Annotated in this window: 58 protein-coding genes (2 of these 58 cut by a window edge); 53 read left to right on the forward strand and 5 right to left on the reverse strand. The window is 39.9% G+C overall.

From position 1 onward, the window contains the following. From AC1DSK_RS06635 to AC1DSK_RS06770, 28 genes are all read left to right on the forward strand, one after another. Nucleotides 1–2,005: the 3' portion of a vitamin B12-dependent ribonucleotide reductase gene (locus AC1DSK_RS06635; protein WP_477547234.1), read on the forward strand. It extends 560 nt beyond the left edge of the window; 2,005 of the gene's 2,565 nt are visible here — the last part of the coding sequence; its start codon lies beyond the left edge, outside the window; it ends in the stop codon at nucleotides 2,003–2,005. A gap of 260 nt (nucleotides 2,006–2,265) precedes the next feature. Then, a complete protein-coding gene (locus tag AC1DSK_RS06640) occupies nucleotides 2,266–2,688 on the forward strand; it encodes a hypothetical protein (protein WP_477547235.1) in 423 nt (140 codons plus the stop codon). A 60-nt stretch (nucleotides 2,689–2,748) separates the two neighbouring features. After that, nucleotides 2,749–3,192 carry a type II 3-dehydroquinate dehydratase gene (aroQ, locus tag AC1DSK_RS06645; protein WP_477547236.1) on the forward strand — a complete coding sequence of 148 codons (444 nt, stop codon included), beginning with the start codon at nucleotides 2,749–2,751 and terminating at the stop codon, nucleotides 3,190–3,192. Next, the gene (locus AC1DSK_RS06650; RefSeq protein WP_477547237.1) at nucleotides 3,193–4,254 is read left to right on the forward strand and encodes a M24 family metallopeptidase; all 1,062 of its coding nucleotides are present in this window, start codon (nucleotides 3,193–3,195) and stop codon (nucleotides 4,252–4,254) included. Between the two features lie 16 nt (nucleotides 4,255–4,270). Continuing rightward, complete coding sequence (gene efp, locus AC1DSK_RS06655) at nucleotides 4,271–4,831, forward strand: elongation factor P (protein WP_477547238.1); 561 nt, start codon at nucleotides 4,271–4,273, stop codon at nucleotides 4,829–4,831. 271 nt (nucleotides 4,832–5,102) lie between these two features. Next, on the forward strand, nucleotides 5,103–5,303 hold the full coding sequence (locus tag AC1DSK_RS06660) for a SpoIIIAC/SpoIIIAD family protein (protein ID WP_036659311.1): 201 nt from the start codon (nucleotides 5,103–5,105) through the stop codon (nucleotides 5,301–5,303). Between the two features lie 409 nt (nucleotides 5,304–5,712). Continuing rightward, the gene (locus tag AC1DSK_RS06665) at nucleotides 5,713–6,615 is read left to right on the forward strand and encodes a stage III sporulation protein AE (protein WP_016426961.1); all 903 of its coding nucleotides are present in this window, start codon (nucleotides 5,713–5,715) and stop codon (nucleotides 6,613–6,615) included. Then, nucleotides 6,615–6,779 (forward strand): hypothetical protein, encoded by a 165-nt coding sequence (locus tag AC1DSK_RS06670; protein ID WP_016426962.1) that lies wholly within the window; start codon nucleotides 6,615–6,617, stop codon nucleotides 6,777–6,779. The genes AC1DSK_RS06665 and AC1DSK_RS06670 overlap by 1 nt, the downstream gene beginning before the upstream one ends. 56 nt (nucleotides 6,780–6,835) lie before the next feature. After that, the gene (locus AC1DSK_RS06675) at nucleotides 6,836–7,276 is read left to right on the forward strand and encodes a hypothetical protein (protein ID WP_477598117.1); all 441 of its coding nucleotides are present in this window, start codon (nucleotides 6,836–6,838) and stop codon (nucleotides 7,274–7,276) included. After that, complete coding sequence (locus tag AC1DSK_RS06680; RefSeq protein ID WP_477598119.1) at nucleotides 7,273–7,818, forward strand: SpoIIIAH-like family protein; 546 nt, start codon at nucleotides 7,273–7,275, stop codon at nucleotides 7,816–7,818. Before AC1DSK_RS06675 ends, AC1DSK_RS06680 begins: the two co-directional genes overlap by 4 nt. Nucleotides 7,819–8,077: 259 nt before the next feature. Continuing rightward, nucleotides 8,078–8,590 (forward strand): acetyl-CoA carboxylase biotin carboxyl carrier protein, encoded by a 513-nt coding sequence (accB, locus tag AC1DSK_RS06685; protein ID WP_477547242.1) that lies wholly within the window; start codon nucleotides 8,078–8,080, stop codon nucleotides 8,588–8,590. Nucleotides 8,591–8,600: 10 nt separating this feature from the next. Continuing rightward, entirely contained in the window at nucleotides 8,601–9,953 is a 1,353-nt protein-coding gene (gene accC, locus AC1DSK_RS06690; RefSeq protein WP_016426966.1) for an acetyl-CoA carboxylase biotin carboxylase subunit, read from the forward strand. Between the two features lie 15 nt (nucleotides 9,954–9,968). Next, nucleotides 9,969–10,376 carry an Asp23/Gls24 family envelope stress response protein gene (locus AC1DSK_RS06695; RefSeq protein ID WP_477547243.1) on the forward strand — a complete coding sequence of 136 codons (408 nt, stop codon included), beginning with the start codon at nucleotides 9,969–9,971 and terminating at the stop codon, nucleotides 10,374–10,376. A gap of 356 nt (nucleotides 10,377–10,732) precedes the next feature. Then, nucleotides 10,733–11,209 carry a MarR family winged helix-turn-helix transcriptional regulator gene (locus AC1DSK_RS06700; protein ID WP_477547244.1) on the forward strand — a complete coding sequence of 159 codons (477 nt, stop codon included), beginning with the start codon at nucleotides 10,733–10,735 and terminating at the stop codon, nucleotides 11,207–11,209. After that, nucleotides 11,206–12,930, forward strand: coding sequence for an ABC transporter ATP-binding protein (locus tag AC1DSK_RS06705; protein WP_477547245.1), 1,725 nt, complete (start codon nucleotides 11,206–11,208; stop codon nucleotides 12,928–12,930). The genes AC1DSK_RS06700 and AC1DSK_RS06705 overlap by 4 nt, the downstream gene beginning before the upstream one ends. Then, nucleotides 12,927–14,786, forward strand: coding sequence for an ABC transporter ATP-binding protein (locus AC1DSK_RS06710; protein WP_477547246.1), 1,860 nt, complete (start codon nucleotides 12,927–12,929; stop codon nucleotides 14,784–14,786). Before AC1DSK_RS06705 ends, AC1DSK_RS06710 begins: the two co-directional genes overlap by 4 nt. A 288-nt stretch (nucleotides 14,787–15,074) precedes the next feature. Further along, nucleotides 15,075–15,464, forward strand: a complete 390-nt coding sequence (gene nusB, locus AC1DSK_RS06715; RefSeq protein ID WP_477547247.1) for a transcription antitermination factor NusB — start codon at nucleotides 15,075–15,077, stop codon at nucleotides 15,462–15,464. A 19-nt stretch (nucleotides 15,465–15,483) separates the two neighbouring features. Next, nucleotides 15,484–16,344, forward strand: a complete 861-nt coding sequence (folD, locus tag AC1DSK_RS06720; RefSeq protein ID WP_477547248.1) for a bifunctional methylenetetrahydrofolate dehydrogenase/methenyltetrahydrofolate cyclohydrolase FolD — start codon at nucleotides 15,484–15,486, stop codon at nucleotides 16,342–16,344. Nucleotides 16,345–16,434: 90 nt separating this feature from the next. Continuing rightward, on the forward strand, nucleotides 16,435–17,793 hold the full coding sequence (xseA, locus tag AC1DSK_RS06725; RefSeq protein WP_477547249.1) for an exodeoxyribonuclease VII large subunit: 1,359 nt from the start codon (nucleotides 16,435–16,437) through the stop codon (nucleotides 17,791–17,793). Beyond that, nucleotides 17,790–18,032 carry an exodeoxyribonuclease VII small subunit gene (locus AC1DSK_RS06730; protein ID WP_477547250.1) on the forward strand — a complete coding sequence of 81 codons (243 nt, stop codon included), beginning with the start codon at nucleotides 17,790–17,792 and terminating at the stop codon, nucleotides 18,030–18,032. Before xseA ends, AC1DSK_RS06730 begins: the two co-directional genes overlap by 4 nt. Then, nucleotides 18,029–18,910: a polyprenyl synthetase family protein gene (locus tag AC1DSK_RS06735; RefSeq protein ID WP_477547251.1), complete on the forward strand. Its 882-nt coding sequence runs from the start codon at nucleotides 18,029–18,031 to the stop codon at nucleotides 18,908–18,910. The genes AC1DSK_RS06730 and AC1DSK_RS06735 overlap by 4 nt, the downstream gene beginning before the upstream one ends. Before the next feature lie 81 nt (nucleotides 18,911–18,991). Further along, entirely contained in the window at nucleotides 18,992–20,902 is a 1,911-nt protein-coding gene (dxs, locus tag AC1DSK_RS06740) for a 1-deoxy-D-xylulose-5-phosphate synthase (protein ID WP_477547252.1), read from the forward strand. Beyond that, a complete protein-coding gene (locus tag AC1DSK_RS06745; RefSeq protein WP_477547253.1) occupies nucleotides 20,899–21,717 on the forward strand; it encodes a TlyA family RNA methyltransferase in 819 nt (272 codons plus the stop codon). The genes dxs and AC1DSK_RS06745 overlap by 4 nt, the downstream gene beginning before the upstream one ends. A gap of 101 nt (nucleotides 21,718–21,818) precedes the next feature. Continuing rightward, nucleotides 21,819–22,268 carry a transcriptional regulator AhrC/ArgR gene (ahrC, locus tag AC1DSK_RS06750; RefSeq protein ID WP_016426978.1) on the forward strand — a complete coding sequence of 150 codons (450 nt, stop codon included), beginning with the start codon at nucleotides 21,819–21,821 and terminating at the stop codon, nucleotides 22,266–22,268. A gap of 15 nt (nucleotides 22,269–22,283) precedes the next feature. Next, the gene (recN, locus tag AC1DSK_RS06755) at nucleotides 22,284–23,978 is read left to right on the forward strand and encodes a DNA repair protein RecN (protein ID WP_477547254.1); all 1,695 of its coding nucleotides are present in this window, start codon (nucleotides 22,284–22,286) and stop codon (nucleotides 23,976–23,978) included. Between the two features lie 112 nt (nucleotides 23,979–24,090). Further along, nucleotides 24,091–25,050: a SpoIVB peptidase S55 domain-containing protein gene (locus AC1DSK_RS06760; RefSeq protein WP_477547255.1), complete on the forward strand. Its 960-nt coding sequence runs from the start codon at nucleotides 24,091–24,093 to the stop codon at nucleotides 25,048–25,050. Nucleotides 25,051–25,309: 259 nt separating this feature from the next. Then, nucleotides 25,310–26,101, forward strand: coding sequence for a sporulation transcription factor Spo0A (spo0A, locus tag AC1DSK_RS06765; protein WP_477547256.1), 792 nt, complete (start codon nucleotides 25,310–25,312; stop codon nucleotides 26,099–26,101). Between the two features lie 475 nt (nucleotides 26,102–26,576). After that, nucleotides 26,577–27,302, forward strand: coding sequence for a glycerophosphodiester phosphodiesterase (locus AC1DSK_RS06770; RefSeq protein ID WP_477547257.1), 726 nt, complete (start codon nucleotides 26,577–26,579; stop codon nucleotides 27,300–27,302). A 45-nt stretch (nucleotides 27,303–27,347) separates the two neighbouring features. Here AC1DSK_RS06770 and AC1DSK_RS06775 read toward each other — a convergent pair whose 3' ends face one another. Continuing rightward, complete coding sequence (locus tag AC1DSK_RS06775; protein ID WP_477547258.1) at nucleotides 27,348–27,596, reverse strand: DUF2627 domain-containing protein; 249 nt, start codon at nucleotides 27,594–27,596, stop codon at nucleotides 27,348–27,350. A gap of 268 nt (nucleotides 27,597–27,864) precedes the next feature. On the opposite strand from AC1DSK_RS06775, the gene AC1DSK_RS06780 reads away from it, so the two are divergent. The 13 genes from AC1DSK_RS06780 (at nucleotide 27,865) to AC1DSK_RS06840 (ending at nucleotide 45,072) form a co-directional block, all read left to right on the forward strand. Continuing rightward, nucleotides 27,865–29,916, forward strand: coding sequence for a sigma-54 interaction domain-containing protein (locus AC1DSK_RS06780; RefSeq protein WP_477547259.1), 2,052 nt, complete (start codon nucleotides 27,865–27,867; stop codon nucleotides 29,914–29,916). A 135-nt stretch (nucleotides 29,917–30,051) separates the two neighbouring features. Further along, a complete protein-coding gene (yqiS, locus tag AC1DSK_RS06785) occupies nucleotides 30,052–30,957 on the forward strand; it encodes a phosphate butyryltransferase (RefSeq protein WP_477547307.1) in 906 nt (301 codons plus the stop codon). A 30-nt stretch (nucleotides 30,958–30,987) separates the two neighbouring features. Continuing rightward, nucleotides 30,988–32,082 carry a branched-chain amino acid dehydrogenase gene (gene bcd, locus AC1DSK_RS06790; RefSeq protein WP_477547260.1) on the forward strand — a complete coding sequence of 365 codons (1,095 nt, stop codon included), beginning with the start codon at nucleotides 30,988–30,990 and terminating at the stop codon, nucleotides 32,080–32,082. Nucleotides 32,083–32,382: 300 nt separating this feature from the next. Then, complete coding sequence (gene buk / locus AC1DSK_RS06795) at nucleotides 32,383–33,471, forward strand: butyrate kinase (RefSeq protein WP_477547261.1); 1,089 nt, start codon at nucleotides 32,383–32,385, stop codon at nucleotides 33,469–33,471. A gap of 16 nt (nucleotides 33,472–33,487) precedes the next feature. After that, a complete protein-coding gene (gene lpdA / locus AC1DSK_RS06800; RefSeq protein ID WP_477531821.1) occupies nucleotides 33,488–34,918 on the forward strand; it encodes a dihydrolipoyl dehydrogenase in 1,431 nt (476 codons plus the stop codon). Between the two features lie 29 nt (nucleotides 34,919–34,947). After that, nucleotides 34,948–35,958, forward strand: coding sequence for a thiamine pyrophosphate-dependent dehydrogenase E1 component subunit alpha (locus AC1DSK_RS06805; protein WP_477531820.1), 1,011 nt, complete (start codon nucleotides 34,948–34,950; stop codon nucleotides 35,956–35,958). Further along, nucleotides 35,958–36,941 (forward strand): alpha-ketoacid dehydrogenase subunit beta, encoded by a 984-nt coding sequence (locus tag AC1DSK_RS06810; protein WP_477547262.1) that lies wholly within the window; start codon nucleotides 35,958–35,960, stop codon nucleotides 36,939–36,941. The genes AC1DSK_RS06805 and AC1DSK_RS06810 overlap by 1 nt, the downstream gene beginning before the upstream one ends. A gap of 20 nt (nucleotides 36,942–36,961) precedes the next feature. Further along, nucleotides 36,962–38,278, forward strand: a complete 1,317-nt coding sequence (locus AC1DSK_RS06815) for a dihydrolipoamide acetyltransferase family protein (RefSeq protein ID WP_477547263.1) — start codon at nucleotides 36,962–36,964, stop codon at nucleotides 38,276–38,278. Nucleotides 38,279–38,514: 236 nt separating this feature from the next. Beyond that, nucleotides 38,515–40,170: a methylmalonyl-CoA mutase family protein gene (locus AC1DSK_RS06820; protein ID WP_477547264.1), complete on the forward strand. Its 1,656-nt coding sequence runs from the start codon at nucleotides 38,515–38,517 to the stop codon at nucleotides 40,168–40,170. Further along, entirely contained in the window at nucleotides 40,160–42,313 is a 2,154-nt protein-coding gene (gene scpA, locus AC1DSK_RS06825; RefSeq protein ID WP_477547308.1) for a methylmalonyl-CoA mutase, read from the forward strand. Before AC1DSK_RS06820 ends, scpA begins: the two co-directional genes overlap by 11 nt. Beyond that, a complete protein-coding gene (gene meaB, locus AC1DSK_RS06830; RefSeq protein WP_477547265.1) occupies nucleotides 42,313–43,407 on the forward strand; it encodes a methylmalonyl Co-A mutase-associated GTPase MeaB in 1,095 nt (364 codons plus the stop codon). The genes scpA and meaB overlap by 1 nt, the downstream gene beginning before the upstream one ends. A 62-nt stretch (nucleotides 43,408–43,469) precedes the next feature. Further along, nucleotides 43,470–43,910: a BrxA/BrxB family bacilliredoxin gene (locus AC1DSK_RS06835; protein WP_016426995.1), complete on the forward strand. Its 441-nt coding sequence runs from the start codon at nucleotides 43,470–43,472 to the stop codon at nucleotides 43,908–43,910. A gap of 172 nt (nucleotides 43,911–44,082) precedes the next feature. Then, entirely contained in the window at nucleotides 44,083–45,072 is a 990-nt protein-coding gene (locus AC1DSK_RS06840) for an aromatic acid exporter family protein (protein ID WP_036659647.1), read from the forward strand. 24 nt (nucleotides 45,073–45,096) lie between these two features. Here the strand turns inward: AC1DSK_RS06840 and prli42 are convergent, their stop codons facing one another. After that, nucleotides 45,097–45,192 carry a stressosome-associated protein Prli42 gene (gene prli42, locus AC1DSK_RS06845; RefSeq protein WP_016426997.1) on the reverse strand — a complete coding sequence of 32 codons (96 nt, stop codon included), beginning with the start codon at nucleotides 45,190–45,192 and terminating at the stop codon, nucleotides 45,097–45,099. 126 nt (nucleotides 45,193–45,318) lie between these two features. On the opposite strand from prli42, the gene mce reads away from it, so the two are divergent. The 5 genes from mce to rnz all read left to right on the forward strand — a co-directional run bounded on the left by mce (nucleotide 45,319) and on the right by rnz (nucleotide 50,722). Further along, nucleotides 45,319–45,729 (forward strand): methylmalonyl-CoA epimerase, encoded by a 411-nt coding sequence (gene mce / locus AC1DSK_RS06850; protein ID WP_016426998.1) that lies wholly within the window; start codon nucleotides 45,319–45,321, stop codon nucleotides 45,727–45,729. 5 nt (nucleotides 45,730–45,734) lie between these two features. Further along, nucleotides 45,735–47,282, forward strand: coding sequence for an acyl-CoA carboxylase subunit beta (locus tag AC1DSK_RS06855; protein ID WP_477547266.1), 1,548 nt, complete (start codon nucleotides 45,735–45,737; stop codon nucleotides 47,280–47,282). 12 nt (nucleotides 47,283–47,294) lie between these two features. Continuing rightward, nucleotides 47,295–48,419, forward strand: a complete 1,125-nt coding sequence (locus AC1DSK_RS06860) for a M20/M25/M40 family metallo-hydrolase (protein ID WP_477598122.1) — start codon at nucleotides 47,295–47,297, stop codon at nucleotides 48,417–48,419. 88 nt (nucleotides 48,420–48,507) lie between these two features. Then, a complete protein-coding gene (locus AC1DSK_RS06865; RefSeq protein WP_477547268.1) occupies nucleotides 48,508–49,773 on the forward strand; it encodes a DNA polymerase IV in 1,266 nt (421 codons plus the stop codon). Between the two features lies 1 nt (nucleotide 49,774). Continuing rightward, nucleotides 49,775–50,722 carry a ribonuclease Z gene (gene rnz / locus AC1DSK_RS06870; RefSeq protein ID WP_477547269.1) on the forward strand — a complete coding sequence of 316 codons (948 nt, stop codon included), beginning with the start codon at nucleotides 49,775–49,777 and terminating at the stop codon, nucleotides 50,720–50,722. Nucleotides 50,723–50,775: 53 nt separating this feature from the next. On the opposite strand, the gene AC1DSK_RS06875 is transcribed toward rnz, so the two are convergent. Beyond that, nucleotides 50,776–51,453, reverse strand: a complete 678-nt coding sequence (locus AC1DSK_RS06875) for a YdeI/OmpD-associated family protein (RefSeq protein ID WP_477547270.1) — start codon at nucleotides 51,451–51,453, stop codon at nucleotides 50,776–50,778. Nucleotides 51,454–51,704: 251 nt separating this feature from the next. Between AC1DSK_RS06875 and AC1DSK_RS06880 the strand changes: the two genes are divergently transcribed. From AC1DSK_RS06880 to AC1DSK_RS06900, 5 genes are all read left to right on the forward strand, one after another. Then, nucleotides 51,705–52,280, forward strand: coding sequence for a hypothetical protein (locus AC1DSK_RS06880; RefSeq protein WP_477547271.1), 576 nt, complete (start codon nucleotides 51,705–51,707; stop codon nucleotides 52,278–52,280). 38 nt (nucleotides 52,281–52,318) lie between these two features. After that, entirely contained in the window at nucleotides 52,319–52,852 is a 534-nt protein-coding gene (locus AC1DSK_RS06885) for a GrpB family protein (RefSeq protein WP_477598124.1), read from the forward strand. A 17-nt stretch (nucleotides 52,853–52,869) separates the two neighbouring features. Then, nucleotides 52,870–53,067 (forward strand): hypothetical protein, encoded by a 198-nt coding sequence (locus tag AC1DSK_RS06890; RefSeq protein ID WP_477547273.1) that lies wholly within the window; start codon nucleotides 52,870–52,872, stop codon nucleotides 53,065–53,067. Between the two features lie 213 nt (nucleotides 53,068–53,280). Then, a complete protein-coding gene (locus tag AC1DSK_RS06895; RefSeq protein WP_477547274.1) occupies nucleotides 53,281–54,717 on the forward strand; it encodes an FAD-binding protein in 1,437 nt (478 codons plus the stop codon). Then, the gene (locus AC1DSK_RS06900; protein WP_477547275.1) at nucleotides 54,714–55,253 is read left to right on the forward strand and encodes an MFS transporter; all 540 of its coding nucleotides are present in this window, start codon (nucleotides 54,714–54,716) and stop codon (nucleotides 55,251–55,253) included. The genes AC1DSK_RS06895 and AC1DSK_RS06900 overlap by 4 nt, the downstream gene beginning before the upstream one ends. Nucleotides 55,254–55,392: 139 nt before the next feature. Here the strand turns inward: AC1DSK_RS06900 and AC1DSK_RS06905 are convergent, their stop codons facing one another. Then, nucleotides 55,393–55,596, reverse strand: coding sequence for a DUF4181 domain-containing protein (locus AC1DSK_RS06905; RefSeq protein ID WP_477547276.1), 204 nt, complete (start codon nucleotides 55,594–55,596; stop codon nucleotides 55,393–55,395). 56 nt (nucleotides 55,597–55,652) lie between these two features. Here AC1DSK_RS06905 and AC1DSK_RS06910 point away from each other — a divergent pair, with 56 nt between their 5' ends. Together AC1DSK_RS06910 and AC1DSK_RS06915 are read left to right on the forward strand one after the other, a co-directional pair. Continuing rightward, complete coding sequence (locus tag AC1DSK_RS06910; RefSeq protein ID WP_477598126.1) at nucleotides 55,653–56,018, forward strand: YhfM domain-containing protein; 366 nt, start codon at nucleotides 55,653–55,655, stop codon at nucleotides 56,016–56,018. Nucleotides 56,019–56,190: 172 nt separating this feature from the next. Further along, a complete protein-coding gene (locus AC1DSK_RS06915; RefSeq protein WP_477547278.1) occupies nucleotides 56,191–56,343 on the forward strand; it encodes a hypothetical protein in 153 nt (50 codons plus the stop codon). A 217-nt stretch (nucleotides 56,344–56,560) separates the two neighbouring features. Here AC1DSK_RS06915 and AC1DSK_RS06920 read toward each other — a convergent pair whose 3' ends face one another. Next, nucleotides 56,561–57,671, reverse strand: partial view of a TolB family protein gene (locus AC1DSK_RS06920; protein ID WP_477547279.1) — the 3' portion only. It continues 146 nt past the right edge of the window; 1,111 of the gene's 1,257 nt are visible here — the last part of the coding sequence; its start codon lies off the right edge, out of view — the gene reads right to left on this strand; it ends in the stop codon at nucleotides 56,561–56,563.

Here is a 57,671-nt window from a genome sequence, read left to right on the forward strand (position 1 = left end):
CTTCAATTGTTACGTTATGCCCTTTGTGCCGGATTCCCGTGAAGGTATTTCCGATCACCGTAAACAAGTAATGGAAATTATGAGTCGAGGTGGGGGTGTTGGAACAAACGGATCAACTTTACGTCCACGCAATACACTCGCTAAAGGTGTAAACGGAAAGTCATCGGGTTCTGTTTCCTGGTTGGACGATATCGCAAAACTAACACATTTGGTTGAGCAAGGCGGCAGTCGCAGAGGCGCTCAAATGATTATGTTGGCAGATTGGCATCCTGACATTGCGGAATTCATCATTTCCAAAATGCAAAATCCTAGAATTCTACGTTTCCTGATTGAAAATACAAATGATGAAACCATCAAGCAATTAGCTAAAGACAAGCTTAAATTTAAAGCTCTGACACATCAAGAAGAAGCAATGTACCAAGGGATAGTAAATTACAAGACAATTCCAGGCCAGGGTGGATTCAGTGATGCAATTTTCCGTGATGCAGAAACGAAACTCCACGATGGAGGCACCTATAGTGTTAACAATTCCGAATTCTTAACTGGAGCCAATATATCTGTGACATTGACCGACGATTTCATGAAAGCTGTAGAAGAAGACGGCGATCACGAGTTACGCTTCCCCGCTGTTGAAAGTTATTCAGCTGAGGAAATGGTAACGTACAATGAGAAATGGCACGAAGTCGGGGATGTACGTGAATGGGAAAAACAAGGACATGCCATCCGAACTTACCGTACGATGAAAGCAAACGATTTGTGGAACCTCATTAACATTTGTGCAACGTATTCTGCAGAGCCTGGCATTTTCTTTATCGACAATGCAAACGAAATGACCAATGCAAAAGCGTACGGACAACAAGTGGTTGCTACAAACCCGTGTGGAGAACAACCGTTGGCACCAAATTCTGTATGTAACTTGGCAGCTGTGAATTTAGCTCAGTTTGCGAATAAAGATACAAAAACTGTCGATTTTGATAGCTTGAGAGAAACAGTACGTGTTGGAGTTCGCATGCAGGACAATGTTATTGATGCAACACCTTACTTCCTCGAAGACAATAAAAAACAAGCTTTGGGTGAACGTCGTGTTGGTCTAGGAGTAATGGGGCTTGCAGACTTACTAATTTATTGTGAAAAAGAATACGGTTCAGAGGAAGGAAACGTTCTTGTCGACCAAATCTTCGAAACGATAGCGGTAACAGCATATGAGACGTCTGCAGAACTTGCTTCAGAACGTGGAAGTTTCCCGTTCTTGCAAGGGGAAACAAATGAAGAAACTAACCGTCTGAGAGACGCTTTCATCAATACCGGATTTATGAAAAAAATGCCTGAGCATGTTCGTCAGTCTATCAAAGAAACAGGCATTCGCAACTCTCACTTGTTGACCGTTGCACCGACTGGATCAACCGGAACATTAGTGGGAGTTTCGACAGGCTTGGAACCTTATTTCTCCTTCACATACTATCGTAGTGGCCGTTTAGGGAAATTCATAGAAGTAAAAGCGGACATTGTTCAGGAATACTTGAACGCAAACCCTGAAGCAGATGAACAAAGTTTGCCAGAATGGTTTGTTGCTTCAATGGAATTGGCACCTGAAGCTCATGCGGATGTTCAGTGCATAATTCAACGTTGGATTGACAGCTCGATTTCGAAAACCGTTAATGCACCACGCGGATATACAGTTGAGCAAGTACAAGGCGTTTATGAAAGACTTTATCGTGGTGGTGCTAAAGGCGGGACAGTTTATGTGGATGGCAGCCGTGATGCACAAGTCCTGACGCTTAAAGCGGAAGAAAATGTGATGGATGAACATCATTATGAAGAAACCATCATTGGGAAACGTCCAGTTGTCCTGATCGATACAATCCAAGATCTTCGTTCAACGAATGTCACAATCGGCTCAGAAGTAGGAAACACTTGTCCTGTTTGCCGTCAGGGGACCGTAAAAGAAATGGGTGGCTGTAATACGTGTACAAATTGCGGTGCTCAATTGAAATGTGGACTTTAAGTTTAACAGTTAAAAACGCTGTTTGAGAATGACACTAGCAAGTAGATTTATTAGATGAAGAAAACGCACGCTGTATCCTTGGGATACAACGTGCGTTTTTTCGATTTTGATTAATCTGTTTAACATTGAAAGAGCCGAATCAACGCTTGTAAAAGTAATTAACGTTTTAATTGTACTAATTTTTTTAAAAAGCACTATATCTATGAATAGAGAGAGTGAGGTTAGTCAAAATTGAATAAATAGAAAGGATTGTGATTTGAATGAAAGGTACTCACTTCTTAACGATTTCAGTAGCACATGCTGTGGTTTTCACTATAATATTAAAGTTTCTATATGTTTTTGATTATATTCCATGGAGCCCAATAAAATGGACTCAGAGATGGCAAGTAATTTCCCACGCTCACCCATTATTCAAATGGCTTCTTACTCTTCTGGTCGTCTTCTTGATCATCAATCTTGCGATGGCTCTGTTCATGATTGTCAGCAAAATGCCGCCGATTGCCACGTCAATTGTTGTCGGATTAGCCATCTGGATTCTGCTGGAATGGAGTATTTATCAAGATTTTTCCCATATAAGTTGGAAGTCGGTACCGATTATTTCGGTTATTTTAATAATTTGCCGAGCCCTTGCCGAGACCATTCATTACTATGATCAAGAGGTTTATGATGACAAGAGAAAGTAGTTGCTGCAACTATTTGTTATGATAAAATGAAGGGGGCACGATGGAACTGGAGGGGAAAAGATGAAAATTCTTTGTTTAAATGGGCCTAACCTAAATCGTTTAGGAAAACGTGAACCTGCTATTTATGGATATGAAACGTTGGAAGATGTAGAGCAAAAGCTTATAACTCACGGAAAACAATCGGATATTCATGTTCAATGTAAGCAATCAAATCACGAAGGTGAACTAATTGATTGGTTGCACAATGCAGAAGATGATGGAATTAACGGCATTATTTTCAACCCTGGAGCTTATACTCATACAAGTTATGCGATACGTGATGCCATCGCTTCCATTACCGTTCCGGTAATAGAGGTTCATATTTCTAATATCCATAGCAGAGAAAGTTTTCGTCACAAATCTGTCTTGGCTCCTGAATGTGTTGGTCAAATATGTGGTCTCGGAACTTTCGGTTATACCTTAGCACTAGAAACATTTTTACATAGAAGAAAAGGGGAATCTTAAATGGAGAAATTGTCTAAATTACGTGAAGCTTTAGGGGAACACCAGATTGATGCCTTGTTAATTACAAGTGGCTACAATCGCCGGTACATAACTGATTTTACGGGGACTGCTGGTGTTGCCATCGTTTCCAAAGATCAAGCTGTTTTTATTACGGATTTCCGTTACACGGAACAAGCGGCAAAACAGATTAAAAACTTTGAAATTGTCCAACATACGAAAACGATGCTGGAAGAAGTAAGTGTCCAATTAGAAAAAATGAATGTGAGAAAAGTAGGTTTTGAGAAAGACGACATGAGCTATGCCATGTATGAGAGTTACAAAAAGGCGGTTAATACTGAACTTGTACCTGTATCAGGTCTTATTGAGAAAATCCGCTTGATTAAGACGCCTCAAGAGATTACTATTATTAAGGCTGCCGCGGATATCGCTGAAGCGGCTTTTGAACATATCCTTACATTTATCGCACCTGGAAAAACGGAATTGGAAGTTTCTAATGAACTTGAATTCTTTATGCGCAAACAAGGAGCATCATCATCTTCATTCGATATTATTGTGGCATCTGGGCTTCGTTCAGCACTTCCACATGGTGTCGCGACGGATAAGGTCATCGAAAAAGGTGATTTTGTTACATTGGACTTCGGTGCGTTGTATAATGGATATGTATCAGACGTAACGAGAACTGTTGCTATCGGTGAACCGAGTGAGCAATTAAAAGAAATTTATCAAATTGTACTAGACTCACAACTGTTGTCTTTGGAAAAAATCAAACCAGGTATGACTGGAATTGAGGCGGATGCAATCGCTCGTGATTATATCAAATCCAAAGGTTATGGTGAAGCGTTCGGTCATTCTTTAGGACATGGTATCGGATTAGAAGTACACGAAGGGCCTGGATTATCTTTCCGTTCGGAAACTGTTCTGGAAGAAGGTATGGTAATCACAATTGAGCCGGGTATTTATTTACCAGGTGTCGGTGGGGTTCGTATTGAAGATGATGCGATTGTTACAGCTACAGGGCTTGAAAAATTAACACATTCTACAAAAGAGTTACTTATCTTATAATTTTGGAGGAACACTCATGATTTCTGTAAATGATTTTAAAACAGGTTTAACAATTGAAGTAGATGGCGGTATTTGGCGTGTACTTGATTTCCAACACGTGAAACCAGGTAAAGGTGCAGCGTTTGTCCGTTCTAAACTACGCAACATTCGTACAGGTGCAGTGAATGAAAAAACATTCCGTGCTGGAGAAAAAGTGGAGAAAGCTCAAATTGATAATCGCAAAATGCAATATCTTTACGCAAATGGTGATACTCATAATTTCATGGATACTGACTCGTATGAACAAATTGAACTTGATTCAAAACAAATCGAGTACGAATTGAAATTCCTTCGTGAAAACATGGAAGTGCATATCATGCAATACCAAGGGGAAACGTTAGGTGTAGAATTGCCGAATACGGTTATTTTGGAAGTTACTGAAACAGAACCTGGTATTAAAGGTGATACAGCTAGTGGCGGAACGAAACCTGCAATTTTGGAAACTGGATTATCAGTTCAAGTTCCTTTCTTCATCAACCAAGGTGATAAACTGATCATCAACACATCTGAAGCAGCTTACGTTTCAAGAGCACAATAATTAGAAAAGTGTAAAGTGTCACTCTAGCCTGACGCCGGCGTGGAGGGAAGGTTTCCTTTGCGACGAGTAACCGCAGGAGTAGGCGGGCGCTTGAAACTGGACATACCATCAATTTTCAAGGATGAAAATCCTTGAAAATTTATTGCTTACCTAAATAATGAATAAAAAATAAAGTTGCCAATTGCACCTAGTGCTATTGGCAACTTTTTTTCATGTCTCAGCCTCTTTTTGCATACGATGAATAGACAGAGGAGGGGACAAGTCGGAATTTATGGATGTAATTCGAGTGGCAGGAATCGGATTGATTCTTGCATTGTTACACCTTTTCTTTGAACAGACGGGGAAAAAAGAATTTTCATTCTTTTTATTTGTATTTGGCTATCTGTATATGACCGTGGAAATGTTACGTTTCCTACGTTTCTTTTTTCAAGAAATCACTACTTTTTTCGAATGGCTTACCATTTCGGTGTAAGTTATGCAAATGATCCTGGTAACGATAGTAATCATATTTCTGATGTTGTTGCTTAAACAAATCCTACCGCAATTTACACCTCTACTTTTGAGCTTTTTCTTTTTTATTTTACTCTCAAATATTTTATTTCAAACTCTTTTTCCAATCGTAAGAAACGTTCTTGAATCTGCACCTAAGGAAGCGCTCCCAATAGCCAGAGTATTGCTGATTTCTGTATTCGTGACATTTATAGGTGAAGCCTTGATTGAATGGTGCCGAAATTTAAATCTGAATACATTTGTTCCCATCATTTCGATAAGTTGTCATGTGTTGATTCTCACCTATTGGTTGCCCCTCATTCAGCAAATGTTTAACACGCTGACTCGGCTATTGATCGAATAATATAGGTGTAAAAGAGGTGAGAAGGTTCATGCTTGAACCCTTGTATGCCTATTTTTTTGGTGTAACCCGATATTTTATCGTACTGTTGATCGCTATTGTTTTTGCGATGATCATCGATATTTTATTTCCTGCAGCCAAACGATGGACAAGGTTATCCCTGTTTTGTATTGCTGTCCTGTATACTTTGACGCCTGCCATTGATGCGATGCATATTATGCAGCAATTTGCGCGACAGATGGTGACGGTTTTTATGAGTGTCTACCCCGTGTTGACAGCGGGCTTGTTGATGAATAGTGGAACGATGGCATTTTCAATTTGGAACCCTGCGCTCTATGTATTTATTCAATTTACAGTGGTGCTGACCGAAAGAATCCTTATTCCATTACTTATGACCACCATATTGCTGGACTTCATTAGTCGCTTTCATCCGGCTACCCCTTTTTCAAAACTGACCGATATTATTCGCACTTCTTTACTAAGTATCGTTTCAGCAGTAGTCGTCATTTATAGTTTTTTTATTTCGGTGCAAGGGTTTATTTCTTGGAATATCTCAAGTGCTGTTACGGAGCCCATCAAAAAAATCATTCAGCAAAACATCCCGTTTGTTGGTTCTTTTTTTTCCGAGAGTCTTAGTACATTTACCCGATTTTCTTCTTCAATCACTTCGATTACTGGCGGTGGCATTGCCATCACAATCCTACTGGTTGTGTTGATTCCTACTTTGAAAACCATCAGTATCGCGTTTTGCTATCGAGTAGTGGCTGCCATTATTGAACCATTCGGACCAGAGGATCTGGCCAGTTTTCTTGATGATATCGGAAAGTCGATTTTCGTTTTAAGTATCTTGTCATTTCTTATTGCCTTTGCGTTTTTCTATACAGCCATTTTCATTGTGATATTAGTAAAATTCTCCATGATGATGAGGGGTTAATGATGGCTGAATGGTTAAAGGGATTAATGTTCATTATTCTGCTGAGTGAAGTTCTCCAGGCTATCTTCCAGAAGTCTGATTCAAATGAAAAGATAGAAGAATATACGAAGCTGGGACTTGCCATGTACATGTTATTGTTTATCTCTTCTTTTTTCTATGAATAGTTGAGGAATGCTTGTCATATAGTTTATCAAATGCCTGTCTCACTTAAGAGAGGAGCGTGATTCCATCCATTAAAACGAATCGAATGAAAAGCGGGATCCTGCTCGCGAGTCTCTTGGTATTCATGGTGTTTTTCTTACTGAATGAATCCATTTTCACCAAGCAACCTAACACATCCAGTCAGTCACAAGATGCAGTAACGCTGGAACACTCATTGAAAACGGCATTGGAAAAAATGGCTGGGGTAGGTGAAGTCGAATTATTTTTTTACACAGGCATGAACGAGCCTCAACAAACAGTTACGGAAAAACCTAGCTTTGCCTTGTTTGATCAAACAACCAATGAGCAAAAAACTATTCAATCAGTATTGGTAGTAGCCAGTGGAGCAGATCAAGCAAAAACCAGAATTATGTTAAAAGAATACTTAGCAGCAGTATTAATACTGCCAGAACATCGAATTGTCGTCGTCCCGATGGATGAGAAAGGGGTTTCTAAATGAAAGTCAAAAAACGTACAGTATGGATGCTAACTCTATTAAGTTTGGTAGCAGTAATTTCGGTGTATTACGTGAACGAACCTAACAATATGCCCTTTGATGGTTTAGCTATTTTCTCAGATGAAGACCTTGATCAAATGAAGGTCGAAGACACAACTGAAGATGAATCAGTTACACCAGTATATGCTCAAAGTGCGTTATTTGAAGAAATGAGAATGGAATTACTAAACGAACGCAGTCAGTTAAAAACACAATTAACTACACAAATTGCTTCAAACGAAATGTCGGCTGATGAGAAAAATGAAGCTTACTCAACTATTAACGATTTAACAGTACGCGAATCAACGGAAGCAATGCTTGAAATGCTCATTCGTTCACTAGGTTATTCAGATGCCTATGTACAGACAGATACAGGGAAAGTAGATGTAACTGTAATCGCTGACGAACTTGGGAAAACACAAGCAAATGAAATTATTCACATCGTAATGAAACAATGGGAAGATGCAAAAAAAGTAACGGTAGCATTCCAACCAGCTTCAYAATGAACGAAAAGGGCCGATATGGTCCTTTTTTTCATTTTTCTTAGCAAAACCATGCCGGATTAAAATCGAATCGTTGCTCCTGCGGTTAATCGTCACAAAGAAAACCTTGTCTTCCAACGTCGGTGTCGGACTAAAACGGGCTTCTTCACCTTTCGGATTAGGACCAACTGCTAAAAAATTTAGGTTATCTATTTCAAATTTTCTCAATAACGTCTAAAATAGAAAAGGAACGTAATTCGATATAGGGTAAGGGGAGTTCGGTATGTTAAAAGTACAAGAAATTCGTGAAATTATTAAATTAATTGACCACTCATCCATTGATGAGTTTATTTACGAGTCAGAAGGCACAAAAGTTAAACTGAAAAAGAATGGTGTACAAGTATCTACTGAAACAGTTGTACCTCAATCAAAACCAGCGGCACCTGCTGTTGAAGCTCCAGTGGCAGTAGAAGTGAATCCAACACCGGTTGCTCAAACTGTAAAAGAAACAATTGCAAATGTAGAGACGAAAGAATCAGCTGTTAATGATGAATCTCTTCTTAAAATTACTTCACCAATGGTAGGAACTTTCTATCAGTCATCTTCACCGGATACACCGGCATATGTTCAAGTCGGTGATAAAGTAACAGAAGACGGGATTGTATGTATTGTGGAAGCGATGAAATTATTCAACGAAATCGAAGCAGAAGTGTCTGGCGAGATTGTAGAAATTTTAGTAAAAGATGGACAACTCGTAGAGTACGGCCAACCTCTGTTCTTAGTAAAAGCGAACTGAGGGGGAACGGATGATGAAAAAAGTATTAATTGCTAACCGTGGTGAAATCGCGGTTCGTATTATTCGTGCGTGTAAAGAGTTGGATATCGAAACAGTTGCCGTCTATTCGGAAGCTGATCGTGAAGCGTTGCATGTTCAAATGGCAGATGAAGCTTATTGTATCGGTCCTAAACAATCGAAAGATAGTTACTTGAACTTCAGCAATATTATCAGTGTTGCAAAGTTAACGGGTTGTGATGGAATTCATCCCGGTTATGGCTTTTTGGCAGAGAATGCGAGTTTCGCGGAGCTGTGTGAACAATGTAATATAACGTTCATCGGTCCTACTTCTGACGCTATCTCCAGAATGGGTACAAAGGATGTAGCGCGTGAAACAATGCGAAAAGCAGGCGTACCGGTTGTGCCTGGGTCCACAGGTATTGTTGCGGATGAAAAAGAAGGTCTGGAAATCGCTCGTGAAATAGGATTCCCGGTGATTATTAAGGCAACTGCCGGTGGTGGCGGTAAAGGTATTCGTGTCGCACGTACGGAAGAAGAACTTGTTAAAGGCATTCAGATTACACAAAAAGAAGCTGCTGCTGCTTTTGGAAACCCTGGCGTCTATATTGAGAAGTTCATTGAAATTTTCCGTCATGTTGAAATTCAAGTTTTGGCTGATAGTTTTGGCAATGCGATTCATTTAGGCGAACGTGATTGTTCAATTCAACGCCGTATGCAAAAACTAGTAGAAGAAGCACCATCCCCAGCGCTATCCCCGGAAATTCGTAATCAGATGGGTGACGCGGCTGTTAAAGCTGCCCTAGCTGTTAATTATCGCAGTGCAGGGACAGTTGAATTTATTTTCGATCACATCAATCAAAAGTTTTACTTTATGGAAATGAATACGCGTATTCAAGTTGAACATCCTGTTACTGAAATGGTAACTGGCATTGATTTGATTCAACAACAACTTAAAGTCGCTTCTGGTGAAAAATTAGCTTATACACAAGATGACGTGAAAATTAAAGGTTGGGCAATTGAGTGTCGCATTAACGCTGAAAACCCTTCGAAAAACTTCATGCCTTCAGCGGGTAAAGTTGATATGTATTTAGCGCCGGGCGGATATGGTGTACGCGTGGATTCAGCAATGTATTCAGGCTACAGCATTCCTCCTTACTATGATTCAATGGTCGCAAAACTGATTACTTATGCAGATACCCGAGAAGAAGCGGTTGCAAAAATGAAGCGTGCCCTGAGTGAGTTTGTTGTAGAGGGTGTTCATACAACAATTCCTTTCCATGCAAAATTGATGGACCATGAAGAATTCAAATCTGGTGATTTCGATACGAAGTTTTTAGAGAAATACGACGTCATGAATTCCTAGGAAAGGATGATTGGAATGGCTGAAAAAACAACAACAGCTTATTTGCAAATGATTCCGTCTGGTAAAGAAGAGTTAGGAAAGATTGAAGTAGCACCAGAGGTTTTAGAAGTAATCGCTGGAATTGCCACCACAGATGTTGAGGGAGTGGCGGGTACCCGTGGAAGTTTCGCAACAGGAGTTGCCGAACGTCTCGGCAAAAAAGTCCACGGTAAAGGAATCAAGACAGAATTGACTGATGAAGGTCTATTTGTTGAAATTTATTGCACTGTGAAATACGGCGCGTCGATTCCTAAAGTTGCCAAAGAAGTTCAAAGTCAAGTGCGTCAGGCAATTTTAAATATGACGTTACTTGAAACACAAGAAGTAAATGTCCATATTACTGGCATTCAATTCGAACAACAAAAAGAAACAACAAACGAATAACTCACAACATCGTTCGGTCTATCCGGACGGTGTTTTTTTGTTTTGATAATAAAGTTTGGGGTAACCGCACGATTTAGTTTCGTAAAAAATGCGCGACATCATCCACATCCTCTTAATAGAATTGTTGATAAACAAGTAGAGGACCAGCAGTTATCCGCAGCGTTTACGAAAGCCAAAGAATAATGAAAAGTAAATACTACAAAGGCAAAGACCTTTCCTGTGTGCATTCACTTGGGTAAGGTCTTTTTTCGTTTGGATAGATTGACAATCTCTTCAAATGAGAGTAAATTTGAAAGACCAAAAAGGAACCGTTCGATTTAGAACAGTTCGTTTAGGAAGGAATGGTGAGGAGTCAATTGGACAATGAAAATCAAAATTTAACAAGGTCCATTCAATTATTACGTTCATTTTCGAACATTCAAAAGAACATGATGAGGTTCGTCCAGAAGTCAGCGGTGGAAAATGGATTATCCATTCCCCAGTACACAATATTGATGACCATCGTCATCCATAAGGAAATGACTCAAAAAAACGTGGGCGAGAAAACCTTTCTCCCCAAAAGTACTCTGAGTCAAGCCGTAGATGGGTTGGTTCGGGAAAGTTTGCTGAACCGTCAACAAGTCGAAGGGAACCGACGGGAGGTTCTGTTGTCACTCAGCGAAAATGGATTGGCACGAATCAAAGAGATTCATATGCAAGAAAATGGCATTCACCAAATATTTCAATCGGTTGCGGAATCCCTGACTGATAAGCAATTCGACGAACTGCTGGGTACTCATCAACAAATTACAAAGCATCTGGAAGAACTGGGACAAGAGGAGTGTTCAAATTGATAAAATTACTGAAATATTTATCCGTTTATAAGTGGCTTGTATTCGCGGTTATCGGACTCGTATTCATTCAATCGATGGCTGACCTCTTTTTACCAACACTGATGGCGGACATCATTGATAAAGGTGTTGTTACGGGAGACACCCCTTATATATGGAAAATTGGAGGATTCATGCTGTTGGTTTCATCACTTGGAGCCACTGCATCAGTCATTGCCAGCTATTATTCTTCCAAAGCGGCTATGGGACTCGGACGTGACATTCGCAGAAAAGTCTTCAATCATGTCGGGAAGTTTTCATTGCAGGAATTTGACGAGGTGGGAACCGCTTCACTGATCACGAGAACAACGAATGACATCACGCAAGTCCAGCAAGTCGTCATCATGATGCTCAGAATGGTTGTCAGTGCACCGATCATGTTAATAGGCGGGGTCATCATGGCCGTATCGAAAGATGCCAAATTATCATTGGTGATTGTTGCCACCATGCCTGTATTGATTGGTTCCGTCCTGCTGATTCTGAAAAAAGGGGTACCCCTTTTTCAAACGGTACAAGAACGTCTGGATCGCTTGAATCTGGTCTTACGCGAGAACCTCACGGGGATTCGCGTCATTCGCGCGTTCAATCGGGAAACCGAAGAGAAAGTGCGCATGAAGCAAGCAAATAAAGAGTTGACGGATGTTTCGATTAAAGTAAATAAAGTCATGGCGTTTATGATGCCTGTAATGATGCTTGTCATGAACTTAACAGTCGTCGGAATCATTTGGTTCGGTGGGATTCGGATCGATAATGGAGCAATGCAAATCGGTGACTTGATGGCGTTTATCCAATACGTCATGCAAATCATGTTTGCTCTTGTCATGGCATCCATGATGTTCGTCATGATTCCACGTGCTGCTGTGTCAGCGAAACGGATTAACGAAGTACTGGAAATGAAACCGTCTTTCTTGGATGAAGGAACGGAAAAGGCAGATCGTGAAAGAGGGACGCTTGAATTTGAGCATGTGACATTCAGCTATCCAGGAGCGGAAGAACCTGCCTTATCCGACATCAGCTTTACTGCCAAACCTGGTGAAATTACCGCCATCATTGGCGGAACAGGATCTGGGAAATCAACTCTCGTCAATTTGATTCCACGGTTTTATGACATTTTAAGTGGAAGCATTCGCGTAAATGGTGTTGATATCCGCAAGGCGTCACAAGATGAAATCCGTTCGAAAATCGGTTTCGTTCCACAAAAAGCTATACTTTTCACGGGAACGATTGCCGATAACATTCGCTTCGGAAAACAGGATGCCTCGCAGGATGAAATGGAGCACGCGGCTGCTATTGCACAAGCAGATGATTTTATTGGCAAGATGAAAGAAGGCTATGCTGCAGAAATCGAACAAGGTGGCTCGAACTTGTCCGGCGGGCAAAAGCAACGGCTGTCGATAGCTAGAGCGCTCATTCGAAAACCGGATCTTTATATATTCGATGACAGCTTTTCTGCACTTGATTTCAAGACAGATGCCAAACTCCGGGCAGCCTTGAAAGATGAAACGAAAAATGCGACGGTATTATTGGTTGCACAACGTGTCAGTACGGTGGTCGACGCGAATCGTATCATCGTGTTGGACGAAGGACGAATAGTCGGCTTGGGTACTCACCAAGAGTTGCTTGCAACAAATGATGTATACCGTGAAATCGCCCTATCACAGCTTTCAGAGGAGGAAATCGCATGACCAATCAAAAAAAACCTCAAAGTGGTGGGCCGGGGCACGGTCCTGGTGGCAGTAACATGATGATGATGGGCGGGCAAAAAGCAAAAGATTTCAAAGGGACACTGAGACGTCTTTTGACTTATTTGAAACCGCGCCGAAACAAATTGGTTGCAGTTTTCTTTGCAGCAATCTTGAGTACCATATTTATGATCGCTGGACCAAAAATAATGGGGACGGCAATCACGGAACTATTTGAAGGTGCATACGGGAAATTCCAAGGGATACCTGGTGCAACCATCAATTTCGATAAAATTGGGCAGATTCTTCTTGTCCTGGTTGGGCTCTATGTTTTAAGTAGCCTTTTCAACTATGTGCAACAATATATTATGTCGAGCGTTGCACAGGAAACGGTTTACGATCTAAGGGAAGACGTCAATCATAAACTTGAAAAACTGCCGCTCAAATATTTTGATGGCCGCTCAAACGGCGAAACGCTCAGCCGTATGACAAATGATATCGATACAATAGGGAGCACGTTGCAACAAAGTCTAACTCAATTCATTACCTCAATCGTGACAATATTAGGGATTATCATCATGATGCTTTCGATCAGTCCATTATTGACGCTGATATCAATTGTCAGTTTACCGCTGTCTATATTTGTGATAAAACCGATCCTGAAAAAATCCCAAAAACACTTTGCCGATCAGCAGCGTACACTTGGCCAGCTGAATGGGCACATCGAAGAAATGTATACTGGTCACCAAGTGGTTAAAGCGTTCGGGCATGAGAAAAAGTCCGTTGCTCAGTTTGATAAGGTCAATGAAGTATTGTATGAAGCGGGAAGCAAAGCTCAATTCATTTCAGGTATCATCATGCCGATGATGTTCTTCATTGGGAATTTAAGTTATGTCCTAATCAGTGTTGTGGGCGGAATTTTGGTAACGCAGCGTGCCATCTCAATAGGTGACATACAAGCATTCATCACTTATTCAAAACAGTTCACACAACCAATCACACAAACTGCCAACATCGCGAACATCATTCAGTCCACGGTTGCAGCTGCGGAGCGGGTATTTGAACTGCTCGATGAAGCAGAAGAGATGAAAGAAGTGACGATTGATAGTCTGAAGCGTGCCAATGGCGCTGTGACATTCGAACGTGTGGATTTTGGATATGAAGATGATTTGTTGATCCAAGACATGAACATCGATGTGTTGCCTGGTCAGACCGTTGCAATCGTTGGGCCTACCGGGGCAGGAAAAACGACGATGATCAATCTATTGATGAGATTTTATGAACTCAATGGTGGAAAGATTAAAATCGATGGACTTGATACACGGAACATGTCCCGAAACGATCTCCGCAAGAGTTTTGGAATGGTTCTTCAGGATACGTGGCTCTTCAATGGAACGATCAAGGACAATATCGCGTATGGAAAAAGTGGTTCCACGGATGAAGAAATCTTCGAGGCTGCCCGTACGGCCCATGCTGATCATTTCATCCGAACACTACCGGATGGTTATGATACCGTGTTGAACGAAGAAGCTTCGAATATATCACAAGGGCAAAAACAACTTCTGACAATCGCAAGAGCGGTCCTGGCGGATCCACCTATCATGATATTGGATGAAGCTACTTCCAGTGTGGACACACGGACGGAAATCTTCATCCAAAAGGCGATGAACCGTTTGATGGAAGACCGTACTAGCTTTGTTATTGCCCATCGTCTGTCAACGATTAAGGATGCGGATTTGATTTTGGTGATGGACCAAGGAAAAGTGATTGAACAAGGGAATCATGTTGAGTTATTGGAGAGAAATGGTTTCTATGCAGATCTTTACAATAGCCAATTCTCAGAAAAATTAGCAATTTAAATAGGAAGAGGCTCATTTCTTGATTGAAATGAGCCTCATTTTTATTGGGGGAAATGATTGAAACGCGCATAGTAATGGCCGAAATTCTTGAGCTTTCGAGCAAAGATAACGTTAATAAACAATAATAAAAAGGATAGGTTATTACGTTGGATGAGATTAAGTGATTTTCACTTCAGTCCGAAATTTGATGGAGCACTTTTTCTGAACATTCGAACTTCCCTTTGAGGATGTCTTGTGCACGCAAAATATGCTATGATGTGTTCGAATGCATATAAAAGGAGACTACCCATGAAACGTAGAGAAGCCCGTGAAAAAGCGTTGCAAACTTTGTTTCAGTTAGAAAACACCGAGTTAACAATAGAAGATGCAATGAGCCACGTTTTAAATGGCGACAATGATCCTTTCTATGAAAAGCTTGTACGTGGAACGACTGAACAACTAACGCAAATAGATGAATCACTTAAAACAAAGTTAGAAAATTGGTCTTTAGATCGTTTACCTAAGATCGAACGCACGGTATTGCGCTTGGCAGTTTATGAATTGTTATTTATGCAGGATGCACCTTCAAAAGTAGTCATGAATGAAGCGATTGAATTATGTAAAACGTTTGGTGATGAGAAATCAAGCAAGTTTGTGAACGGAGTTCTATCTAAATATACGGTCGAGACTTCTAACTGACAACAGGGGGAATAAAGTCATGTCGAGTGCATTAATTAATGGAAAAGAAATTGGACAAGCGATACGCAATGATTTATCCGAACGTATCTTTCACTTAAAAAATCAAGGCATTATTCCAGGCTTAGCGGTTATTTTAGTCGGTGACAACGCAGCTTCGAAAACCTATGTTTCCAATAAACAAAAAACGTGTGAAGCACTTGGCATGAATTCACGTTTACTTTCTTTTGAGTCAGATTTAACTGAAAGTGAACTCGTGCGTACGATTCAATCACTGAATGAAGACCCAACCATTCATGGCATATTAGTACAGTTACCATTACCGAAGCACATTGGAGAATCTGCCGTGTTGGCAGCCATTTCCCCAGCTAAGGATGTAGATGGTTTCCATCCAATCAGTGTGGGGAAAATGATGCTCGGACAGGAGACTTTCCTTCCATGCACGCCATACGGGGTCATGAAACTTCTGGAATACTCTGGGATTGATCTTGCAGGCAAACACGCTGTTGTCATAGGACGTAGCCATATTGTAGGAAAACCAATGGGCCAATTACTTTTACAAAAAGATGCAACCGTGACATATGCACATTCTAAGACGCCGAACCTACAAGAAATTACCTTGCAGGCTGATATTCTCGTGGTGGCAGTTGGTAAAACGAAATTCATTACGAGTGAATACGTCAAAAACGGAGCGGTCGTCATCGATGTAGGTATGAATCGTGATGAAAACAATCGCCTGTGTGGAGATGTGGATTTTGAAGCGGTAAAAGAAAAAGCTTCATACATAACACCTGTTCCAGGCGGAGTGGGACCCATGACAATAACCATGTTAATGGCCAACACCGTACAATCTGCAGAAAATGAGTTACGTCAAGACAAATGAAGTTAAAACAGGTAAAATAAAGGGAAGAAGCTGTTTTTCTTATAGAAAGACAGCTTTTCTATTTCTTCTTCGTGAGGAGTTTGAATGCACGTGACTGCTTCGACATATTTAACAGTGAAAGCACTGACCAAATACATAAAAAGAAAATTTGATGCGGATCCCCATTTGCGCAATGTTTATGTCAAAGGGGAACTATCCAATGTCAAAATACATACAAGCGGACACATTTACTTCACGATTAAAGACGATCAAACAAGAATGCCTGCTGTTATGTTTGCGGCACAAGCAAGAAGTTTGAAATTTAAACCGGAGAGCGGAATGAATGTTCTTTTGCAAGGTGATGTGAATGTTTATGAAGGCTCAGGCCAATATCAGTTGTATGCACAATTGATGCAGCCTGATGGTATAGGTGAACTATTTGTAGCCTTTGAACAGCTGAAAGAAAAACTGGCGAAAGAAGGACTTTTCCATCCTTCTAGAAAGAAACAGATTCCAAAATACCCTCAAAAGATTGGTGTTATTACAGCTTCAACAGGTGCAGCCATTCGGGATATCGTCACGACTTTGAGCCGCCGATATCCTTTGGCAGAAGTTATCATTTTTCCAGCTCTGGTTCAAGGGGCTGGTGCAGCGCCAAGTATCGTAAAAGCATTAAAACGTGCTCATAGCTATCCGGATCTTGATGTTTGTATTGTTGGACGCGGGGGCGGGTCGATTGAAGACTTATGGGCTTTCAACGAAGAAATCGTTGCGCGGGAAATTGCGAATAGCACCATTCCTATTATCAGTGCTGTCGGACATGAAACGGATACGACAATCGCTGACTATGTCTCAGATCTTCGCGCACCAACGCCAACTGCAGCAGCAGAGCTTGCCGTACCAAATCAATTGGATTTGCTTGAACGTGTATCCAATAGAAAATCGCAAATGGTATCGATTGTTACGGCTATTTTATCACAGGAGCGAAAAAGGTTGACGCGGGTGATGTCTGCATATCCACTGGCCTATCCTGAAAGATTATACCGACCGTTTGTTGAAAGACTGACCCGAGCGAATGAACAAATGGAGAGAAACGGGCGTACGATTTTCCAACAAAAACAACAACATCTTGTACAGCAAACCATGCGTCTGACATTGCAAAATCCACAAAGAATGGTTTTGCTACATCAAAAAAATGTACAGGCTTCTCAACAACGTTTGCATATGGCAGCTCAAAAAAATGTGCAAACGAAAGGTCATTCTTTCAGTAATATGATTCAGTTACTGGAAGCATTGAACCCGCTGAAAATCATGGATCGGGGCTACAGTCTGACCTATCAAAATGATCAAGTTGTCAAATCAATTGAAGATATCAATCCAGATCAACCACTTCATATCAAATTACAAGATGGAGTCATAATCGCATCTATAGACTCTATAAACAAACAGTCTAAAGGAGAATCATCATGACAAAAACCAACGTATCTTTTGACCAAGCAATTCTACAGTTAGAGGAAATAGTACGTCAGCTGGAGCAAGGCGATGTTCCTCTTGAGGATGCTATTTCACTTTATAAAAAGGGAATGGAAATGTCGACGGTATGCCACGAGAAATTGCACAATGCAGAAAAACAATTGATTTCCATCATGGATGACAGCGGAGAAAAAGTGCCATTTGAAGCCATCGAAAAAGAGGATGCATCACAATGACTTGTTTGCAAAATTTTACTGAACTGAATATTCCAGAAATAGACCGTCAATTGACCGAGCAAGTTCAGTCGATCAATGCACCGGAAATTTTGAAAGAAGCGATGAATTATTCATTGGCTGCAGGAGGTAAAAGGGTAAGGCCTTTATTTTTGCTGGCTGTCTTAGACTTTTTAAAAGTTAAACATTCAGAAGCCTCTACAGTTGGAGCAGCTATTGAAATGGTTCATACCTATTCTCTAATCCATGATGACCTACCGAGCATGGATAATGATGATTACCGCCGTGGGAAATTAACTAACCATAAAGTTTATGGGGACGCGTTGGCGATTTTAGCTGGAGATGGATTGTTAACATATAGTTTTGGTGTACTTTCTCGTTTGAAAACAGTACCCGCAGAAGACAAACTGGAACTTATACAATTGATGAGCGAGGCCGCAGGAGCTGAAGGTATGGTTGGCGGACAAGTTTTGGATATTGAAAGCGAAAGAAAAATCATTTCTGTAGAAGAATTGGAAACCATACATATCAATAAAACTGGTGCTTTATTATCCTTTAGCATTGTAGCAGGTGCGATTTTGGCTTCGGCGGATGCCCGTACTAGAAAGGCGTTGCAAGATTTTGGTTTCCATATCGGACTGGCATTTCAAATTCAAGATGATATTTTGGATATTGAGGGAACCACAGAGTCATTAGGAAAAACTGCAGGAAAAGATGTTGCGAGTGAAAAAAATACGTACCCTGCATTATTAACACTGGATGGAGCAAAAATAAAACGGGATTGGCACTATAACCAATCTATCGAATCACTTCGCCACATTTCAAGTGAACCTGGTCTATTGGATGAATTGGCTGCTTATATCGTTAATCGTAGCAAATAGTTATCAGGTAAAAGTTTGTACATTCGTATGACATTGATATAATGAAAGATAATAATCGCAAGTATTGTGTAAAGGTGTGTGATGTCGGTGGATTTAAATACAATTACAAGTCCATCCTTTATTAAAGAATTATCTCAAGATGAACTATTGACTTTAAGTGAAGATATTCGTTCGTTTTTAATTGAAAAATTATCGGTCACTGGTGGACATATTGGTCCTAACTTGGGTGTGGTCGAACTGACTGTATCTCTTCACCGTATTTTTAATAGTCCAGATGATAAATTTATATGGGATGTGGGACATCAAGCGTATGTCCATAAAATATTGACTGGTCGTGCAAATCAATTTGATACACTACGTCAATTTAAAGGGTTGTGCGGTTTTCCAAAGCGCAATGAAAGTGAACATGATGTTTGGGAAACTGGTCACAGCTCAACTTCGTTGTCTGCTGCGATGGGTATGGCAGCTGCACGTGATATTAAAAAAGATAAAAACCATATCATTCCCATTATCGGGGATGGAGCTCTTACAGGTGGAATGGCTTTAGAAGCACTGAATCACATTGGACATGAAAAGACCGATATGATTGTTATTTTGAATGATAATGAAATGTCGATTGCGCCTAACGTTGGCGCACTCCATACAGTATTAGGAAAACTTCGCACAGCCGGTAAATATAATAAGGCTAAAGACGAACTGGAATATTTGTTGAAAAAAATCCCGGCAGTCGGTGGAAAACTGGCAGCTACGGCGGAACGGGTTAAAGACAGTTTAAAATATTTACTAGTTTCAGGTGTGTTTTTCGAAGAACTTGGATTTACGTATTTAGGTCCTATTGACGGACATAATTACGAAGATTTGCAAGAGAATTTGTTATACGCGAAAAAAATGAAGGGACCAGTATTGGTTCATGTCATCACGAAAAAAGGCAAAGGGTACCGCCCGGCAGAAGAAGATAAAATTGGTACTTGGCATGGGACAGGTCCTTATAAAATGGAGACCGGTGCATTCGTAAAGTCTTCGACAAAAGCACCTTCATGGAGTGGATTGGTTGCTGAAACCGTGTGTAAACTTGCACGTGAAGATGAGCGGATTGTAGCTATAACACCTGCGATGCCAGTTGGTTCAAAATTAGAAGGCTTTGCCTCTGAATTCCCTGAACGTATGTATGACGTCGGCATTGCTGAACAACATGCAGCCACTATGGCGGCTGGCCTTGCCACACAAGACATGAAACCGTTTTTAGCCATCTACTCAACTTTCCTGCAACGCGCATATGACCAAGTTTTACATGATATTTGTCGTCAAAATTTAAATGTCTTCATCGGAATTGACCGTTCAGGACTTGTTGGCGCTGACGGGGAAACCCATCAAGGCGTATTCGATATTTCATTCCTACGTCATTTGCCAAATATGGTAATCATGATGCCTAAAGATGAAAATGAAGGCCAGCATATGGTGAAAACCGCCATCGATTACAATGATGGTCCAATTGCATTGCGCTACCCGAGAGGGAATGGGCTCGGTGTTCCGATGGATACAGAATTACATTCCATACCGATTGGTTCATGGGAAGTTTTAAGAAAAGGATCGGATGCGGCAATTTTAACATTCGGTACCACGATCCCGATGGCTATGGAAGCGGCAGAACGATTGGCACTTGAAGGTATCCAAGCAGAAGTTATCAATGCAAGGTTCATTAAACCACTTGATGAGGGTATGCTGCATAAATTAGTGGAACGTAATCTTCCAATATTTACTGTGGAAGAAGCGATTTTACAAGGCGGATTTGGAAGCAGCATATTGGAATTTATGCAAGACCATGAGTATACGGGCGTTTCCGTTAGTCGAATGGGCATTCCAGACCAGTTTATTGAACACGGAAACGTTGATGAACTGTTAAATGAAATACATTTAAATTCGGCTGAATTAATCACCCGGATACAAAATAAAATGAATAAGATCGGTAAGGCTGGTACTCACGTATTATGATAAAAACCCCAAAAGAAAGAGTCGATGTCCTTCTAGTGGAACGTGGACTTTGTGAAACAAGAGAAAAAGCAAAACGTGCAATTATGGCGGGAACCGTATATACGAATGAACTTCGTTTGGAAAAGCCAGGTGAAAAAATCGCAATTGATTCACCTTTGCAGGTAAAAGGTAATGAATTGCGCTATGTCAGCAGAGGCGGCTTGAAGCTTGAAAAGGCATTAGAATTCTTTCAAGTGAATGTTAAAGACAAACTGATGCTCGATATTGGAGCTTCAACTGGCGGTTTCACGGATTGTGCCCTGCAAAACGGAGCGCGCCACTGTTATGCGCTGGATGTTGGCTATAATCAGCTTGCATGGAAAATCCGACAAGATGAACGTGTCACGGTTATGGAACGTACCAATTTCCGATATGTAACGGCTGCCGACCTTGCAGAAGGGATGCCTGAATTCGCGACAATCGACGTTTCATTTATATCATTGAAGCTAATTCTGCCTGTATTAAAAACTTTGCTTGTACCTGGCAGTGATGTTATTGCACTGGTAAAGCCTCAATTTGAAGCAGGAAAAGCAAATGTCGGAAAAAAAGGTGTCGTCCGCGATTCAAAAGTCCACATAAATGTGCTTGAAACAATCGCGAACTTTGCACAACAAACCGGTTTTACTCTAAAAAATGCTTCGTTTTCACCGATTACGGGTGGGGAAGGGAACATCGAATTCCTTTTCCATTTAATAGCTACGGAAGAAAATGAAACAACCTTTACAGAGGGACAGTTAAAAGAAATTGTGCGTGAAGCACATTCACAACTATCATGACACGGCCTACATTGTAGGTCGTGTTTTTCTTGTACGCAAGAGCCGTAAATGGTACGATATGAATAATTAAGCATATTTATTCATTTTAGGAGTGACCATTGATGAACAAGGGGCAACGACATATACGAATTCGGGATATAATAGCCAATCACGAAATTGAAACACAGGATGATTTAGTGGAAATCCTTAAAAATGCCGGATACAATGTGACGCAAGCAACTGTTTCCAGGGACATAAAAGAGTTACATTTAGTCAAAGTACCACTGCAGGATGGTCGATACAAATATAGCCTACCTGCGGATCAGCGTTTTAATCCAATGCAAAAACTGCATCGTGCATTAACTGATGCTTTCGTCAGCATCGATGGAGCAAGTCATTTTCTAGTAATGAAAACGTTGCCTGGGAATGCACATGCAATTGGCTCATTGATTGACCATTTGGATTGGAAAGAAATCCTGGGTACAATTTGTGGCGATGACACGTGTTTGATTATTTGTAAAGATACCGATCAGCGGGATATTATTCGGACAAGACTACTCGAAATGCTTTAAAAGAGGTGATGCATTGTGCTAAAAGAATTATCAATTAAAAACTTTGCCATTATTGAAGAAGTATCGGTGAGCTTTACTGATGGTTTGACGGTGCTGACCGGGGAAACAGGAGCGGGTAAATCCATCATTATTGATGCGGTGCACCTGCTGGCCGGTGGAAGAGGTTCACAGGAATTTATACGCCACGGTGCTAAAAAAGCAGAGCTTGAAGGCTTGTTTTTTATACAAAATCCACAACATCCCGTATTTCAAAAGCTTCAGGAAGTCGGAATCGAAGTAGACGATGATTCTGTTATTTTGAGAAGAGATATTAATGATCATGGGAAAAGTGTCTGTCGAGTAAATGGCAAATTGGTGACTATAGCCATTTTAAGAGAAATTGGTGGCTCGTTGATTGATATTCATGGACAACACGAAAGTCAGGAATTAATGGACGAGCGTTTCCATATTTCCTTGCTCGATCAATTTGCGGGAAGTAAACTTCACCGAGCGAAAGAAAGTTATAACGGTCTTTACCAGACGTACATAAAGTTAAAAAAAGAATTGGCTTCTGTCAGTGACAATGAACAACAAATTGCACAGAGGATCGATTTGTATCAATATCAAATTAATGAAATTGATGCGATGCAGTTAATTGAAAATGAAGATGAAGATCTTCAACTCGAACGTAAGAAATTTCAAAACTTCCATAAGACATTCGAACGTATTTCTGCGGCCTATGAAGCCTTAAACGGCGAGTCTAAAGGCTTGGACTGGATTGGAAATGCCATGAGCGAACTTGAAGATATTGCTTCTTTTGACGATACGTACAAAGAGCAGGCTGAGCTTGTATCGAATTCTTTCTATTCTCTACAGGAAATGTCCTACCAACTAAAGAATGTGATGGACGAATCGGAATTTGATGAAGAACGATTAAATGTCATTGAAGAAAGATTAGCTGCCATTCAGTCATTAAAAAGAAAATATGGGAACTCAATTGAAGAAATACTTTTATATCGACAAAAAATTGGCGATGAACTGGATGGTCTCGTGAATCGCGATGAACGAATTCAACAACGTCAAAAAGCACTAGATCAAGTAGAAAAAGACTTGGAAGTGGAATCGAAAGAATTAACGTTAATCAGGAAAAAAGCAGCTAAAAAGCTTAGCGAAGCAATTGTGATTCAACTTCGTGAATTATTTATGGAAAAGGCTACTTTTGAAGTGACTTTTAAAACACTGAACATGTTTGATAAAAACGGAAAAGATGATGTATCTTTTTATATGTCAACCAATGTTGGTGAACCTGCCAAACCGATTTCCAAAATTGCTTCGGGCGGGGAATTGTCTAGAATGATGCTTGCCCTAAAAGGAATTTTTTCAAAACATCAAGGCATTACATCCATTATTTTTGATGAAGTGGATACAGGTGTCAGTGGACGAGTTGCTCAGGCGATTGCCGAAAAAATTGCCAACATTTCTCGTTCTTCACAAGTATTGTGTATTACACATTTGCCACAAGTAGCTGCAATGGCCGATCAACAATTATTGATTGAAAAACAAGTGATGGGCGAACGGACCATGACGAAGTTAACGGAAGTTACTGGCAAAGATCGTGTCCAGGAGTTAAGCCGTATGATGTCCGGTGCAGAAATTACATCATTGACTTTAGACCATGCAACAGAATTATTGTCGATTGCCGAGCAACGAAAAAAAATATCATATGTATAGAATCGTGAAGCACTGCTGCTACAGCATGTGCTTTTTTTTTTCGAAAATTTACCGTTCATAACAATGCTGTTCAGACACATAGTAAGAACATCCCGTTAAATGGAGGTGAAATATGCGATGTGTTGCGAATAAAAGGATTGTTACCATGTTTTTGGGATTTTTGATTCTCTTCCCGGCTCATTCATGGGCTGAGAAAAATGACAATGCTTTAATCCCGCTTGGACAGTCTATAGGTGTGCAATTGAAGTTAGAAAAACCTACATTTGTTCATGATGTACTGATTAATGACAAGTGGTGGTTTAAAAGTGGAGACCAAATAGTCTCATTTAATGAAAATTCCATCGGCTCAATTGACGATTGGAAAAAAATGAGTAAAAATGCGAATGAAGCACAAGTATCCATTGAAATTCTTCGTGAAAATAAAAGAAAATCTGTATTAGTATCAACAGATCAGTTAGAAAGTATGCTTCCTTTCATTCGCGATCACACTGAAGGAATTGGTACCATCACATACGTTGACCCAAAAACCCAAGAATATGGTGCATTGGGACATCAAATAGTGGATCAGCAAATTTCTGAAACACCACCATTTTTAGGTGGATCAATTTTTTTATCAGATATAGCCCGCATACACAAAAGCACTCCCGGTAATCCAGGATACAAAATCGCCAAACAGGCATCTGTTCATGTTCAAGCGGGAGACGTGAAAGAAAATACCGTATATGGTGTCTTTGGGGAATTGCTTGAATCGGACTTGCAAACTGGAGACGCAATTCCAACGCTAACAGCGAAACATATCAAGAAAGGATATGCTGAGCTATTAACGGCAATCGATGGAAATGACGTTAATTCTTATGATATCGAAATCATCAAAGTGGAAGAAACAACTTTCCAGTTTATCGTCACTGATAAAGAATTGATTAGAAAAACTGGCGGCATTTTGCAAGGAATGAGCGGATCTCCGATTATTCAAAATGGAAAATTTGCTGGAGCCATTACACATATGGTGGTGGACAATCCTGTAAAAGGAGCAGCCATCCCAATACAAGAAATGATGAAAAAACATCCATGAAAAAATTTTTTACCACACTGTAAAAAGTGTGGTATTTTTTTGCGTATTTGTTATGATGTATATAACGATTATTCGACATTTTGTTAGAAAAACTTGACAATAGACGAAAAGTGTCTAAATCATCAGACTATATGCTCCTTTTTCAAATCTTAAAAGGATTTACTAACAATATGTCGAATTAACTTTGCAGTGTGAAATTGGGAGAATGTGCCGTAAAAACAAACATCCATGTTCGCGAGACGTTTAAGGGGGAAATAAAATGGAAAAAATTAAAGTAGCAATCGCAGATGATAACAAAGAATTAGTAAAGACACTGGAATCTTATTTATCAAGTCATCCTCAAATTGAAGTAATTACAACAGCTCCAAATGGAAAAGTCATTCTTACCATGATGGAGAATGACTTACCAGATGTATTGTTGCTAGATATTATCATGCCACACTTGGATGGATTGGCTGTACTGGAAATGATGCAAGCAAACGAAAATTTTGCTAAAGTACAAGTGATTATGCTGACTGCTTTCGGTCAAGAAGATGTAATGAAACAAGCCGTGGAATTAGGTGCTTCCTACTTTATGTTGAAGCCATTTGAATTTGATCGCTTAATCAATCAAATTCTTCAAGTAGCGGGCCATAAGACAGAAAGTGCTCCACGTACGAGCATTCTTCAGAGCCAACCACAGCAAAAAGTGAATCAAAAAATGATTGATACAACGATTACAGCAGTTATTAAAGAAATTGGTGTACCTGCTCATATCAAAGGTTACGCGTACTTACGTGAAGCTATTCACATGGTATATGAAGATATCGAATTATTGGGTTCAATCACAAAAGTCTTGTACCCTGAGATTGCGATTAAATTTAACACAACGTCTTCTCGTGTAGAGAGGGCAATTCGTCACGCGATTGAAGTCGCTTGGAACCGTGGGAACTACGAGTCCATCTCGAAAACATTCGGTTATACGGTTCATCACTTGAAGAGCAAACCGACAAATTCTGAGTTCATAGCAATGATTGCTGATAAAATCCGCTTAGAAAACATGGCTAGCTAATAGCTAATCATTGAAATGACTGGGTTTGCGGACATTCGTAAGCCAACCAATTCAACTAAAATCCGGTTCAAAACCAAAATATTTTTACTAAAATGACCGATGAATTTTATTATTCATTGGTTTTTTTATTTTATCGAAAAGTATGACATATAAAGTCAACTAGAATTTTTCTTACAAACCGTATAGCTCAGTTCGCTGATCTTGCAATCCATGTCATAGTGTTATTTCTTTATTGAATAATTCACGGAAAATTCATTATACAAAGGAGAGCAACTAAGTAAAATTGGTATAATATGTAAAGAAGAGATGGTGATTTGAATAAGCTATTAGAAAAAATATGGCTGGTAAATAATAAAACACAGGTATCGTTTTTCCTGCATCTGTGTTTTTTGCCTCAGTTCCATGGAAAAAGATGCATATATTAGTGAAGATAGGGTAAAGAAAACTATACATACAGACAAGGTGTTGACGATAGATGATGAGAGTACCAATATACGCACATCGTGGTGCATCTGCGTATGCACTTGAAAATTCATCTGCGGCTTTTACAAAAGCGATTGAACTGGGAGCGGATGGGTTAGAGATCGATTTACAGTTAACAAAAGATTTAGTACCTATTGTAACCCATGATATGGACTTTTGGCGCTTAGCCAGGACTCGTAGGGATGTTTCGTCAATGTATTATGAAGAAGTGAAAAAATTAAAATTAGGAACCTCTTTCTGGCGATTAGTAAATGGGGAATCAATACAAACTTTTGAGGAAGTACTGGCTTTTGCTGCGAAAAATGAACTGGCATTGAATGTAGAATTAAAAGAAACGTTTGTGAATGCTCCAGAACAAATTGCCCTATTGTTTAAACGGAAATATGCAAATTTGAATATTCATTTTTCATCGTTTCATTATGATGTTTTGGAACGAATTAAAAAATGTAATCCGATGTTACAGACTGCTTATATCGGGACGAAAAAAACAAATTGGGAAGAGCTTGGTCGATTAACTGCAGCAGATGCACTTCATATGCACAAAAGGCATTATTCGAAGAGGAAATTGGATTTGGCATTTAAAGCTAACATGCCACTAAGATTTTATGGTATTGATGGAAATGAAAAATATTTAGTTGATCCTCACCCGGTAGTTTTGGGGTGGATCACCGATTATCCCGATAAAGTATTAATGAAACAATTGAAAAAGGAATCCTGATGTCGAAATCGGGATTCCTTTTTTTAGTGGCTATCGCAATTAAAGTTAATTCTTCGTTTTTTCTTTAGCGAATCTAGCTTGTACTTTACCATTTTTCCGATCTCTATGTAGTAAGAAACCTGCAAAAAATCCAAATCCTATAACTAATAAAACAATACCTATCAGGAATTGTAACCATAAAAATGGGATGGAACCAATTAATTTTCCGAATAGGGTATCACGTATAAGTTTAATTCCACCTGCCGCCATCAATCCAGGAATCAATAAAACAAGAAAAGCTAACATTCGTGCCAATAGTTTTCATCTCCTACTGCATTAAATTAAATTACTAAATTAAAGAAAGCTGTTAATTATTCTGCCGTGCATGCCGTAAGGGTGCAGATTTACGATAAACAATAGCATTTTTTAACAGAGCCAATTAAATTATAATCTAGTCTAGTTTAACACGGAATATCATTTTCGTTCCATTGCACTACCTTAGAATAATTGTCAGGTCAAACTCAATGAGGTATGATAGAGGAAGGTTTTGCAATATATTGCACACGACGAAAGAGGGATTTGAATGTCCTTGCAAAATGTTTTAATCATTGGAGGCGGCGTTGGCGGAACAGCGATTTTGAAATTATTATTATCAGCTGATTTTTTTCATGTGAAAAGAGTAGTTGATATTGATGAAAGAGCACCTGCCATTCAGATTGCCAAACAGCATAACATTCCAGCAAGTGCGGAATGGAAGCCTTTTTTGACTGATGATTTACATATGATTTTTGATTTGACTGGTCAGCCTGAAGTTTTTGATGAACTTTTAATGGAAAGACCCTCACAAACCGTCTTAATACCTGGGGCAGTGGCGAATATACTGATTCGCTTGATAAGAGAAAAGGACCAATTTATTCAAACGATTCGTGAAGAAACACATAAACAACAATTGATTTTTAATTCGATTGAAGAAGGCATGATAGGTATAGATGCCAATGGAAACGTCAACTTCTTCAATAAAAGTGCTGAGAGAATGACTGATATTTTAATTGACCAAGCTCTTGGTAAGCCAATTTATGATGTCATTGCTTCCAGTGAATTACCCCGAACTTTTGAAACCGGCAGAACAGAAGTGAATCGCGAATTAGTACTGAGTAATGGTACGAAAATTGTCACTTCAAGATTTCCCGTCATAGATGAAAAAGGTGTCCGTATCGGGGCATTTTCAGTTTTCAAGGATATTACGGAAGTCGTTAGTTTAGCTGGCGAAATAACCAATTTAAAAGAAATACAGACCATGCTTCAAGCTATCATCCAGTCAAGTGATGATGCCATTTCCGTTGTGGATGAAGAAGGTAAGGGTATTTTGATTAACCCTGCCTATACGAGAATTACGGGGCTGGAAACAGATGATATTATCGGAAAGCCAGCAACTGCAGATATTAGCGAAGGCGAGAGTATGCATTTGAAAGTGCTGCAATTGCGTAAGCCTATCCGTGGTGTCAATATGCGTGTTGGTCCGTTGAAACGTGAAGTCATCGTGAATGTGGCACCAATCATTGTCAACAATCGATTGAAAGGAAGCGTCGGTGTCATTCATGATATGACTGAAATCCGTTCATTGATGAAAGAACTTGACCGCGCCAGAAGTATCATTCGTACACTGGAATCGAAGTACACTTTTGACGACATCATTGGTGATTCACACGAAATGAGAATTTCAATTGAACAGGCTAAGTTGGCTGCTAAAACGCCTGTTACCGTGCTTTTACGAGGTGAATCAGGAACAGGGAAAGAACTTTTTGCACATGCCATTCATAGTTCCAGTGATCGGAAGTACAATAAGTTCATTCGTGTCAATTGTGCAGCCATCGCGGAGCATTTGCTTGAAAGTGAATTGTTTGGATACGAAGAAGATGCTTTTGCTGGGGCAAAACTCGGTGGTAAACGAGGATTATTTGAAGAAGCGAACCATGGCAGTATCTTTTTGGATGAAATTGGTGAACTTTCGAGCAACACGCAAGCAAAATTGCTTCGCGTCTTGCAAGAGAATGAAATCGTTCGAGTTGGTGGTACGAAATCCATCACGATAGATGTAAGAGTAATTGCTGCAACCAATATCCATATGGAAAAAGCAATGCTAGAAGGTAAGTTCAGAGAAGATCTCTATTATCGATTGAACCGGATGCCCATACAAATTCCGCCGTTACGTAATCACAAACAAGACATTCCAGCTATTGCGGAACGTCTGTTGGTTAAGCTTAATCAGGAATATGGTCGCAACGTCGAACGGATATCCGAAGTGGCCATGCAAAGGCTGGTCGTTTATTCTTGGCCAGGAAACGTGCGGGAACTTGAAAATATTATCAGCAGGGGCATGATTTTTATGAGACCAACTGAATCGATTTTAGATGACCAACATCTTCCATTGTCGATGTTGGAACACCAGGAACCAGACTCCAAAAAAACATTACAAGAGATTTTGCCGCTTGCCGATCAAATGGAGCGTATGGAAAAAGAGATTTTATCATCAACTCTGAAAATGATGAATGGCAATAAATCTAAAACAGCCAAACATTTAGGGATTTCTCTTCGTACTCTTTATTATAAATTAGAAAAATATGAGCTAGAATAACAATGTATGCAAATAATTGCATGGTTTGCAATCATTTGCATACCGAAAAGTACGAAATCTTGCCAAATAAAGCGTTTTCATTATTGTTTTCAAGGTACTTTTTATGCTTAAATTATGAATGTTGAGGTGATTTCATTGAATCTAAACGATTTAATACGACAAGCTTCTTCTTCAGATGATAATGTAGTTGCGGTTGCATCCGCTGCTAATCTGGAAGTGCTTGAAGCGGTTAACTTGGCCATTGAGCATGACATGGCGAGTTTTCGTCTATATGATGACGAACACAAATTAAAAGAAATGATAGTCATGCACTATCCTCACTTGTTAAATCATCCGAAAATTTATACACAACACGTAAAGGATGATCAACAAGCAGCGATTGCAGCAGTCAAAGCCGTCCATTTAAATGAAGCGAATGTATTAATGAAAGGACATATTCCAACCGCTCTTATCCTAAAAGCTGTTTTGAACCCAGACTTTGGATTGCGAACGGGAAGCGTCTTATCTCATGTAGCTGCATTTGAAATTAATGGTTTTGATCGTTTGATTTTTGTTACGGATGCGGCTATGAACATTGCACCTGATTTAAAGCAAAAAGCGCAAATTGTGCAAAATGCCGTTAAGGTAGCTCACGCCGTGGGAGTCGAAACTCCTGTAGTTGCACCATTGGCTGCAGTTGAAACCGTCAACCCATCGATGCAACCAACTCTTGATGCAGCTGCTCTGGTTGCGATGAATACAAGAGGACAAATAAAAGGTTGCGTGATTGATGGTCCAGTTGCGCTGGATAATGCCATTTCAGTTGAGGCGGCTCATCACAAAGGTTTGACAGGTCCACATGCTGGACAAGCAGATATTTTGCTTGTACCGAATATAGAATCAGGCAATATTTTATACAAATCACTTGTTTATTTTGCACATGCAAAAGTAGGGGCAGTGATTGTAGGGGCTAAAGCACCTATTGTCCTAACTTCTCGTTCAGACAGCGCAGAAAGTAAATTAAACTCTTTAGCATTAGCAATTTGCTCATCTAAGAATTAATGAACCACCAAATCAAAGGAGGAATTTAAAATGGAAATTTTTAAATATATGGAGACTTATGATTACGAACAATTGGTGTTCTGCCAAGATAAAACTTCAGGCTTAAAAGCAATCATTGCGATTCATGATACAACTTTAGGACCAGCATTGGGTGGTACACGCATGTGGACTTACGCTTCTGAAGAAGCTGCAATTGAAGATGCACTTCGTCTGGCTAAAGGAATGACTTACAAAAATGCTGCTGCCGGTTTAAACCTTGGTGGTGGTAAAACGGTTATTATTGGCGATCCATTAAAAGATAAAAACGAAGAAATGTTCCGCGCGTTCGGTCGTTTCATCCAAGGCTTGAACGGTCGTTACATTACAGCTGAAGATGTTGGTACAACTGTAGCTGATATGGACTTAATCCATGAAGAAACAAACTATGTAACAGGTATCTCACCTGCATTTGGTTCTTCAGGTAACCCATCTCCAGTAACTGCCTACGGCGTATACCGTGGTATGAAAGCTGCTGCAATGGAAGCTTTCGGTAGCGATTCACTTGAAGGCAAACGCATCGCTGTTCAAGGTGTTGGTAACGTTGCATACAACTTATGCCGTCACTTACATGAAGAAGGCGCGAAATTAATTGTTACGGATATCAATAAAGCAGCTGTTGATCGCGTAGTTGAAGAGTTCGGTGCTACTGCAGTGAACACGGATGAAATCTACTCTCAAGATGTAGACATCTTTGCTCCATGTGCTCTAGGCGCAATCATTAACGACGAAACAATTCCACAATTGAAAGCAAAAGTTGTTGCAGGAGCTGCAAATAACCAATTAAAAGAAACAAAACATGGCGATCTATTGCACGAACTTGGAATCGTATATGCACCTGATTATGTAATCAATGCTGGTGGCGTAATAAACGTTGCTGATGAATTATATGGCTACAACCGTGAACGTGCAATGAAACGAGTAGAAACAGTCTATGACAACATTGCTAAAGTAATGGAAATTTCACGTACACAAGGAATTCCTACATACGTTGCAGCTGACCGTTTAGCTGAAGAACGTATCGCTCGTGTTGGTAAATCACGCAGCAATTTTCTAAAAAACGAAAAACATATTTTAAGCGGAAGATAATACATTGCTCTGACAACGATTTTGAAGATAGCGAGGGAATAGCGACAAAACCTGTGCTCCTGTTTCTGCGCTAGAATCGTCGCGAAGAATTAGGTCAAACTAGAGCTTTGACCAAATTCTTTCTTGCGGAAAAACGGGCTTGCAAGTTCGTACGCGGAAAGGGAGCTAATTCCCTCTGTTGTTATAAAAAATCGACATAATAAGTTAACAGAGCTTGATTTAAGAAAAGAAAAGGACAGATACTTTCATTTATGTTTGTATCTGTTCTTATCTTTAAAGACATTTTTGGGAGGAATCATTGTGCAAGAACATTCATATCGCATTCTTGTCATCAACCCGGGTTCCACATCTACAAAAATTGGTGTTTTTGAAAACGATGTTTTATTGATGGAAAAAACGATCCGACACTCTTCTGAGGAAATCGGCAAATTTTCTTCTATCATTGATCAATACGAATTTCGTAAGCAAACCATTTTAGAAGCAATGGATGAAGAAGGAATCAACATTTCGAAATTGTCAGCTGTCTGTGGCAGAGGCGGACTCCTTCGTCCAATTGAAGGCGGAACTTATGCGGTAAATGACGCAATGTTAGTAGATTTAAAAAAAGGTTTTTCAGGTCAACACGCTTCAAACTTAGGTGGGATTTTAGCATTTGAAATTGCAACAGGTTTAAATATTCCTTCTTACATTGTCGATCCAGTGGTCGTCGATGAGTTGGCTCCGATTGCACGCATTTCAGGATTCTCGTTAATCGAACGAAAATCGATTTTCCATGCATTAAATCAAAAAGCTGTTGCACGACGATATGCTAAAAAGTGCGGCAAAGCCTATGAAGACATGAGACTGATTGTAACCCATATGGGTGGCGGTATTACAATTGGTGTTCATGAGAATGGGCGGGTAATTGAAGTAAACAATGGTTTACACGGTGAAGGTCCATTCAGTCCGGAAAGAGCGGGAACAGTTCCTGCAGGCGACTTAATCGATATTTGTTTTTCTGGTGAATATTACCGTCACGAAATTATGAAGAAATTAGTCGGTCAAGGCGGATTAGTAAGCTATCTTGGAACCAATGACGCAGTAGCGGTTGAAAAACGCATTGCAAAAGGGGACAAAGAAGCTGAACTTGTTTACGAGGCAATGGCATATCAAGTTGCCCGTGAAATTGGCTCAGCTAGTGCCGTGCTTGAAGGTAAAATTGACGCTATCATATTAACTGGTGGATTGGCATATGGGAAAGATTTTGTTGAATCCATTTCAAAACGAATCAACTGGATCGCTGATGTAGTAGTCCAACCCGGAGAGAACGAATTGCAAGCATTATCTGAAGGAGCAATTCGTGTATTAAATGAGGAAGAAAAAGCAAAAGTATATCCGAACCTCAAATAAAAGGAGGCCGAAAGTTATGGCTCATAATTACGATATCGTTATTCTTGGAGGCGGAACAGGCGGGTATGTAGCAGCAATCCGCGCGGCTCAATTAGGACTTAAAACAGCAATCGTTGAAAAAGGTAACTTAGGTGGAACTTGTCTACATAAAGGCTGTATTCCAAGTAAAGCCCTACTTCGCAGTGCAGAAGTATATTCGACGACAAAAAATCATGCAGCTGACTTTGGCGTAAATACTGGAGAAGTTTCATTGGATTTCTCACGTGTACAAGCCCGTAAAGAAAGCATTGTTTCCCAACTTCATCAAGGTGTTCAAGGATTAATGAAAAAAGGGAAAATAGATGTATATGAAGGCACTGGCAGAATGTTAGGACCATCAATCTTCTCACCATCTCCAGGTGGAACAGTTTCTGTTGAAATGAACAATGGCGATGAGAATGAAATGCTAATCCCTAAAAACGTGATCATCGCAACTGGATCACGTCCACGTACATTGCCTGGTTTAACAATCGATGGAACACACGTTATGAGTTCGGACGAAGCATTAGCTATGACCGAATTGCCAAAATCAATTTTGATTGTTGGTGGCGGTGTCATTGGAATTGAATGGGCTTCAATGTTGAATGATTTTGGTGTTGAAGTAACAGTAGTTGAATATGCGGATCGTATTATTCCTACTGAGGACGCTGACATTTCAAAAGAAATGCAGAAGCTATTAGCGAAAAAAGGCATTACATTTGCGACAAGTGCAAAAGTTTTACCAGAAACATTGGAAACAGCTGAAGGAAGTGTAACAATTTCTGCCGAATTCAAAGGAGAAACAAAAACTTTCACTGCTGAAAAAATGTTGGTTTCGGTTGGCCGTCAAGCAAATGTAGAAGGCATCGGAATCGAAAATACGGATATTGTGGTTGAAAAAGGATTTATTCAAGTTAAAGACACATTCCAAACAAAAGAATCTCATATTTATGCTATTGGTGACGTAATCGGAGGATTACAATTGGCACATGTTGCTTCTCATGAAGGTATTACAGCAGTGGAACACATTGCTGGTCAAAAAACTCATGCGATTGATTACAACTTGGTGTCACGTTGTATCTACTCAAATCCAGAAGCAGCAAGCGTTGGAATTACACAACAGCAAGCTAAAGATCAAGGGTTTGACGTGAAAGTTGGTAAATTCTCATTTAAAGCCATAGGTAAAGCGCTTGTTTATGGTGAATCAGACGGATTCGTGAAAATTATTGCCGATAAGAAAACGAATGATATTTTAGGTGTACACATGATTGGACCACACGTTACAGATATGATTTCTGAAGCTGGTCTGGCAATGGTACTAGATGCAACACCGTGGGAAGTTGCTAGTACAATTCATCCGCATCCTACACTTTCAGAAGTAATTGGCGAAGCGGCGTTGGCTGTTGAAGGTAAAGCAATTCACATGTAAAAAAATTAGATTAAAAGGGGGATGTTCAGATGGTGAAAAATCGTCATGAAGAACTAGGGTTATCAAACGATGACGTACTGAAAATTTTTGAAACGATGCTTATGGCACGTCGAGTGGATGAGCGTATGTGGTTATTGAACCGTGCAGGGAAAATTCCTTTCGTTATTTCTTGTCAAGGTCAGGAAGCAACACAAGTAGGTGCTGCTTTCGCACTTGATAACACGAAAGATTATATCGCTCCTTACTACCGTGATATGGGTGTTGTTTTACACTTTGGTATGACAGCTCGTGATTTGATGCTTTCAGCTTTTGCAAAAGCTGAAGATCCAAACTCAGGTGGACGTCAAATGCCTGGTCACTTTGGACAAAAGAAAAATCGTATTTTGACAGGTTCTTCACCTGTTACTACACAACTTCCACATGCTGTTGGTGTGGCATTAGCTGGTAAAATTCAACAAAAAGACTTCGTCACTTTTGTAACACTTGGTGAAGGGTCATCTAACCAAGGGGACTTCCACGAAGGCTTGAACTTTGCAGGAGTTCATAAATTACCGTGTATCACAATGGTAGAAAACAATAAATATGCGATTTCAGTTCCTTACGACAGACAGGTGGCAGCTAAAAACGTTTCTGATCGTGCAATTGGTTACGGCATGCCTGGATTCACTGTTGATGGAACAGATCCTTTAGAAGTTTATAAAGTAGTGAAAGAAGCTGCGGACCGCGCACGTAACGGAGAAGGCCCAAGCCTTATCGAAGCAGTATCGCATCGTTTGACAGCTCACTCATCTGATGATGATCAACGTCAATATCGTACAGCGGAAGACCTTGCTGAAGGGCAAGCTGCTGATCCAATCGGCAAATTCGCAACCTATTTGACAGAGTTGAACATTTTGACTGAAGAAATCGAAAAAGAACTAAATGACCGTATTATGAAGGAAGTAAATGAAGCAACGGATTATGCAGAAAATGCTCCTTATGCTGCACCTGAAGATGCTTTAAAATACGTCTATGCTGAAAAAGACGGGGGGAACGCATAATGGCAGTTATGTCTTATATTGACGCGATTACACTCGCAATGAAAGAAGAGATGGAACGTGATGAAAACGTATTCGTCCTTGGTGAAGACGTAGGTCGTAAAGGCGGCGTTTTCAAAGCTACTCAAGGTTTATACGATCAATTTGGAGAACACCGTGTAATGGATACTCCATTAGCAGAATCTGCTATTGCCGGCGTTGGAGTCGGTGCAGCAATGTATGGAATGCGTCCAATTGCAGAAATGCAATTTGCTGACTTTATCATGCCAGCTGTTAACCAAATCATTTCTGAAGCTTCCCGTATTCGTTACCGTTCAAATAATGACTGGTCTTGTCCAATCGTTTTCCGTGCACCTTTTGGTGGGGGAATTCATGGAGCTCTTTACCATTCACAATCTGTTGAAGCGATTTTTGCTAACCAACCAGGTTTGAAAATCGTTATTCCTTCAACACCATACGATGCTAAAGGGTTATTGAAAGCTGCTATCCGTGATGAAGATCCAGTAATGTTCTTCGAGCACAAACGCGCTTACCGTTTAATCAAAGGCGAAGTGCCTGAAGATGATTACACAATCGAAATCGGAAAAGCAGACGTCAAACGTGAAGGTGAAGACATCACTGTTATCACTTACGGTCTTGCTGTCCACTTTGCACTTCAAGCTGCTGAGCGTTTAGAGCAGGATGGTATTTCTGCTCACATTCTTGATTTGCGCACGATTTATCCATTGGATAAAGAAGCAATTATTGAAGCTGCTTCAAAAACAGGAAAAGTTCTTCTTGTTACTGAAGATAATATGGAAGGTAGCATCATGGGTGAAGTTGCAGCAATCATTGCTGAAAACTGCCTGTTTGATCTAGATGCACCAATTAAACGTTTGGCTGGTCCTGATGTACCGGCAATGCCTTATGCACCGACAATGGAGAAATTCTTTATGATCAATCCAGATAAAGTCGAAAAAGCAATGCGTGAACTTGCGGAATTTTAACCTGAAAGGAGGAGTTACAATTGGCAATCGAACAAATTAAAATGCCCCAGCTTGGTGAATCCGTAACAGAAGGAACAATCGAAAAATGGTTGGTTCAACCGGGTGACAAAGTGAATAAGTATGATTCACTTGCTGAAGTGAATACAGATAAAGTAACAGCTGAAATTCCTTCTTCATTTACAGGTGTAATTAAAGAACTGATCGCTACTGAAGGTCAAACTTTGGAAGTCGGCGCAGTTGTTTGTACAATCGAAACAGAAGGTGGTGCATCTTCAGAAGAATCAACATCTGAAGAAACTCCTACAGAAAAAGCAACAGCTGCAGAAATGCCTGCTGCTGAATCGAAGAAGGCTGCAGCACCGACTCCAATTCGTGAAAAAGGTGCGAAAGCCCGTTATTCACCTGCGGTTCTGAAACTTGCTCAAGAAAACGATATCGACTTATCACTAGTGGACGGAACGGGTAATGAAGGTCGTATTACGCGTAAAGACTTGCTTGCGATTATCGAAAGCGGTAATATTCCGACGGCAAAAGCAGAACAAGCTGCTCCTAAAGCAGAAACTGCTGTACCTGCTCAAAACACAGCTCAAGCTTCTAAACCGGCTGCGGCTCCTGTCAATGTACCAGTAGCTGTAGGTGATATCGAAATTCCGGTTACAGGAATTCGTAAAGCCATCGCTGCCAACATGTTGCGCAGTAAACATGAAGCACCACATGCGTGGACAATGATTGAAGTAGATGTAACAAACCTAGTTCAATACCGCGATTCCATCAAAAATGAATTCAAGAAAAAAGAAGGATTCAATGTGACGTATTTCGCATTCTTCGTAAAAGCTGTTTCTCAAGCTTTAAAAGAATTCCCAATGATGAACTCAATGTGGGCTGGCGACAAAATCGTACAGAAAAAAGACATCAACATTTCGATTGCAGTTGCGACGGAAGATGCTTTATTCGTACCGGTAATTAAAAATGCTGATGAAAAAACAATCAAAGGTATCGGTCGTGAAATCAATGAATTGGCAGGCAAAGTGCGTGCTGGTAAATTGAAATCTGACGAAATGCAAGGTGGTACATTCACAGTAAATAACACCGGTTCATTCGGTTCAATTCAATCAATGGGCATCATAAATTACCCACAAGCAGCAATTCTACAAGTAGAATCAATCGTTAAACGTCCAGTAATCATGGATGGCGGAATGATTGCAGCTCGCGACATGGTTAATTTATGTTTATCTCTTGATCACCGTGTATTGGATGGCTTGGTTTGCGGACGCTTCTTAGCTCGCGTAAAAGAAATCCTTGAAAACATGACGAAAGAAAACACGTCAGTTTATTAAAAGAAAAGTGTAAAGCGCCACTCGAGTTCGACACCGGTGCTTGAAGGACCGAATTGAAAACCTGTTTTCGCATGAGGTACTGAAGCTTAGGTGCGAACTTGCGCTTGAAACTGGACAAAAAATTACCCGATGCCGAAACTCTCGGTCATCGGGTTTTTTGTGCTTTTATCATGGCCCAAACTCAGTTAGACTAAGAGTGAGTAACAGATTCGAAGGAGGGAAGCGAAAGCGACCACATGACAATCGAACAAATGAAACAGGCAACTTTTCCTAAAGCGAATTTTGAAAATTGGCAAGAAGAAGCTGTTCGTACTTTAAAAGGCAAACCGTATGAACAATTGATTACACCTACTTTTGAAGGTATCGACCTCGAACCGCTTTATACGGCTGAACATTTACATAAAACATTGAATCATTCCGCCGTCATTTCGCATGCGAAAAAAGAACCGACTTGGCTTGTTGCCCAAACGACAAATGCCGGTTCGGCTTCAGAATTTCTACATAAAGCAAAAGAACAATTAAATCTAGGTAACGACATGATTGTCTACAAAGCTACAGTTCCTTCATGGGCTTGGTCAGCTACTGAAATAGAGGACTTGGCTAAATTGTTGAATAGCCATCCATTCCATTTATCAATTAAAGACTCTGACGATCAAATCATGCAAGTCTTTGACAGAATGACTCAGCAGCAGTTAGATGGACTGAATGGATACATTGAAGGTCCCGTATCAGTTCAGTCACTTAGCAGAAATATTTCAACTAGCGCTATTCACTACGCTGGTGGTACTGCCGTTCATGAACTTGCCTATGCATTGTTGGCACTATCGAAACAAGCAGAAGAGCAAGCTGAATTAACAAAGGTCGCGACACAATTTGAAATCGACACGAACTTCTTTATGGAATTAGCTAAATTACGTGCATTCCGCGTATTATGGAAAGCGTTTTCAAGTGCATATAACCAAAAGGAAGAAGCAATTAACGTTATTGCTAATACTTCATTGAGATCATACTCGAAATTAGATCCGACTGTTAATTTATTACGAGCCGGAAATGCAGCTTTTTCAGCCGTACTAGGCGGCGCAGACATCCTATCGGTTTCACCTCATGATGCATTGACAGGCACATCTCCAACGTCAGAGCGAATTGCACGCAATGTACAACTGGTCATTCGCGAAGAGACGATGGTTAATAAAATGATTGATCCTTCAGCAGGTTCATTTTATGTCGAATCATTAACTGCAGACCTTGTCAGACAATCATGGGATTTGTTCCTGAAAACGGTAGATATGAATCCAGCGGAACAAGAAGATTATTTGATGTCACTGGCTAAAAACGTCCACTCATCAAGAATACAAGCAATCGCAAAACGCAAAGCTTCATTAATCGGGACGAATGTTTATGCCAATCCGTCAGATTCGATTGTCACAACTGACACTGCAGAAGAGTACGGACGCTTAGCAGTTCCTTTCGAACAACTTCGAAAACATTTCGGTGAGTTTCCACTTTTAACTGCCGTTGTGTCATTTGGCGTTTTGAAAGACGTTAAACCGAGAGCTGATTTTGTCCAAGGTTTCCTGCAAGCGGGAGGATTAAATCCAGTCATGAGCCCAGTATTCTCTGATGCTCAATCTGCATGGCATTGGGTAAAATCTAACCAGATGGAATATGTGGTATGTGCAGCCAAGGATGAAATAACGAACGAAATTCTGCCACAGTTCTTAAATATTGCCGATCAACAAACAATAATTGATGTTGCGGGTAGACATACTGAAGAAAACAAATGGCGCGAGCAAGGTCTGAATGGTTCTATTTTTGCAGGCCAAGATGTCATTGCCAAAATGCAGCAATTGATTGATGTTAAAAAGAATGGGGGCCATGTTAATGAAGCCTGATTTCAAAGCAGTTCAACTGGAACAGTTTGTAACGCAACAACATGACTCACAAAAAGCTGACGAATCCTATTTAACGAATGAAGGCATTCGACTGGCTTCTAGATATACAAAAGAAGATGTAGAAAAACTTGATCATATGTCGGATTTTCCAGGTATTGCACCAAACACACGAGGACCTTATCCCACGATGTATGTGTCACGTCCATGGACTGTACGACAATATGCAGGATTTTCAACTGCGGAAGAAAGCAATGCCTTTTATCGCCGAAACTTAGCAATGGGACAGAAAGGGCTTTCAGTAGCCTTTGATTTGGCTACCCATCGAGGATACGATTCTGACCATGAACGGGTAACAGGCGACGTTGGGAAAGCTGGAGTAGCAATTGATTCGATAGAAGACATGAAAATTTTGTTCGATGGCATTCCTTTAGATCAAATGTCTGTATCAATGACCATGAACGGGGCGGTACTGCCGATCTTGGCCTTTTATATCGTGACAGCGGAAGAACAGGGAGTTACGCATGAGCAATTAACGGGAACTATTCAAAATGACATTTTGAAAGAATACATGGTACGTAACACGTACATTTATCCACCGAAAATGTCGATGAAAATCATTGCGGATATTTTTGAATATACGTCAAAGTTTATGCCTAAATTCAATTCGATTTCGATTTCTGGTTACCATATGCAAGAAGCCGGTGCAACTGCTGATATCGAACTTGCTTATACATTGGCAGATGGTTTGGAATATGTGAGAACTGGTTTGAAAGCAGGAATCGACATTGATTCATTTGCACCCCGATTGTCGTTTTTCTGGGCAATTGGCATGAATTATTTCATGGAAGTAGCGAAAATGCGTGCTGCTAGAAGAATATGGGCGCAAATGATGCAAACGTTTGATCCGAAGAATCCGAAATCTTTGGCACTCCGAACACATTCTCAAACGTCAGGATGGAGTTTAACGGAGCAAGATCCATTCAACAATGTGACACGTACATTAATTGAAGCAAATGCGTCAGCTATGGGGCATACGCAGTCCCTGCATACCAATGCATTGGATGAAGCAATTGCGTTACCTACGGATTTCTCAGCGCGAATTGCACGTAATACACAGTTGTTCCTACAGGAAGAAACGATGATGACAAAAGTGATCGATCCGTGGGGAGGTTCTTATGCTGTTGAGAAATTGACGGACGAATTGATGCAAAAAGCATGGGCATTGATTGAAGAAATCGAAGAACTTGGCGGAATGGCGAAAGCGATTGAAACAGGATTACCGAAAATGAAAATCGAAGAAGCTGCTGCTAAGAAACAAGCACAAATTGACTCGGGTAAAGAAGTCATCATCGGTGTTAACAAATTCCGACTTGCTGAGGAAGAGCCGATTGATATCTTGAATATTGACAATACGGTTGTGCGTCAAAAACAAATCGACCGTCTTGAAAAAATGAAACAAACGCGAAATGAAGATGACGTGCAATTGGCATTGACTGCTCTTACAAAAGCGGCTGAAACTGGGGAAGACAATTTGCTGGCATGTGCAGTTCAAGCGGCGCGTGTTCGTGCTACTCTTGGCGAAATTTCAGATGCGATTGAACGAGTATCAGGTCGACATAAGGCGGTGATTCGTTCCGTGAGTGGCGTATACAGTTCAAACTTCTCAAATGAAGAAGAAATCCAGGCAGTAAAAGACATGACGGAAGACTTTAAAGAAAACGAGGGTCGCCGTCCACGAATTATTATCGCGAAAATGGGGCAGGACGGACATGATCGTGGTGCCAAAGTCATCGCGACGGCATTTGCCGATTTAGGTTTTGACGTGGATATTGGTCCGTTATTCCAAACGCCAGAAGAAACCGCAAAACAAGCGGTCGAAAACGATGTGCACGTAATTGGAGTGAGTTCACTTGCAGCTGGACATATGACCTTAGTGCCTGCACTTCAAAGTGAACTGAAGAAAATGAATCGCGAAGATATTCTTATTGTGGTTGGAGGCGTAATTCCAGCTCAAGATTATGCGTTTTTACGTGAAAATGGAGCTGCTGCAATCTTTGGTCCAGGAACTGTCATTCCGGTGGCAGCTGCGAAAGTGATAGAAGAAATCTATAGACGTCTTGGGTATGAGGAAGTGAAGGAATAATGGAAGGTCAAGAGAACCAGCAGAAAAGTGCAATGCATGTGATGGGTGGACTGAAGTCTACTCATGACGGCATGGGGCAAACGTCTCGAAAGCAATTTCGACGATCTCACAAAAAAGAGATTTCTGTCGATGATTTTTCGCGTGAAATTCGTCAAGGTTCCAGGCTCCATTTAGCTAAAGCCATCACTTTGCTTGAAAGTACCGTGATGGACGATAAACGTACTGGTCAACAGTTACTGCAGGAATTGCTGCCTCATACGGGAAATAGTATTCGTATCGGCATCACGGGTGTTCCAGGTGCGGGGAAAAGTACGTTTATCGAAGCGTTCGGGAAATATTTGTGTGACATTGGATTTAAAGTGGCTGTACTCGCCATTGATCCGAGCTCAAGCCTTACAGGTGGCAGTATTTTAGGGGATAAAACTCGAATGGAAGAACTCGTTCGACACGAAAATGCTTTCATTCGACCCTCTCCTTCTGCAGGGACACTCGGTGGCGTTCACAAAAAAACGCGTGAAACGATGTTGCTTTGTGAAGCTGCAGGTTACGATGTTATCTTGATTGAAACGGTCGGTGTCGGGCAAAGTGAAACGATTGTACGCGGCATGGTCGATTTCTTTATGTTACTCGTTTTAACAGGTGCGGGGGACGAACTTCAAGGAATGAAGAAAGGCATTATGGAACTTGCCGATTTGCTGGTTGTGCATAAAGCGGATGGAGACAATTTGAAAATGTCGAAAAAGACCGTTGCCGAATATGAGCAAATTCTTCATTTCCTGCAACCTGCCAGTCTAGGCTGGACGACAAAAGCAATGCCTGTCTCTTCTATTGAAAAAATGGGAATACGCGAAGTTTGGGAAGTAATCGGTTCTTTTAAAGAAACGTTGACTAAATCAGGCGTTTTTGATGAACGTCGCCAGTCACAGACAAAAGAGTGGTTTCATACGATGATTTTGGATCGTCTAATGGATGAATTTTATGGAACCCCACAGACGAAATCGCTAGTGAAATCGCTGGAAAAAGAAATTTTACAAGGTGATTTGACCGTTTCACAGGCAGTTGAGCAATTATTTACAAACACGTCCAAAACCTAGATTTTGCGTGTCTATTAATGACCTGCTATTATTAATAGTGAAGTTTGAGAGGAGTTTTTCAAATGAACATGGATTTTAACTTATTGATGAATGATATAGTACGTCAGGCACGTGGTGAGATGGAAGCAAGTGGTTATGAGCAATTGACTTCTGCAGAAGATGTTGAACAAGCATTCGCCCGTCCAGGTACGTCTTTAGTGATGATTAACTCTGTATGTGGTTGTGCAGGCGGCATTGCTCGCCCTGCAGCAGCGAATGCAGTACATTACGACAAACGACCAAATCATTTAGTAACAGTATTTGCAGGACAAGATAAAGAAGCAACTGCTCAAGCTCGTATGTTGTTTGGGGATGATCATTTGCCATCTTCGCCTTCATTTGTTCTATTAAAAGATGGACAAGCTGTTGCTGATATCGGTCGCCACGAAATCGAAGGACATGACCCAATGTCAGTCATCACACACATTCAAGCACTGTTTGAAGAACATTGTGACGAGCTATAAGGAAAGGAAGAGCACTTAGTCGGTGCTCTTTTTTCTTCTTTATTTATTGACTCTACACTCGTGGGACTCACCCTTCACGTATATATAGCTAGAAGATTAAATATTTGGTTACTCTAAATGCATGTTAAGAAAAATGTTGATTTTCACTTTTCTTGCGAAAGTTGGTGTACTCATGAATTTCCGGCGATTCAAAATCGGTTATCGGACATTAAAAACGGCAGTTGGCGCGAGTATTGCCATGCTTATTGCCATGTTTTTAAATTTGGATTATTATAGTTCCGCCTTCATTTTGACCGTTTTGTGCATTCAACCCACTAAACGGAAATCACTACGTGCAGTTTATTCACGTATCATTGCCAGCATTATCGGGGTGGGGTTCGCTTTCGTATTTTTTGAAGGAATCGCGTATCATCCACTAGTTTTCGGTCTTATTTTAATATTATTTATTCCAACGCTTGTATCCTTAAGATTTCAGGATGGCTTTGTTTCTAGCGTTGTTATCCTCCTGCATTTATTTGACGCTAAAGATATGTCATGGTCACTGTTGTGGAATGAAGTCCAATTGATGATTGTCGGATTTGGCGTGGCATTGTTAGTTAACTTATACATGCCTTCAATCGAGAAGGATTTAAAAAAATATCGTTTGGATCTCGAGTCCTTGTATTCGAAGATTTTTCATGAAATCACTTCGTATTTACGAAACGGAGAATCGGATTGGGATGGAAAAGAACTTGTTGAAGCCTCTGAAGTGATTGAAAAAGGAAAAGCTCTTGCTTATCAGGATGTCGAAAACCATTTAAACCGCAGACAAAATCTGCATTACCTATATTTCGATATGCGCGAACAACAGTTCGAAATTATTGAGAGAGTCTTACCGAAAATAACTGCATTGCCAGTCAATATTTCACATTGTTACATTGTCGCTGACTTTATGGAAGAATTGGCGAATCATGTGCATTCCGGAAATACCGCTCATAAGTTTATATCGAAGCTAGATGAGGTTAAAGAAGACTTTGCTAAGATGCCTCTGCCGAAAGATCATGAAAACTTTCTGGCTATGGCAGCACTTTATCAATTCATCGAAGAGATGGAACAGTATTTACGCATCAAACGTAGCTTTGTTGGATTTAATATGAAAAAAAAGACAGCTTCGAAGGAGTGATAAGATTCCTTCGAAGCTGTTTTTTTAAAAGAACAAACTTAACCCAAACAAGATACTTGATAAAGCCATCATGATTATCATTAAATAGATGACAAACTTGCGGAAATTAGCATTGCGCATGCGAGACAACTCCTTTAACTAGCTATTCTTAAGTTTAGTAGAAACTGAAAAAATTCTCAAGAGGTAGTGTTTTCAAAAAGAAATCGGTACAATAGAGGATGGAGAAAACAGAAGGGTGTGGCTATTTTGAAAAAGGTCGATCATATCGGCATCGCCGTTAAAAATCTAGATGAAACAATCCCTTATTATACTGAAACATTAGGTTTAACAGTTTTGAAAATCGAAGAAGTAGCTTCTGAATCAGTTCGTGTGGCATTCATTGATGCGGGTAACGTCAAACTTGAGTTACTGGAGCCAATGTCTGAACAAAGCGCCATTCACTCTTTCATTGAAAAAAAAGGGGAAGGCATTCACCACATTGCTTTTGGAGTAGAAGGCATCGACGAACGCATGATTGAACTTCGTGAAAAAGGCGTGCGAATATTAAATGAACAGCCGAAGATTGGGGCGGGTGGTGCTCAAGTTGCCTTCTTGCATCCAAAGTCTTCTTTCGGTGTACTTTATGAATTGTGTGATAAAAGCGGGTTAAAGGGGTAATATACATGGACATTTATGAAAAAATCAATGATTTATACGATCGCAAGCGTGAAATAGAACTGGGCGGCGGAGACGATAGAATTGAAAAACAGCACGCTAAAGGAAAATTGACAGCACGTGAACGCATCGATTTATTGGTCGATCCAGGAACGTTCGTTGAATTGAATCCATTCGTTGAACACCGTACGGTCGACTTTGGCATGGACACTCAAAAAGGGCCTGGGGATGGAGTCGTTACAGGATACGGGAAAGTAAATGGTCGTGCGATTTATTTATTCTCTCAGGACTTCACTGTATTTGGCGGAGCACTTGGAGAAATGCATGCGATGAAAATTGCCAATGTCATGGACTTGGCAGCCAAAAATGGTGCACCGTTCATCGGGTTAAATGATTCTGGTGGTGCACGTATTCAAGAAGGCGTTGTGTCTCTAGATGGATATGGCCACATTTTCTATCGTAATGCCATTTATTCAGGCGTCATTCCACAAATCTCGGTCATTATGGGACCATGTGCTGGTGGAGCAGTCTATTCTCCAGCAATCACGGATTTTGTCTTTATGGTCGATAAAACAAGCCAAATGTTTATTACCGGTCCAAAAGTTATTGAAACAGTTACAGGAGAAAAAATATCTTCTGAGGACTTGGGCGGTTCAAAAGTACATAATGCCATCAGTGGAAATGCTCATTTCCGTGCTGAAACAGAGCAGGAAATACTTCAGCAGGTTAGAGATTTACTAAGCTTCTTGCCACAAAATAACGATGAGAAACCACCTCGTCTGGAAGCTGACCAAATGGATGATTATCGACCTGAATTAACGGATATTGTACCGTTTGATGCAATTCGTCCTTACGACATTCGTAAAGTTATCGAACAAGTGGTGGACCAAGATTCATTCATGGAAGTACAGAAAGAATTTGCACGTAATATTGTAATTGGTCTGGCTCGTATTAAAGGGGAAGTCGTAGGTATGGTGTGTAACCAGCCGAAAGTAATGGCTGGTGGTCTCGACATCAATTCTTCGGATAAAGCAGCACGTTTTATTCGATTCTGTGACTCATTCAATATTCCAATCATTACGTTTGAAGATGTAACCGGATTTTTCCCGGGAATTAAACAAGAACATGGTGGAATCATTCGTCATGGGGCGAAGATTTTATATGCGTATTCTGAAGCAACTGTTCCGAAGATGACAGTCATTTTAAGAAAAGCATATGGTGGAGCATATGTAGCACTAAACTCTAAATCCATCGGTGCAGATTTGGTGTTCTCTTGGCCAAACGCAGAGATTGCAGTAATGGGTCCACAAGGGGCAGCAAACGTAATCTTTTCCCGGGAAATCGCACAAAGCGACAATCCTGAACAAACGCGTGCGACAAAAATCGAGGAATATCGCGAAAAATTTGCAAACCCTTATGTAGCTGCTGCACGAGGTATGGTGGATGATGTAATCGATCCACGCGAAACGCGTATTAAACTCATTCAGGCTCTAGATATGATGCGTAATAAGAAAGAAACTCGACCTACCAAAAAACATGGCAATATCCCATTATAAAGGAGTTTTAATATGACATACCAACGTTTAATTGATGAGTTTTTGGAACTCGTACAAATAGATTCAGAAACAAAACACGAGCAAATGATTGCACCTATCTTAAAAAGCAAAATGGAAGACCTAGGTTTTGACGTAATTGAAGATGACTCGGCTGCCCGAAGCGGCCATGGCGCTGGAAATTTAATCGCCACTTTAAAGGGAACACTCGCAGATGTAGACACAATATATTTCACGACTCATATGGATACTGTAGTTCCCGGAAAAGGGATTAAACCCGAACTTCGCGAAGACGGCTATATTTATTCTGACGGCACAACGATTTTAGGTGCAGATGATAAAGCAGGCATTGCGGCGTTATTCGACATGATTAAACGCTTAAAAGAAGAATCGGTTGAGCACGGTGACATTCAATTCATTATTACTGCTGGTGAAGAAAGTGGACTTGCAGGTGCAAAACAATTAGATTCTTCACTGATCACTGCCAAATATGGATTTGCAGTCGATTCAGATGGGAAAGTCGGGGGAATCGTTACGGCAGCCCCTTACCAAGCAAAAATTGGAGCGAAGATTTTGGGCAAAACTGCTCATGCAGGCGTGGCACCAGAAAAAGGGATTTCTGCCATTAACATTGCTGCCAAATCAATAGCGAAAATGACATTAGGTCGTATCGATGAAGAAACGACTGCCAATATCGGACGTTTTGAAGGTGGCGGTGCAACGAATATCGTATGCGATGAAGTGAATATTCTAGCTGAAGCACGTTCGATTGTGCCAGATAAATTGAACATTCAAACTGCTCATATGAAAATGGTATTTGAAGAGACCGCTGCTGCAATGGGTGGAAAAGCCGAAATCGATATTCAGTTAATGTATCCTGGCTTCCGTTTTGATGAAGATGAACATGTGACGCAAGTAGCCATTCAAGCAGTCAAGAACATTGGACGCACACCAAACCTAGGAATAAGTGGTGGCGGAAGTGATGCAAACATCATTGCAGGTTTCGGCATTCCTACGGTGAATTTGTCTGTTGGATATGAAGAGATTCACACGAAAAACGAACGCATGCCTGTAGAAGAACTTGAGAAATTGTCAGATTTACTCGTTGAAATTGTTAAGGTTTCCGCAAAACAAGCTTAATGCATAGATAAAGTCGAGATTTCAGGTTAACCCTGATTTCTCGATTTTTGTTATGATTATGTTCAGTACATGAAGAGGCGATGAGGATATGATGGACATAAAACGCAATAAATCTCGTATTATTTTTCATATTGATATGAATAGTTTTTATGCGTCCGTTGAGCAATCGTATGATCCTACTTTAAAAGGGAAAGCGATTGCCATTGCCGGAAATCCAAAAGAACGAAGAGGGATTCTCGTAACTTGTTCATATGAGGCGCGTGCCCGTGGAGTCTATACAACGATGAGTGTGTGGGAAGCAAAGCGAAAATGTCCCGAACTAATATTGTTGCCGCCAAATTTCGAGCGTTATCGAATTGCATCTCGAGCGATGTTTGATTTATTAAGAACGTATACAAAACAAGTAGAACCAGTATCGATAGATGAAGGTTATATGGATGTCACAGAAATTGATAGCCCTATGTCACCCTTACAAATTGCAGCGGACATTCAGACAAGGTTAGTACAGGAGCTGGATTTGCCTTGTTCGATTGGCATTGCGCCAAATAAATTTTTAGCAAAAACGGCGTCGAATTTGAAGAAACCTATGGGGATTACGGTCCTGCGAAAGCGGGATATAGATAAAGTTTTATGGCCACTACAAGTATTGGAAATGCATGGGGTAGGCGAAAGCACTGCGAAAAAATTGAACAGTATCGGTTTGAAAACGATTGGCGATATTGCCAACGCTGAAGATGGTTTATTGAAAGAAGCACTTGGGAAGAATGGCATTCGACTGAAAAATCGAGCTAATGGACAAGATGATCGGTTAGTCGACCCAGATTCCGTTTATGATACAAAAAGTGTAGGAAACTCCACGACATTGCCAAGTGACGAAACCGATTTACATGAACTGCGAAAAGTCTTTCAAAACTTGAGCGCGAGAGTGGCAAACCGATTGGAAGCAAAGCGACTCGCCGGTCCAACCGTGTCCATTCAAATTCGGGATGCGGATTGGAGAAATTCATCACGCAGTCAATCGTTTCGCAATCTGGTTTATGAAAAGGATAAGATTTTTGAAGTGGCATGGTCATTGTTTACGAAAAATTGGGATGGCCAAGCTATTAGACTGCTTGGTGTGACTGTCAGCAACGTTGTAGACCGTGTAGACTTCACTGAACAATTATCCATATACAATTTTGAGGAACATGCAAAAGAAGAGCCTATATTGAAACTGGTAGAATCTCTACAATCAAAATTCGGCAAAGATATGATTACAAGAGGACATACACAAGCTAGGAAACCGACGTATGAATCCAAGACAAGTTTCAGTAAAGATTTTTTAGATGATCACAAAGATAGGGAGAATACCTGATATGGAATTGCAATTTTTAGGCACAGGTGCAGGCATGCCTTCCAAACAACGAAATACAAGCGCGCTCGTATTGAAATTGCTGCAGGAAAGAGGCACTTTTTGGTTGTTTGATTGTGGTGAAGCGACGCAGCACCAAATGTTGCACACGACCTTAAAGCCCAGAAAGCTTGAAAAAATATTTATTACCCATTTGCATGGTGACCATATTTTCGGTTTGCCTGGCTTACTGGGTTCTCGTTCTTTTATGGACGGGAAAGAATCTTTGACCATTTATGGACCTTTTGGTATTGAAGAGTGGATTACTACGACCCTTCGTATATCGCGAACCGTTTTACAATATAAAGTGAACTTTGTTGAGATTGATGAAGGTGTAATTTTCGAAGATGAGCAACTTACTGTTGAGGCTAAATTGTTGCAACATGTTATTCCTTGTTATGGCTATCGAGTCATTCAAAAACCTTTACCTCCACAATTACTGATTGAAACGGCCATTCAACTAGGAGTGCCGAAAGGGCCTTTGTTGGCAAAACTAAAAAAAGGGCAGGATGTAGTTTTAGAAAATGGTCAAACTGTGTTAAGTCAGGATGTAACAGCTGGACCGGTAAATGGATTCTCTATAAGTATTCTCGGAGATACGCGTTATTGCCAGGCGTCAATTGAATTAAGCAGGGACGTTGATATCGTCATTCATGAAGCGACGTTTGATGCGGGTACAGAAGAACTTGCGAAACCTTATGGCCATTCAACAATTACACAGGCAGCACAAGTTGCGAAAGAAAGTGGAGCCAAACATCTCATCGTTCAACATATCAGCGCCAGATTTTTACCCAGCCAAGCAGAAGAACTGCGAAAACAAGGATTATCCGTATTTCCTTCCATTACTGTGGCGGAAGATTTTGCGGAATATGAATGGAAGCAAGATGAATTGAAAAGAATCAAAAATAAATAAGCGTATCTGAATGAAGGAATTCAGGTACGCTTATTTTTCTTTTGTAAGACCATTTACTTTTTCTTTTTTCGATACAAATCCATGGATTTGTATCCTTCCCCTAGAATGGTTTGCATTTCAAGTAAGCGTTTTTCCTGAGTTTCAATTTTCTTCGCACTATACACATATCGTGCCCAATCTTTTTGATAGCCGAAAGTCAATTTATTATAAGCTTCCAGAGAATCTTCATTGCGACTCAAATATTCTTTGATATGTTCGACATACTCAATATAGTCATCGACGCATTGGCTATTTTTTGTGCTGTCTGTTTTTTTAGGTTTCTTAGGCAACGATTTCAATCCCACAATTGTAAAGGTTTCATTCAGACTGACCATGCGGGAAAATTTCAGCTGACTGTTTCGAACATAACCATCTTCATCAACTGATAAATCTTCATACAATCGATCACGTTCAATAAATTCTTTATAGGTCGGATTGTTCTTTTTGGGATATGCAAAATACAGATAGCCATTGTCTTCTATCAGATTCTTATCAATGATTGTGTTCAGTTGTTGTGTGAAATCTTCCAGTGTGAAAGTGAAGATAAATACGAACTGGTAGCGAGTATCCTTTATGGTCGTATCATAGTGTAAATCATCAAAATCAAGGACTGTTTCTGGCTTATTTAAGATTAATTTGGTGGAGTATTTATGTATGCCTAATTTTTCAATGACACTTTTCGTAGAATTCATTCTTTATTCTCCTCTGGTACTTCAATAATTTTATAATATATGAAAAATCAAATGAGCTAAAACTTAATCGTATCGGCTCATGAATTCCCATAAAATGCAAAAAAACTATGATATCATCTATCTGTTTTGTTATATTTAGAATAAACAAAATTTTTCCGTGTGGGGAAATCATTTTGCAAAACATTGATGAGGATACGAGTGGATTTGTGGACGAATGGCTCAGTCTTGATTGACAGAAGGGGAATCATGAGTTGGAAAATGAGAGTAAATCGAACAAGGAACCACATCGTACACCCATGATTGATTTTGCAGACGCTGTTAACCGATCATTGGAACTTATTTATAGTAAATCCGTTATTTACAATGCAATTAAAGGAGAGATGATTATAAAGAAGAGTCTAATAGGATTTTTCGTTTTGTCATTCATTTTGTCTTGTGTTGTTGGCTGTAGTAATGAAGGTTCGCCTACATTAACCAGAGTCTATTATGAGATCGTCAACTCTGAGGAAAATACTGAAGGAACCTGGATGATTATTGATGAACAAAGTTTGACTGATATTGATCAAGCGTTCAAAGAAATTAAGTGGGACCCGAATACGATGCCATCTATGTCTCGTGAGGAAGACGTTAAAGTAACACTGTTTCGGGAAACTGATAAGAATCTACCAGAACGTTTGGATTACTACAGCATTTGGTTCAATGCCGATGAGACGGCGACAATCATTAGTCAGAACGAAAGTGAAGGTTTGGGAAACTTGGAGCAGGAACAGACTCAGATTCTGAAAGAATATTTATTAAATACAACGGATAGAATCCAAGCTCCATAACACATGGGTAATCATGAGAAAAGAGGGGGAGTCTGGATTTGAAACTGGGATTGAAAAAAGATGAGGTCATATTAGCACCTCATTCAAACGAATGGGATACGGAATTTCTTAAGACAAAACAGGAAATACAAAATCACACCAAGCTTGAAAGTAGCAGGATTGAACATATCGGCAGTACAGCCATTAAAGGGCTAATGGCAAAACCAATAGTGGATATTGTCGTTGGTCTTGATGAAATAAAACAAATCGATAAATCATTTTCAGAAGGTCTTAAAAAAGCAGGCTTTTTAAGATTAGGTGTGGAACGACCATCAGAAGTGGTTTTTGCGAAATTTACAGATGACACATATGATATAAAAACGCATTTTATCCATTTGGTTGAATATAAGAAAGAACAATGGAATAACTTAATTTTCTTCAGAGATTATTTAAACTCGCACGAAGCAACTAGAAAAGAATATGAGCAACTCAAATTGGAATATGTAAAAGAGAGCAATAGTGGCATTCTGGAATACACGAATCATAAGGAAGAGTTCGTCAAACGCATTTATGCCATGAGATTGAATGGTTGAGATGGGAGTCAAAGAGAATGACAAGAATGAAACGCATAGCCTTTCTACTTGTATTGTCTCTACTAGTCATTTCTTTCATATCCAATCCAAGTAATCAAGAATACCAAGAACTCAGTGAAGAAACGACCGGTATTAAGATTCCAGAAGATATAGAATTAGAAAGAATAAACCTTTTATCTATTTTCCACTTATTCGGTGCAAGCATTGCCTTATGAACATGGAGTAGTTCACTTAGGATTCATGGGGAAATTCTTTCAAATTTCGAATGGGCAGTATGATTATCCAAGTTGGTTGGAATTTTTCAATTGATGGGTAAGAAATAGCTTTCAATATGTTGTCAGGAAGAGGAAAATAGAGATAAATGTATAGTTCGCTATCATGGTTGCTTAGGCAGCCTATTTCTTTTTATAGAGCTTTGGAGGTTAAGAATGATCAAAATTCGTTATTTAGCAATCGTAATATATGCGGTAGTATTGGCTTCTTCCTTTACCATGTATCAGTCTCAACAAGCCAATCTGACACAAGAAGACAGAGGACGTCTGTTACCTGTCAAAATGAAGTCCGTGAAATCAACCGATAGTGAAGATGAAATCCAAAGTATTGTTCGTAACGCGGATCTGAAGGACGAGAAGATATCGATAGCAGGTATGCAACACAGTCAAGGTGGTCAAACCCTTTATCCAGGGGGGATCATGCTCGACATGAAGCAATATAATAAAATTCTCAACCTGGATGAAAAAAATAAGCTCATTACAGTACAAAGTGGCGTTACATGGGCTGATATTCAATCTTACATAAATCCGTACGGTCTAGCTTTAAAAGTCAGTCAATCGCAAAACATTTTCACTGTTGGGGGTTCAATGAGCGTGAATGTACATGGCCGTGATATCCGCCATCATACGCTGATTGAAACGATAGAATCATTTCGTTTACTTAATGCTGAAGGACAAATAATCAATGTGAGCCGGAATGAAAATACAGAGTTGTTTAAGCTAGTAATCGGTGGCTACGGGCTTTTCGGAGTTATTTTGGATGTGACCTTGGAATTGACAGAAGATGAACTTTATCAAGTACATACAGAATCAATTTCTTACGATGAATACACATCGTATTTCACAAAAAATGTTTTGCAAAATGATGATGTGAAAATGCATCTTGCTAGAATCTCAGTAGCACCAGATAGCTTTTTAACGGATATGTATGTAACTGATTTTTCTACTGCTTCCGATCAATCAAATTTAGAAGATTACACTTCGTTGAAACGGGAAAGTATCATTGCCATCCCTAAATTTTTCCTTGGTCTTTCACGTCTGAGTGGCTGGGGTAAAAATACGTTCTGGAATATCCAAGAAGGATATAATGATCGGTTGGAGCATTCATATATGTCCAGAAATAATGTTATGCGGTCTGAGACAACTTTTATGGATTATGATAGTGCTACAAACACAGAAGTGCTACAGGAATATTTTGTTCCGATTGATCAGTATTCTGCGTATATCGATGATTTGAGAAAATTGCTGAAAGATGAAAAAGAGATAAACTTATTGAATATCACAGTGCGCTACGTGGGACAAAACGAAGAATCTGTCATGTCTTACACAAAAGATGACATGTTTGCACTCGTGATTCTTATTAATCAAGGCAAGAGTGAAGAGAGTATAGAATCCACAGGTCAAATCATCAGAAAAATGATTGATGTAACGCTGGATCATGATGGGAGCTATTATTTGCCTTATTATCACTATCCGACCAGGAAACAGCTAGAAAAAGCATATCCGAGAACGAATGAATTCTTCGAGATGAAAGAAAAATACGATCCAGAAGAGCGCTTCATGAATCTTTTCTATGAGGAGTATCACAAATGAATGCAAGAAAATTTATACTTTATCAAGGTACAGTTGGAATGGCAGCAAGCATGATTTTTCCATTTTATATATTGCTGCTGAAAAATGTGGGGAACAGCTACGTCCAGTTCGGATGGGCTTACGGGCTTTTCGCATTAACTGCTGCGCTAAGTTATCCTGTAATCGGGATATTCGCTGACAAAGCAGGAGACAAAATTCTTTTAATGGTTTATTCATGGGGGATGGCATTGATTTTGCTGGTGTTCCCATTAGCTTTTGAAATCTGGCATATCTACGTACTTCAAATAATCATGGGTTTACTAGGTGCCGTCCAAAAAAACTCTGAAAAAACGATTCTGGCACGCACCGTTCAAAAAGAAACGGCTGGGAAGGAAATCGGTCGTTATCATGTTTGGACATCTATCGGGGCTGCCGTAGCTGTGATTGGAACAGGCTATTTAGTCGATTTTCTGACGATTGGCAGTATCTTTTATCTGGCATCAATCGTTTTTGCATGGAGCGGGTTTTATGTGATGAGGCTTGATACGAAGGTTTAGACTTGGATTTTACAAACACTGGGGTCTTGCTCCAGTGTTTGTTTTTTCTGATTCATGTCAATTCATTCAGCATAAAAAAATTTGATTACTGTTCTTTTCTTACTGTGTTTTATATAAAATACACATAGTAGGTCTTAGATTATGCTTGTTGTCCTATTAAGATAATTAAAAATGTTACTAAAATCAAAATTGAACCTAACCATTCATAATAGTAAGCCTTTTCTTCCCGATGTAAAAGCCATTCCTCAAATCCGCGAGTTATCCCCAGTAAAAAAAACAGAGCAAACATGGGAATAGTCAAAATTAATCCTAAATTTGTTTGATTGGATGTCTTCTCAGCCAAGTTCTAAGTTCATTGTAAACATAAACAAAATAATGTTGGGTATTGCGGGATTAATATTGCATATATTGTTGATTAAGGGAAAAATTGATGAATATAAAAAAGAAATTGTTTCTATTTCTTATTTTCATGGTGTACTTACTCACTGCTTGTGTAAGTACAGGGGAAGTGGAGAACAAATTAATCTCAATGACTGGGATGAAAAAGAAGACACGGAGATTTTTAGTAAAGACGAAGACAGTATGGAAACTTTTATCCAAGCCATAGACAATGCAACAAAAATGGAGAAACAAAATGTAATTGTCACTGAACCATTGCTCGCTTTTAACATGCATATGAATGATAATCGAGTGAAAAAATATCATCTATGGATTACTACTGATGAGAAGGATACTTACAACAATTACATCCGGACAATAATGTGATCTTTCAACTGGATAGTCGTACTGTTGAAAAATTAACTTCATTCCTAAAAGAAGAAGAAAACGTAGATCTCATTGATCAGGAGATTGTATTTGAAGAATAGTGTAGATCTTCTGCAACTGGAAATGAAGGGAAGGGATTACATCGGGTTGGTTTTTTGGAGTTATATTCGGTTTGCTTTTCGGCATTGGCGTTTACATTGACTGGAAAAGAAAGAAAATCAATAATTATCCACTTCGATTAACACACCCACATGCAAAGCCAGGGGATGATTCGAATTACCGGATGGGTGATAACAACAACTATACTGGTGGCGGGATGGATTGATACTTTTAGATTTATAGGAAGGGAGTGAATTTATGTGGTGGTTATTAATCGTACCTGTTTTTTATCGCATTCATAGACGACTTCATGTAATAGAAGAAAAAGTAGCAAGATTGAATCAAGTAAAGGAATCTATATTAATAAAATAATTAAAAAAACCATCCGAGTGGATGGTTTTTTTATGTTTCCAGAGTTGGCTTTCACTTTGTTAAGCTAACCATCATTCTGGAGGATAAAAGGAGTACGGTCCGATATCTTGGATCCATATTTGTGCATTTTCCCCATTCGGTTCGGCTACCCACAAATCCCCTTTGGTAGAAGCGATATCGATTTGTCTTACCCAAGTGATTTTGTTTATCGAGGGCAGGAATTGTGGGTTATAATCTCCTTGATCTTTAGAAGGCATTGTTATTTGAATTTGTTTCTGACTGTCCAGAGTTACAAAATATAATGTTGGTTTGGGGCGTTTTTTAGGGTCATTTGACCAGTCAGTTTCTTTTACTCTGGATACGATAAGAGAACGGTCGTTGACCCATGTAAATCCCATGTCTGCATAGTTTTTTGGAGTAAGGGTCAAAGTATAGTATGCAGGGAGTTCAGTTACTTTTAAATCTTTATCTTTGAAACCAAATACGATTCGTCCTCCGCCTGCGATATAACCGAGTAAACTGTCCTTAAACGACCACTTCGGCTGGAACTCGAGGATTACCTCGTCGAGTACGGTAAATTCTTTCCCTTCTGCAGAAATTACACAAAGCATATCACTGTCCATAGCCAAGGAAGCAGTTGGTGACACAATAAAAGATATCCATTTGTTATTTGGTGAATAATCAAACGATTGGGCATTGATTGAAGAGATTTTCACATCATCTTTCTTAAGTTCTTTTGGAATCACTAAAAATTTTTTCACATGTTTGGTTAAGTCGCTGATGTTTTGATAACCACCCTTTAATGAAATGGTGTAGAGGATTAGATGTGTCCATCCATCTGGCCGCAAGGAAGCACTTGAAGATGCGATAAAGCCCTTTCCATTCGGCTGCCATTCATAATCGTCTACTCCTAGAGCGATATTATAGAAACTGGTTAAGTCAGATATGTTTAAAACACCGCCACTTTGAAAAGCCACAATATTTTCGGTTGGCGACCATTTTGGATCGTGTCCATCATAAAAAATTTTACGGTGCTTTTTGGTTTGTAAATCATAGACCCACAATTCATTTTCTGTACCTTGACTTTCATTAATGGTAGCCTGTACTTCTTTTTGATAAAGAAGCATTTTACCATCAAAAGACCATTGTGGGGGATAGGGATAATTTGATTTTTGATCTGTC

Source organism: Paenisporosarcina sp. P4_B8 (genome assembly GCF_056402175.1).

Bases quoted from the DNA above. Each gene is read 5' to 3' on its own strand.
- AC1DSK_RS06640 (WP_477547235.1), top strand. From the start codon at position 2,266: ATGAAAGGTACTCACTTCTTAACGATTTCAGTAGCACATGCTGTGGTT.
- aroQ (WP_477547236.1), top strand. From the start codon at position 2,749: ATGAAAATTCTTTGTTTAAATGGGCCTAACCTAAATCGTTTAGGAAAA.
- AC1DSK_RS06650 (WP_477547237.1), top strand. From the start codon at position 3,193: ATGGAGAAATTGTCTAAATTACGTGAAGCTTTAGGGGAACACCAGATT.
- efp (WP_477547238.1), top strand. From the start codon at position 4,271: ATGATTTCTGTAAATGATTTTAAAACAGGTTTAACAATTGAAGTAGAT.
- AC1DSK_RS06660 (WP_036659311.1), top strand. From the start codon at position 5,103: ATGGATGTAATTCGAGTGGCAGGAATCGGATTGATTCTTGCATTGTTA.
- AC1DSK_RS06665 (WP_016426961.1), top strand. From the start codon at position 5,713: ATGCTTGAACCCTTGTATGCCTATTTTTTTGGTGTAACCCGATATTTT.
- AC1DSK_RS06670 (WP_016426962.1), top strand. From the start codon at position 6,615: ATGATGGCTGAATGGTTAAAGGGATTAATGTTCATTATTCTGCTGAGT.
- accB (WP_477547242.1), top strand. From the start codon at position 8,078: ATGTTAAAAGTACAAGAAATTCGTGAAATTATTAAATTAATTGACCAC.
- accC (WP_016426966.1), top strand. From the start codon at position 8,601: ATGATGAAAAAAGTATTAATTGCTAACCGTGGTGAAATCGCGGTTCGT.
- AC1DSK_RS06695 (WP_477547243.1), top strand. From the start codon at position 9,969: ATGGCTGAAAAAACAACAACAGCTTATTTGCAAATGATTCCGTCTGGT.
- AC1DSK_RS06710 (WP_477547246.1), top strand. From the start codon at position 12,927: ATGACCAATCAAAAAAAACCTCAAAGTGGTGGGCCGGGGCACGGTCCT.
- nusB (WP_477547247.1), top strand. From the start codon at position 15,075: ATGAAACGTAGAGAAGCCCGTGAAAAAGCGTTGCAAACTTTGTTTCAG.
- folD (WP_477547248.1), top strand. From the start codon at position 15,484: ATGTCGAGTGCATTAATTAATGGAAAAGAAATTGGACAAGCGATACGC.
- AC1DSK_RS06730 (WP_477547250.1), top strand. From the start codon at position 17,790: ATGACAAAAACCAACGTATCTTTTGACCAAGCAATTCTACAGTTAGAG.
- AC1DSK_RS06735 (WP_477547251.1), top strand. From the start codon at position 18,029: ATGACTTGTTTGCAAAATTTTACTGAACTGAATATTCCAGAAATAGAC.
- dxs (WP_477547252.1), top strand. From the start codon at position 18,992: ATGTCGGTGGATTTAAATACAATTACAAGTCCATCCTTTATTAAAGAA.
- AC1DSK_RS06745 (WP_477547253.1), top strand. From the start codon at position 20,899: ATGATAAAAACCCCAAAAGAAAGAGTCGATGTCCTTCTAGTGGAACGT.
- ahrC (WP_016426978.1), top strand. From the start codon at position 21,819: ATGAACAAGGGGCAACGACATATACGAATTCGGGATATAATAGCCAAT.
- AC1DSK_RS06760 (WP_477547255.1), top strand. From the start codon at position 24,091: ATGCGATGTGTTGCGAATAAAAGGATTGTTACCATGTTTTTGGGATTT.
- spo0A (WP_477547256.1), top strand. From the start codon at position 25,310: ATGGAAAAAATTAAAGTAGCAATCGCAGATGATAACAAAGAATTAGTA.
- AC1DSK_RS06770 (WP_477547257.1), top strand. From the start codon at position 26,577: ATGATGAGAGTACCAATATACGCACATCGTGGTGCATCTGCGTATGCA.
- AC1DSK_RS06780 (WP_477547259.1), top strand. From the start codon at position 27,865: ATGTCCTTGCAAAATGTTTTAATCATTGGAGGCGGCGTTGGCGGAACA.
- bcd (WP_477547260.1), top strand. From the start codon at position 30,988: ATGGAAATTTTTAAATATATGGAGACTTATGATTACGAACAATTGGTG.
- lpdA (WP_477531821.1), top strand. From the start codon at position 33,488: ATGGCTCATAATTACGATATCGTTATTCTTGGAGGCGGAACAGGCGGG.
- AC1DSK_RS06805 (WP_477531820.1), top strand. From the start codon at position 34,948: ATGGTGAAAAATCGTCATGAAGAACTAGGGTTATCAAACGATGACGTA.
- AC1DSK_RS06810 (WP_477547262.1), top strand. From the start codon at position 35,958: ATGGCAGTTATGTCTTATATTGACGCGATTACACTCGCAATGAAAGAA.
- AC1DSK_RS06820 (WP_477547264.1), top strand. From the start codon at position 38,515: ATGACAATCGAACAAATGAAACAGGCAACTTTTCCTAAAGCGAATTTT.
- scpA (WP_477547308.1), top strand. From the start codon at position 40,160: ATGAAGCCTGATTTCAAAGCAGTTCAACTGGAACAGTTTGTAACGCAA.
- meaB (WP_477547265.1), top strand. From the start codon at position 42,313: ATGGAAGGTCAAGAGAACCAGCAGAAAAGTGCAATGCATGTGATGGGT.
- AC1DSK_RS06835 (WP_016426995.1), top strand. From the start codon at position 43,470: ATGAACATGGATTTTAACTTATTGATGAATGATATAGTACGTCAGGCA.
- AC1DSK_RS06840 (WP_036659647.1), top strand. From the start codon at position 44,083: ATGAATTTCCGGCGATTCAAAATCGGTTATCGGACATTAAAAACGGCA.
- prli42 (WP_016426997.1), bottom strand. From the start codon at position 45,192: ATGCGCAATGCTAATTTCCGCAAGTTTGTCATCTATTTAATGATAATC.
- AC1DSK_RS06855 (WP_477547266.1), top strand. From the start codon at position 45,735: ATGGACATTTATGAAAAAATCAATGATTTATACGATCGCAAGCGTGAA.
- AC1DSK_RS06860 (WP_477598122.1), top strand. From the start codon at position 47,295: ATGACATACCAACGTTTAATTGATGAGTTTTTGGAACTCGTACAAATA.
- AC1DSK_RS06865 (WP_477547268.1), top strand. From the start codon at position 48,508: ATGATGGACATAAAACGCAATAAATCTCGTATTATTTTTCATATTGAT.
- rnz (WP_477547269.1), top strand. From the start codon at position 49,775: ATGGAATTGCAATTTTTAGGCACAGGTGCAGGCATGCCTTCCAAACAA.
- AC1DSK_RS06875 (WP_477547270.1), bottom strand. From the start codon at position 51,453: ATGAATTCTACGAAAAGTGTCATTGAAAAATTAGGCATACATAAATAC.
- AC1DSK_RS06890 (WP_477547273.1), top strand. From the start codon at position 52,870: ATGACAAGAATGAAACGCATAGCCTTTCTACTTGTATTGTCTCTACTA.
- AC1DSK_RS06895 (WP_477547274.1), top strand. From the start codon at position 53,281: ATGATCAAAATTCGTTATTTAGCAATCGTAATATATGCGGTAGTATTG.
- AC1DSK_RS06900 (WP_477547275.1), top strand. From the start codon at position 54,714: ATGAATGCAAGAAAATTTATACTTTATCAAGGTACAGTTGGAATGGCA.